The sequence below is a fragment of the Pseudomonas sp. BIGb0278 genome (genome assembly GCF_024809895.1).
Lineage (GTDB): Bacteria > Pseudomonadota > Gammaproteobacteria > Pseudomonadales > Pseudomonadaceae > Aquipseudomonas > Aquipseudomonas shirazensis.
The window spans coordinates 169,817-227,487 of the sequence record NZ_JANUEL010000001.1; the positions used below are offsets into that span (position 1 = coordinate 169,817).

The 57,671-nt window shown below is 63.9% G+C and carries 47 protein-coding genes and 4 tRNA genes (2 of these 51 running past the window's edge); 34 read left to right on the top strand and 17 right to left on the bottom strand.

Translation table 11 applies throughout. The annotated features are described in order from the left end of the window. The 21 genes from leuB to M2396_RS00915 all read left to right on the top strand — a co-directional run. A protein-coding gene (leuB, locus tag M2396_RS00815) for a 3-isopropylmalate dehydrogenase (protein ID WP_150572950.1) crosses the window boundary here: on the top strand, positions 1-928 show its 3' portion. The gene continues 155 nt to the left of window position 1, outside the view; only the last 928 of its 1,083 coding nucleotides appear in the window; the start codon falls outside the window, past its left edge; the stop codon is at positions 926-928. 64 nt (positions 929-992) lie between these two features. Further along, the gene (gene asd / locus M2396_RS00820) at positions 993-2,105 is read left to right on the top strand and encodes an aspartate-semialdehyde dehydrogenase (protein WP_101321423.1); all 1,113 of its coding nucleotides are present in this window, start codon (positions 993-995) and stop codon (positions 2,103-2,105) included. 139 nt (positions 2,106-2,244) lie between these two features. Beyond that, the gene (locus M2396_RS00825; RefSeq protein WP_259072372.1) at positions 2,245-3,249 is read left to right on the top strand and encodes an aspartate-semialdehyde dehydrogenase; all 1,005 of its coding nucleotides are present in this window, start codon (positions 2,245-2,247) and stop codon (positions 3,247-3,249) included. Between the two features lie 71 nt (positions 3,250-3,320). After that, positions 3,321-6,065, top strand: a complete 2,745-nt coding sequence (locus tag M2396_RS00830; RefSeq protein WP_259072375.1) for a FimV/HubP family polar landmark protein — start codon at positions 3,321-3,323, stop codon at positions 6,063-6,065. 119 nt (positions 6,066-6,184) lie between these two features. Further along, complete coding sequence (truA, locus tag M2396_RS00835; RefSeq protein WP_101321417.1) at positions 6,185-7,039, top strand: tRNA pseudouridine(38-40) synthase TruA; 855 nt, start codon at positions 6,185-6,187, stop codon at positions 7,037-7,039. Between the two features lie 59 nt (positions 7,040-7,098). Continuing rightward, the gene (locus tag M2396_RS00840; protein WP_259072379.1) at positions 7,099-7,719 is read left to right on the top strand and encodes a phosphoribosylanthranilate isomerase; all 621 of its coding nucleotides are present in this window, start codon (positions 7,099-7,101) and stop codon (positions 7,717-7,719) included. Positions 7,720-7,957: 238 nt separating this feature from the next. Further along, positions 7,958-8,857, top strand: coding sequence for an acetyl-CoA carboxylase, carboxyltransferase subunit beta (gene accD / locus M2396_RS00845; protein WP_101321413.1), 900 nt, complete (start codon positions 7,958-7,960; stop codon positions 8,855-8,857). Further along, positions 8,857-10,164 carry a bifunctional tetrahydrofolate synthase/dihydrofolate synthase gene (gene folC, locus M2396_RS00850; protein WP_150570207.1) on the top strand — a complete coding sequence of 436 codons (1,308 nt, stop codon included), beginning with the start codon at positions 8,857-8,859 and terminating at the stop codon, positions 10,162-10,164. The genes accD and folC overlap by 1 nt, the downstream gene beginning before the upstream one ends. Then, positions 10,148-10,798: an SPOR domain-containing protein gene (locus M2396_RS00855; RefSeq protein ID WP_259072382.1), complete on the top strand. Its 651-nt coding sequence runs from the start codon at positions 10,148-10,150 to the stop codon at positions 10,796-10,798. The genes folC and M2396_RS00855 overlap by 17 nt, the downstream gene beginning before the upstream one ends. A 120-nt stretch (positions 10,799-10,918) precedes the next feature. Next, positions 10,919-11,473 (top strand): CvpA family protein, encoded by a 555-nt coding sequence (locus tag M2396_RS00860; protein WP_101321407.1) that lies wholly within the window; start codon positions 10,919-10,921, stop codon positions 11,471-11,473. 42 nt (positions 11,474-11,515) lie between these two features. Next, positions 11,516-13,021 (top strand): amidophosphoribosyltransferase, encoded by a 1,506-nt coding sequence (purF, locus tag M2396_RS00865; protein WP_101321405.1) that lies wholly within the window; start codon positions 11,516-11,518, stop codon positions 13,019-13,021. A 14-nt stretch (positions 13,022-13,035) separates the two neighbouring features. After that, positions 13,036-14,247 carry an O-succinylhomoserine sulfhydrylase gene (locus M2396_RS00870; protein WP_101321403.1) on the top strand — a complete coding sequence of 404 codons (1,212 nt, stop codon included), beginning with the start codon at positions 13,036-13,038 and terminating at the stop codon, positions 14,245-14,247. Then, complete coding sequence (locus M2396_RS00875) at positions 14,244-15,017, top strand: SDR family oxidoreductase (RefSeq protein WP_101321401.1); 774 nt, start codon at positions 14,244-14,246, stop codon at positions 15,015-15,017. The genes M2396_RS00870 and M2396_RS00875 overlap by 4 nt, the downstream gene beginning before the upstream one ends. A gap of 137 nt (positions 15,018-15,154) precedes the next feature. Further along, positions 15,155-15,230: transfer RNA gene (locus M2396_RS00880), tRNA-Val, on the top strand. A gap of 78 nt (positions 15,231-15,308) precedes the next feature. Then, positions 15,309-15,385: transfer RNA gene (locus tag M2396_RS00885), tRNA-Asp, on the top strand. A gap of 96 nt (positions 15,386-15,481) precedes the next feature. Then, positions 15,482-15,558: transfer RNA gene (locus tag M2396_RS00890), tRNA-Asp, on the top strand. 141 nt (positions 15,559-15,699) lie between these two features. Further along, positions 15,700-15,776: transfer RNA gene (locus M2396_RS00895), tRNA-Asp, on the top strand. 399 nt (positions 15,777-16,175) lie between these two features. Further along, positions 16,176-18,233, top strand: a complete 2,058-nt coding sequence (locus M2396_RS00900) for an ATP-binding cassette domain-containing protein (protein ID WP_409035085.1) — start codon at positions 16,176-16,178, stop codon at positions 18,231-18,233. Positions 18,234-18,235: 2 nt separating this feature from the next. Beyond that, positions 18,236-19,297 (top strand): glycine betaine ABC transporter substrate-binding protein, encoded by a 1,062-nt coding sequence (locus tag M2396_RS00905; RefSeq protein WP_150570236.1) that lies wholly within the window; start codon positions 18,236-18,238, stop codon positions 19,295-19,297. Next, complete coding sequence (locus M2396_RS00910; protein ID WP_259072386.1) at positions 19,294-20,196, top strand: homocysteine S-methyltransferase family protein; 903 nt, start codon at positions 19,294-19,296, stop codon at positions 20,194-20,196. The genes M2396_RS00905 and M2396_RS00910 overlap by 4 nt, the downstream gene beginning before the upstream one ends. Positions 20,197-20,348: 152 nt before the next feature. Beyond that, positions 20,349-21,200, top strand: coding sequence for a DUF2242 domain-containing protein (locus M2396_RS00915; RefSeq protein ID WP_150570212.1), 852 nt, complete (start codon positions 20,349-20,351; stop codon positions 21,198-21,200). Between the two features lie 251 nt (positions 21,201-21,451). On the opposite strand, the gene M2396_RS00920 is transcribed toward M2396_RS00915, so the two are convergent. Together M2396_RS00920 and M2396_RS00925 are read right to left on the bottom strand one after the other, a co-directional pair. Next, complete coding sequence (locus M2396_RS00920; protein ID WP_150570213.1) at positions 21,452-22,492, bottom strand: AraC family transcriptional regulator; 1,041 nt, start codon at positions 22,490-22,492, stop codon at positions 21,452-21,454. A 4-nt stretch (positions 22,493-22,496) separates the two neighbouring features. After that, the gene (locus M2396_RS00925) at positions 22,497-23,630 is read right to left on the bottom strand and encodes a nitrilase-related carbon-nitrogen hydrolase (protein ID WP_188036458.1); all 1,134 of its coding nucleotides are present in this window, start codon (positions 23,628-23,630) and stop codon (positions 22,497-22,499) included. A gap of 191 nt (positions 23,631-23,821) precedes the next feature. Between M2396_RS00925 and M2396_RS00930 the strand changes: the two genes are divergently transcribed. Both M2396_RS00930 and M2396_RS00935 read left to right on the top strand, forming a co-directional pair. Further along, positions 23,822-25,849: an NADPH-dependent 2,4-dienoyl-CoA reductase gene (locus tag M2396_RS00930; RefSeq protein ID WP_188036457.1), complete on the top strand. Its 2,028-nt coding sequence runs from the start codon at positions 23,822-23,824 to the stop codon at positions 25,847-25,849. 54 nt (positions 25,850-25,903) lie between these two features. After that, positions 25,904-26,803, top strand: a complete 900-nt coding sequence (locus tag M2396_RS00935) for a 1-aminocyclopropane-1-carboxylate deaminase/D-cysteine desulfhydrase (RefSeq protein WP_188036456.1) — start codon at positions 25,904-25,906, stop codon at positions 26,801-26,803. Here the strand turns inward: M2396_RS00935 and M2396_RS00940 are convergent. After that, a complete protein-coding gene (locus M2396_RS00940) occupies positions 26,794-27,339 on the bottom strand; it encodes a cytochrome b (protein ID WP_101321387.1) in 546 nt (181 codons plus the stop codon). The two genes, M2396_RS00935 and M2396_RS00940, sit on opposite strands and share 10 nt — an antisense overlap. 147 nt (positions 27,340-27,486) lie before the next feature. Next, positions 27,487-28,476 carry a DUF1853 family protein gene (locus M2396_RS00945; RefSeq protein ID WP_188036455.1) on the bottom strand — a complete coding sequence of 330 codons (990 nt, stop codon included), beginning with the start codon at positions 28,474-28,476 and terminating at the stop codon, positions 27,487-27,489. Positions 28,477-28,532: 56 nt separating this feature from the next. On the opposite strand from M2396_RS00945, the gene M2396_RS00950 reads away from it, so the two are divergent. From M2396_RS00950 to M2396_RS00995, 10 genes are all read left to right on the top strand, one after another. After that, a complete protein-coding gene (locus M2396_RS00950) occupies positions 28,533-29,423 on the top strand; it encodes an NAD(+) kinase (protein WP_101321383.1) in 891 nt (296 codons plus the stop codon). Continuing rightward, positions 29,423-30,394, top strand: a complete 972-nt coding sequence (locus M2396_RS00955) for a metallophosphoesterase (protein ID WP_188036454.1) — start codon at positions 29,423-29,425, stop codon at positions 30,392-30,394. The genes M2396_RS00950 and M2396_RS00955 overlap by 1 nt, the downstream gene beginning before the upstream one ends. Beyond that, positions 30,391-31,263 carry a rhomboid family intramembrane serine protease gene (locus M2396_RS00960; protein WP_188036453.1) on the top strand — a complete coding sequence of 291 codons (873 nt, stop codon included), beginning with the start codon at positions 30,391-30,393 and terminating at the stop codon, positions 31,261-31,263. The genes M2396_RS00955 and M2396_RS00960 overlap by 4 nt, the downstream gene beginning before the upstream one ends. Positions 31,264-31,276: 13 nt before the next feature. Next, positions 31,277-31,537, top strand: coding sequence for a YeaC family protein (locus tag M2396_RS00965; RefSeq protein ID WP_101321377.1), 261 nt, complete (start codon positions 31,277-31,279; stop codon positions 31,535-31,537). Then, positions 31,534-32,364: a DUF2797 domain-containing protein gene (locus tag M2396_RS00970; protein WP_150570219.1), complete on the top strand. Its 831-nt coding sequence runs from the start codon at positions 31,534-31,536 to the stop codon at positions 32,362-32,364. Before M2396_RS00965 ends, M2396_RS00970 begins: the two co-directional genes overlap by 4 nt. A 12-nt stretch (positions 32,365-32,376) precedes the next feature. Further along, positions 32,377-35,034, top strand: coding sequence for an aminopeptidase N (gene pepN / locus M2396_RS00975; protein WP_259072392.1), 2,658 nt, complete (start codon positions 32,377-32,379; stop codon positions 35,032-35,034). A 351-nt stretch (positions 35,035-35,385) separates the two neighbouring features. Next, positions 35,386-36,396 (top strand): YCF48-related protein, encoded by a 1,011-nt coding sequence (locus M2396_RS00980; RefSeq protein ID WP_259072393.1) that lies wholly within the window; start codon positions 35,386-35,388, stop codon positions 36,394-36,396. Between the two features lie 20 nt (positions 36,397-36,416). Further along, positions 36,417-38,792 carry an RND family transporter gene (locus M2396_RS00985; protein ID WP_150570237.1) on the top strand — a complete coding sequence of 792 codons (2,376 nt, stop codon included), beginning with the start codon at positions 36,417-36,419 and terminating at the stop codon, positions 38,790-38,792. Positions 38,793-38,878: 86 nt separating this feature from the next. Then, positions 38,879-39,184: a DUF5629 family protein gene (locus M2396_RS00990; protein WP_101321369.1), complete on the top strand. Its 306-nt coding sequence runs from the start codon at positions 38,879-38,881 to the stop codon at positions 39,182-39,184. Next, positions 39,132-40,286 carry a lactonase family protein gene (locus M2396_RS00995; protein ID WP_409035070.1) on the top strand — a complete coding sequence of 385 codons (1,155 nt, stop codon included), beginning with the start codon at positions 39,132-39,134 and terminating at the stop codon, positions 40,284-40,286. Before M2396_RS00990 ends, M2396_RS00995 begins: the two co-directional genes overlap by 53 nt. A gap of 1 nt (position 40,287) precedes the next feature. Here M2396_RS00995 and M2396_RS01000 read toward each other — a convergent pair whose 3' ends face one another. The 9 genes from M2396_RS01000 to M2396_RS01035 form a co-directional block, all read right to left on the bottom strand. Continuing rightward, the gene (locus tag M2396_RS01000; protein WP_150573538.1) at positions 40,288-40,881 is read right to left on the bottom strand and encodes a glutathione S-transferase; all 594 of its coding nucleotides are present in this window, start codon (positions 40,879-40,881) and stop codon (positions 40,288-40,290) included. Further along, complete coding sequence (locus M2396_RS01005) at positions 40,878-44,522, bottom strand: AAA family ATPase (RefSeq protein WP_259072401.1); 3,645 nt, start codon at positions 44,520-44,522, stop codon at positions 40,878-40,880. The genes M2396_RS01000 and M2396_RS01005 overlap by 4 nt, the downstream gene beginning before the upstream one ends. Then, a complete protein-coding gene (locus M2396_RS01010; protein WP_150570225.1) occupies positions 44,519-45,757 on the bottom strand; it encodes an exonuclease SbcCD subunit D C-terminal domain-containing protein in 1,239 nt (412 codons plus the stop codon). The genes M2396_RS01005 and M2396_RS01010 overlap by 4 nt, the downstream gene beginning before the upstream one ends. A gap of 77 nt (positions 45,758-45,834) precedes the next feature. Next, the gene (locus M2396_RS01015; protein WP_259072404.1) at positions 45,835-47,466 is read right to left on the bottom strand and encodes a BatD family protein; all 1,632 of its coding nucleotides are present in this window, start codon (positions 47,464-47,466) and stop codon (positions 45,835-45,837) included. After that, positions 47,463-48,896, bottom strand: coding sequence for a tetratricopeptide repeat protein (locus tag M2396_RS01020; RefSeq protein WP_409035086.1), 1,434 nt, complete (start codon positions 48,894-48,896; stop codon positions 47,463-47,465). Before M2396_RS01020 ends, M2396_RS01015 begins: the two co-directional genes overlap by 4 nt. 77 nt (positions 48,897-48,973) lie before the next feature. Continuing rightward, entirely contained in the window at positions 48,974-49,051 is a 78-nt protein-coding gene (locus tag M2396_RS24220) for a hypothetical protein (RefSeq protein WP_224786425.1), read from the bottom strand. Positions 49,052-49,183: 132 nt separating this feature from the next. Next, positions 49,184-50,260: a VWA domain-containing protein gene (locus M2396_RS01025; protein WP_101321354.1), complete on the bottom strand. Its 1,077-nt coding sequence runs from the start codon at positions 50,258-50,260 to the stop codon at positions 49,184-49,186. Beyond that, a complete protein-coding gene (locus M2396_RS01030; protein WP_188036447.1) occupies positions 50,253-50,747 on the bottom strand; it encodes a DUF4381 domain-containing protein in 495 nt (164 codons plus the stop codon). The genes M2396_RS01025 and M2396_RS01030 overlap by 8 nt, the downstream gene beginning before the upstream one ends. Then, a complete protein-coding gene (locus M2396_RS01035; protein WP_101321350.1) occupies positions 50,744-51,688 on the bottom strand; it encodes a DUF58 domain-containing protein in 945 nt (314 codons plus the stop codon). Before M2396_RS01035 ends, M2396_RS01030 begins: the two co-directional genes overlap by 4 nt. A 298-nt stretch (positions 51,689-51,986) precedes the next feature. Here M2396_RS01035 and M2396_RS01040 point away from each other — a divergent pair, with 298 nt between their 5' ends. Next, a complete protein-coding gene (locus tag M2396_RS01040) occupies positions 51,987-53,276 on the top strand; it encodes a DUF2235 domain-containing protein (protein WP_259072407.1) in 1,290 nt (429 codons plus the stop codon). Positions 53,277-53,282: 6 nt separating this feature from the next. On the opposite strand, the gene M2396_RS01045 is transcribed toward M2396_RS01040, so the two are convergent. The 4 genes from M2396_RS01045 to M2396_RS01060 all read right to left on the bottom strand — a co-directional run. Further along, entirely contained in the window at positions 53,283-54,242 is a 960-nt protein-coding gene (locus tag M2396_RS01045) for a MoxR family ATPase (RefSeq protein ID WP_101321346.1), read from the bottom strand. Positions 54,243-54,437: 195 nt separating this feature from the next. Then, entirely contained in the window at positions 54,438-55,766 is a 1,329-nt protein-coding gene (locus M2396_RS01050; protein WP_101321344.1) for an MFS transporter, read from the bottom strand. Positions 55,767-55,804: 38 nt separating this feature from the next. Continuing rightward, complete coding sequence (gene lhgO, locus M2396_RS01055) at positions 55,805-56,998, bottom strand: L-2-hydroxyglutarate oxidase (RefSeq protein WP_188036444.1); 1,194 nt, start codon at positions 56,996-56,998, stop codon at positions 55,805-55,807. Positions 56,999-57,103: 105 nt separating this feature from the next. Continuing rightward, positions 57,104-57,671 carry the 3' portion of a FadR/GntR family transcriptional regulator gene (locus M2396_RS01060; RefSeq protein ID WP_220634091.1) on the bottom strand. It continues 143 nt past the right edge of the window, so only the last 568 of its 711 coding nucleotides appear in the window; the start codon falls outside the window, past its right edge; the stop codon is at positions 57,104-57,106.

Genomic DNA, 57,671 nt, shown 5'->3' on the forward strand with positions numbered 1-57,671 from the left:
CGTGCCATTGGCGGATGCCACCCTTGAGCGTGCGCGCAACGCTGATGCGGTGCTGTTGGGCGCGGTCGGCGGGCCGAAGTGGGACAAGATCGAGCGGGACATTCGTCCAGAGCGCGGCCTGCTGAAGATTCGTGCGCAACTGGGCCTGTTCGCCAACCTGCGTCCTGCGATTCTCTACCCGCAACTGGCCGACGCCTCTTCGCTGAAGCCGGAAATCGTTTCGGGCCTGGACATCCTCATCGTCCGTGAACTCACCGGCGGCATCTACTTCGGCGCCCCGCGTGGCCAGCGCGAGCTGGAAGGCGGCGAGCGTCAGGCCTACGACACCCTGCCATACAGCGAAAGCGAAGTGCGCCGGATTGCCCGGGTCGGCTTCGACATGGCCCGCGTGCGCGGCAAGAAGCTGTGCTCGGTCGACAAGGCCAACGTACTTGCGTCCAGCCAGCTGTGGCGTGAAGTGGTTGAAGAGGTTGCCAAGGATTACCCAGACGTCGAACTCAGCCACATGTACGTCGACAACGCCGCCATGCAGCTGGTGCGGGCACCCAAGCAGTTCGATGTAATGGTTACCGACAACATGTTCGGCGACATTCTTTCGGATGAAGCGTCCATGCTCACCGGTTCCATCGGCATGCTGCCTTCGGCCTCGCTGGATGCCAACAACAAAGGCATGTACGAGCCATGCCACGGCTCGGCGCCAGACATCGCCGGCCAGGGCGTAGCCAACCCGTTGGCGACCATCCTGTCGGTGTCGATGATGCTGCGTTACAGCTTCAATCAGCACGCTGCTGCCGAGGCAATCGAGCAGGCGGTCAGCCAGGTGCTCGATCAAGGCCTGCGCACGGGTGATATCTGGTCGACAGGCTGCAACAAGGTTGGCACCAAGGAAATGGGCGATGCAGTAGTCGCGGCGCTGCGGAATCTGTAATCTCTCTGGCCCGCTGCCAATATCTCTCGGTGGCGGCCCACTTTTTAGCAAAGGTGTAGTTGCGATGAAACGTGTAGGTCTGATCGGTTGGCGTGGAATGGTCGGTTCCGTGCTCATGCAGCGCATGCTGGAAGAGCAGGACTTCGACCTGATCGAGCCGGTGTTCTTCACCACCTCCAATGTCGGTGGCCAAGGTCCGAACGTGGGCAAGGATATTGCTCCGCTGAAGGACGCCTACAGCATTGAAGAGCTGAAGACCCTCGACGTCATTCTGACTTGCCAGGGCGGCGACTACACCAACGAGGTGTTCCCCAAGCTGCGCGAAGCCGGCTGGCAGGGTTACTGGATTGACGCTGCATCGTCGCTGCGTATGCAAGATGACGCGGTGATCGTCCTCGATCCGGTCAACCGCAAGGTGATCGACCAGCAGCTCGATGCCGGTACCAAGAACTACATCGGCGGCAACTGCACCGTCAGCCTGATGCTGATGGGCCTGGGTGGCCTGTTCGAAGCGGGTCTGGTCGAGTGGATGAGCGCCATGACCTACCAGGCCGCTTCCGGCGCTGGCGCGCAGAACATGCGCGAGCTGATCAAGCAGATGGGCGGCATCAACGCCGCCGTCAGCGAAGACCTGGCCAACCCGGCCAGCGCCATCCTCGACATCGACCGCAAGGTTGCCGAGGCCATGCGCAGCGAAGCCTTCCCTACCGAGAACTTCGGTGTGCCGCTGGCCGGTAGCCTGATCCCCTGGATCGACAAGGAGCTGCCCAACGGCCAGAGCCGTGAGGAATGGAAGGCCCAGGCCGAGACCAACAAGATCCTCGGCCGCTTCAAGAGCCCGATCCCGGTCGACGGCATCTGCGTGCGCATCGGTGCCATGCGTTGCCACAGCCAGGCGCTGACCATCAAGCTCAATAAGGATGTGCCGCTGGCCGATATCGAAGGCATGATCAGCCAGCACAACCCATGGGTGAAACTGGTGCCGAACCAGCGTGAAATCAGCATGCAGGAGCTGAGCCCGACCAACGTCACCGGTACCCTCAACGTGCCGGTTGGTCGTCTGCGCAAGCTGAACATGGGCAGCCAGTACCTGGGCGCGTTCACCGTCGGTGACCAGCTGCTGTGGGGTGCTGCCGAGCCGCTGCGCCGCATGCTGCGGATTCTGCTGGAGCGCTGATTGCGTTTGCACTGAAGAAAAACCCGCGCTGTTGCCCAGCGCGGGTTTTTTTATGGGCGGTAGATGGCGCGGCCAAGGTACCCCCAGGCTGAGAATCCAAGTAAAGTGCCGCTCCCGCCGTTTCAGCAGAGGACTCCCCATGAGCCAACCCCTAGATATCGCCGTGATCGGCGCCACCGGCAGTGTCGGTGAAACCCTCGTGCAGATCCTCGAAGAGCTCGAATTCCCGGTGGGCACCCTGCATCTGCTGGCCAGCATGGAATCGGCTGGCAGCAGTGTGATGTTCGCCGGCAAAAAGGTGCGCGTGCGTGAGGTCGATAGCTTCGACTTCAGCCTGGTCAAGCTGGCCTTCTTTGCTGCGGGCCCGGCGGTCAGCCGCAGCTTCGCCAGCAAGGCCCATGCCGCCGGTTGCAGCGTGATCGACCTGTCCGGCGAGCTTGAGCACGCCGTTGCCCTGGTACCAGAAGCCAATCCCGAGCAGGTGGCCGGCTTGAGCCTGCCCGCGCTGATCACCAGCCCAAGTGCCAGTGCCGTGGCCCTGGCGGTGGCGTTGGCGCCGCTCAAGGGCCTGCTCGATATCGAGCGGGTGCAGGTCATGGCCAGCCTGGCGGTGTCGGCCCAGGGCAAGGAAGCGGTGGGTGAGCTGGCCCGGCAGACCGCCGAGCTGCTCAATGCGCGGCCATTGGAGCCGCGCTTCTTCGATCGGCAGATCGCGTTCAACGTGTTGGCCCAGGTCGGCGCCGTTGATGCGCACGGCCACAGCGCGGTAGAGCGGCGCCTGGTCAATGAGCTGCGGGCGCTGCTGGATATGCCAGCGCTGAAGATTTCTGTGAGCTGCGTTCAAGTCCCGGTGTTTTTCGGCGATAGCTTGAGTGTGGCCGTGCAAAGCCGGCGCCCGGTGGATCTGGGTGCGGTGAACCAGGCGCTGGAGGCGGCGGCGAGCATCGAATTGGTCGAAGCGGATGATTATCCGACACCGGTGGGTGACGCAGTCGGCCAAGACGTGGTCTATGTTGGTCGTGTACGGCACGGAATTGATGAGCCAGAGCAGCTCAACCTTTGGCTGACCACCGACAACCTGCGCAAGGGTGCGGCACTCAACGCCGTGCAGGTCGGCCAATTGTTGCTTAAACACAGGCTGTAAAAGATACTGCTGAGCACTTTTGTCCTGCACCGCATGCAGGTTTCGGGACGATTCATACAAGGGAAGAGGTCATGCTTCGAATTCGCAAACTGGTTCTGGCCATGGCGGCAGCTTCGGCGCTGTCGTCTGGCATGGCCAATGCTCTGGGGTTGGGTGAGCTGACACTGAAGTCGGCGCAAAACCAACCGCTGGACGCTGAGATCGAACTGCTCGACGTTCGCGACCTCACCGCTGCCGAGGTGGCACCTAGCCTCGCTTCGCGCGAAGAGTTCGCCAAGGCCGGGGTGGCCTATCCGTCCTACGTCGAGGACCTGACCTTCACCACGGTGCTCAGCCCCAACGGCAAGAGCGTGTTGCGGGTTACTTCCAGTCGGCCGTTGCCGGAGCCGGTGGTCAAGTTCCTGGTGCAGGTAATGTGGCCGCAGGGGCGATTGCTGCGTGACTACAGCGTTCTCCTCGACCAGGCCCAGGCCCAAGGCGCGCAGCCTGCTGCAGCCAATATAAACCCGGCCGTGAGTGGTGCCGCCAACTACACCACCAAGCGCCGCGACACGCTTTGGCAGATTGCTGCGCGCAACAGCCAGGGTGGCTCGGTGCAGCAGACCATGCTGGCGATCCAGGCGCTCAACCCGGACGCGTTCATCGGCAACAACATCAACCAGCTCAAGGTCGGTCAGGTGCTGCGACTGCCTGATCAGCAACAGATCCAGAGCATCCCGCAGGGTGAGGCCAATCGCGATGTGGCCGAGCAATATGCCGCATGGCGTGAAGGGCGCAGGCTCGGGCCGCGCGCCCGCCAGCTCGATGCCACTCGCCGCGGTGCCGCTGAAGCCACGCCTGCGCAGATCGCTCAAGGCGACAACCTGCGCCTGGTGACCCCTGGCGGCAAGACCGCCAGGAACGATGCCAAGGCGGTCAGTGACAAGCTGGCCGTGGCCCAGGAAAGCCTGGACACCAGCCGTCGTGACAACGACGAACTGAAAAGCCGCATGACCGACCTGCAGAGCCAGCTGGACAAGCTGCAGCGTCTGATCCAGATGAAGAACGACCAGCTGGCCCGCCTTGAAGCCCAAGGCGCGGCCGAGCCAGACCCGGCCGCTGCAGCTGCGCTGCCTGGTGCAGAGACGCCTGCTCAGCCTGCTGTACCTGCTGTCGATGCGCAACTGGCCCCGGCCGAGCCGGTGGTTACACCTGCGCCAGCTGCTGTGGATACTGCGCCGCAAGTCGCTCCTGCAGACGAGGTCAAGCCGGAGCAGAGCGCTCTGGACCAGTTGCTCGGCAACCCGCTGTTGCTGGCGCTGATCGCCGGTTCCGCGCTGCTCGTGCTGCTGTTGCTCCTGCTCTTGCTGGCGCGTAAGCGTAAAGCCGACCAAGAGGCCGAAAAACACCTGCGCATGGCCCGTGCCTTGTCGGAGGAGGGCGAGCGCAACCCTGATCTGGATCTGCCACCTGGCAGCTTCGACGGTCTGGACATGTCGGCGCCGAGCGTGACCCTTGCACCAGCGGTAGTAGCAGCGTCGGCAGCAGCGGCGACAGCGGCCGAGAAACCGGCGGTGCCGGTTGCTCCGGTGGTGCCAGTGGTGGAGGCTGAGCCCGCAGCTCAAGCCGATACTCCTGATCCACTGCTCGCGGAAGTCGACCTGAGCCTGGCTCGTGGTCGCCTGAATCACGCCGCCGACCTGCTCGAACCAGCGGTTGCTGCCGAGCCGGAACGCAGCGATCTGCGCCTCAAACTGATGGAAGTCTACGCGCGCCAGGGCGACCAAAACGCCTTTGTCGAGCAGGAACGCCAGTTGCCCGCCAACCCAGCCAATCAAGCCGAAGTCGAATCGCTGCGCGAGCGCTTCCCGGCCATGGTTGCACTGGCAGCTGCCGGCCTCGGTGCTGCGGCGCTGGCCGCTGAGCTGGACGAGCAGTACGTACAGGAGCTGCTGCAGGACGAACAGGACATCCCGGCCGCTGTCGAGCCGGAGCCGGTGCTTGACGATCTGTCTTTCGAGCCCGAGCCGGTAATCACCGAGCCCGCACCTGCAGCAGAGCCTGAGCCCGAGCCGGCCGCACTGGCCGATATCGAACCGGTTGCCGAAGACGATCTGGACACTGCCTTCGACCTCAGCCTGGACGATGACCTGTTGCTGGATGAGCCACTGCAGGCGCAGCCCCAGGACGACCTCACGGTAACGCTGGACGATAATCCGCAAACCGAGCTGAGCGAGCCGGTTGAACCTGTCGCTGCCGCTACCGACGCGGACGATGATTTCGAAGCGCTGCTGGCACAAGCCCAGGCCCAGGCCCAGGCCGAGCCGCAGGCCGTTGATGACCTGGCTGACTTCGACCTTGACGTCGGCGACGTAGCAGTCGAGCCGCCGGCAGCAGAGCCACCGGTAGATGTCGCGGCGGAACTGGCCGCATTCGACGAAATCCCCGAGTTCGATCCGATCTCCGAGCTGGAGCTGCCAGACGACTTCGATCTGTCGCTGTCGCTGGACGACGACTCGCCGGCAGCGCAGAACTTCGCCTCCGAGCTGGACGACGTCAACGCCGAACTCGACAAGCTGTCGCAGAGCCTGGAAACCCCGCCGCTCCCGCCGCAGTTCACGGCCGCCGATGCCGAGCAGGAGCTGGAGCCGCTGGACGATTTGGACTTCGACTTCTTCTCCGGCGCCGATGAGGTCGCGACCAAGCTTGACCTGGCGCGTGCCTACATCGACATGGGTGACCATCAAGGGGCGCGGGACATCCTTGATGAAGTGGTCAAGGACGGCGACGACACCCAGCGCAGCGAAGCTGAGGACATGCTCTCGCGTCTGGTCTAGTCAGCCAGTTCAGCAGAACGGGGCAGGGCCGACATGGTGCCTGCCCGGCAACGGCAGCCCTATCGGCTGCCGTTGTCGTTATACTGGCGCCTTTTGTTCCATCCACAGGTTTCAGTTACTTGGACATCATCGACATCGACCGGGCCGAATCGGCGGCCGAAGGCTTCTCCCGGATTGCCCTGGGCGTGGAATACAAGGGCGCCCGCTACCGTGGCTGGCAGCGCCAGACCAGTGGCGTACCGAGTGTTCAGCAGGCGCTTGAGCAGGCCCTGTCGAAGGTGGCCAATGCACCCATTACCGTGTCTTGCGCCGGGCGCACCGATGCCGGTGTGCATGCCAGTGGTCAAGTTGTGCATTTCGATACCAATGCGTTGCGCGACGAGCGTGCCTGGACCATGGGTACCAATTTCAATCTGCCCCACGACATCAGCGTGACCTGGGCGACGGTCATGCCGGCGGATTTTCATGCCCGCTTCAAAGCCAACGCCCGGCGTTATCGCTACGTCATCTACAACGATCCGATCCGCCCTGCGCACCTGGCCGAGGAAGTCACCTGGAACCACCGCCCACTCGACGTCGAGCGCATGGCCGAGGCCGCTCGATGCCTGCTCGGTACCCACGACTTCAGCGCCTTTCGCGCCAGCCAGTGTCAGGCCAAGTCGCCGGTCAAGGAGATGTACCACCTGCGCGTGACCCGGCACGGCCAGATGATCGTGCTCGACATCCGCGCCAGCGCCTTTCTGCACCACATGGTGCGTAACATCGCTGGTGTGTTGATGAGCATCGGCAGCGGTGAGCGGCCAGTGGCCTGGGCCCGTGAAGTGCTGGAAAGCCGCGACCGGCGCGAAGCCGGAGTTACCGCGCATCCGTATGGGCTGTACCTGGTCCAGGTCGAATATCCCGAGCCATTCGTGCTGCCTCAGCGTTACATCGGCCCACACTTTCTCAGCGGTTTCGATACCTTGGCGGACTGACGCGGCATCCAGCGTTTGCTACCATCCGCCCCCTATCGATTACCGAGGGTTCGCCGTCCATGAGCAACGTGCGCAGCAAAATCTGCGGGATTACCCGCATCGAGGATGCCCTGGCTGCCGCCGACGCAGGCGCCGATGCCATTGGTCTGGTGTTCTACGCCAAGAGCCCGCGTGCGGTCGACGTGCACCAGGCGCGGGCGATCATCGCCGCGCTGCCGCCGTTCGTGACCACGGTCGGTTTGTTCGTCAATGCCTCACGCTGCGAACTCAACGAGATCCTCGAGGCGGTGCCGTTGGACCTGCTACAGTTCCACGGCGACGAAACCCCGAGCGACTGTGTGGGCTTCAACCGGCCATACATCAAGGCCCTGAGGGTGCGCCCGGGGGATGATCTGGAGGCGGCTTGCCAGCACTACGCGGGTGCCAGCGGAATTCTGCTGGATACGTTCGTCACCGGCGTGCCTGGTGGCACCGGCGAGGCGTTCGACTGGTCGTTGGTGCCGGCGCAGTTAAGCAAGCCGATCATCCTTGCCGGCGGCCTGAGCGCAGACAACGTCGCCCAGGCGATCGCCCAGGTGCAGCCGTATGCGGTGGATGTCAGCGGCGGCGTCGAGCAGGCCAAGGGCATCAAGGACGCGGCCAGGATCGAAGCGTTCATGCGCGCAGTGCGCCAGGCATGAGTGCAGATGTGACGGCTGGCCGCGCGCCATCGTCCATAGCTTTCGCAGCCTGGTGCTGCCCGGCGCGCGCTGTGGCGCAGCCGAACAGATTGAACACGGCCCGGTCGTCCGGCCGGCACCGCACTACCGCGGGCCACGGAACCGAGCTGGTAGCGAATCATTTGAAAAAATTGAGCTCAAGGGCAGGGCTTGGCCGGCGTGACCGGTCCCCGTCCGTCAAATACTGGAGAGACGAAGCATGAGCAACTGGTTAGTCGACAAACTGATCCCTTCGATCATGCGTTCCGAGGTGAAGAAAAGCTCGGTGCCTGAAGGCCTTTGGCACAAGTGCCCGGCCTGCGAGAACGTGCTGTATCGCCCGGAGCTGGAAAAGACCCTCGACGTCTGCCCCAAGTGCAACCACCACATGCGTATCGGTGCCCGTGCGCGCATCGACATCTTCCTCGACGCCGAAGGCCGTGCCGAGCTGGGTGCCGATCTGGAACCGGTCGACCGCCTCAAGTTCCGCGATGGCAAGAAGTACAAGGACCGTCTGGTCGGCGCGCAGAAGCAGACCGGCGAGAAAGACGCCCTGATCTCCATGAGCGGCACCCTGATGGGCATGCCGGTCGTGGTCAGCGCCTTCGAATTCTCGTTCATGGGGGGCTCGATGGGTGCCGTGGTCGGTGAACGCTTCGTGCGTGCTGCCAACTATGCCCTGGAACATCGCTGCCCGATGATCTGCTTCTCCGCTTCCGGCGGTGCGCGCATGCAGGAAGCGCTGATCTCGCTGATGCAGATGGCCAAGACCTCGGCAGTGCTGGCGCGTCTGCGTGAAGAAGGCATCCCGTTCATTTCGGTGCTGACCGACCCGGTTTATGGCGGCGTTTCTGCTTCGCTGGCTATGCTCGGCGACGTGATCGTTGGCGAGCCCAAGGCGCTGATCGGCTTCGCCGGCCCGCGCGTAATCGAGCAGACCGTGCGCGAGAAGCTGCCGGAAGGCTTCCAGCGCAGCGAGTTCCTGCTGGAGCACGGTGCCATCGACCTGATCATCTCCCGTCCTGAACTGCGTCCACGTCTGGCCCGTCTGCTGGCGCAGATGACCGGTCAGCCAACGCCTGCCCAGGCCCTGGTGCAGGAAGTGGCGGCCGTCGCCTGATGAGTCAGCGCACCCTCGGCGAATGGCTCGCCTATCTCGAGCAGTTGCACCCTTCAGCCATCGACATGGGCCTGGAGCGTTCGCAGCAGGTGGCGCAGCGGCTCGGGCTGGGCAAGCTGGCGCCGCGGGTAGTGACGGTTACCGGCACCAACGGCAAGGGCTCGACCTGTGCCTTTGTCGCAGCGTTGCTCAAGGCCCAGGGTCTGCGCGTTGGCGTGTACAGCTCGCCGCACCTGCTGCGCTACAACGAGCGGGTGCGCATCGATGGCGTCGATGCCAGCGATGAGCGCCTGTGCGAGGCGTTTGTCGCCGTCGAGGCTGCACGCGGTGACACCTCCTTGACCTATTTCGAGATGGGCACCCTGGCGGCGTTCTGGCTGTTCGAGCGGTCGGCGCTGGATGCCGTGGTGCTTGAAGTCGGCCTCGGTGGGCGGCTGGATACCGTCAATCTTGTCGATGCCGATCTGGCGCTGGTCACCAGTATCGGCGTCGATCACGTCGAATACCTGGGCGACACGCGAGAGTCGGTGGCGTTCGAGAAGGCGGGCATCTTCCGTCCGGGCAAACCGGCCCTGTGTGGTGATCTCGAGCCGCCGCAGCCGTTGCTGGATAAAGCCCGCGAGCTGGACTGCCCGTTGTTCCTGCGCAGCCGCGATTTTGACCTGAGCCTGGCTGCCGATAGCTGGCACTGGCGGGGGCGGACCCTGGATGGCGCGGCGGTCGAGCTGCATGACCTGCCGTTGCTCGATCTGCCTATGGAAAACGCCGCGCTCGCGTTGCAGGCCTATCTGCTGATGGGGCTGGAGTGGGACGCGGCGCAGGTACGTCAGGCACTGCTGGATACGCGCATGACCGGTCGCCTCGACCGGCGTTCGCTGACTTGGCAGGGTACACCTGTCGAGGTCCTGCTGGATGTCGGCCACAACCCGCATGCGGCCGAGTACCTGGCACGACGGCTGGCTGCCAGGCCACCACTGGGCAAACGCCTGGCGGTGTTCGGCCTGCTCGCCGACAAGGACCTCGACGGCGTGCTCGCGCCGCTGCAGGGGCTGTTCGACAGCTGGGCCGTGGCACCGCTCGACACCCCGCGCAGTCGCCCGGCTGGCGAGCTTGCGCAGGCCTTGACGAACCTTGGTCAGTCGGTGAAGTCTTACCCCAGCGTCGAGGCCGCTTTGCAGGGCCAGTGCGCACACGCGACCGGCGATGATCAGATCGTGCTGTTCGGTTCGTTTTTCTGTGTTGCCCAGGCCTTGCAATGGCTTGCGCAGCAGGCTCCTGAGGGCGGAGTAAATGGCAGTGCTGGATAAGGGAATGAAACAGCGCATGGTCGGTGCGTTGGTGCTGGTTGCACTGGCGGTGATCTTCTTGCCGATGCTGTTCACCCGCGAAGACGAGATGCGCCAGGTCCGGGTCGATGCGCCCGAGGCCCCGGCTATGCCGAGCTTGCCGCAGGTGCAGGTCGAGACGATCCAGGTGCCCGAGCAGCAGTCGATTGTCGAGCAGCCACCGGTGGTGGTCGATGAGTCGACCGCGCCACCGTCCACGCCGAGCCAGCCGATCAGTGCTGCACCGTCGCCAGCGCCGGTAACTGCGCCAGCGCCTGCGCCGAAGGTCGAGAACCGTGCGCCGGTCACCGCGCCAGCCACCGCCAGCGCCGCCGTCACCAAGCCTGCCGCCGCGTCCAAGATCGATAGCAATGGTCTGCCGGTCAGTTGGTCGATCCAGTTGGCCAGTCTGTCCAACCGGGCCGGTGCCGACAACTTGCAAAAGACCCTGCGCAGCCAGGGTTACAACGCCTACATTCGCTCCGCCGATGGCATGAACCGGGTCTACGTCGGGCCGTTGATCGAGCGCGCCGAGGCCGAGCGCCTGCGTGATGTGATCAACCGCCAGCAGAAGCTCAAGGGCTTTGTCACCCGCTTCCAGCCCGAGCGCAACTGAGTCCGGAATGTCGCTTTGCCAGCGTCGCCAGCGCTGGTGAAGCAACACCCTGACATTCCGCTTACTCCCAGCCCGTTGCTCTGGTAAAATGCGCCGCCTCAAACGTATGCAGGCGGCACCGTGGCATTTACCTGGGTTGATTGGGCGATCATCGCTGTTATCGCCGTCTCCACATTGATCAGTTTGACACGCGGCTTCGTCAAGGAAGCCCTGTCGCTGGTCATCTGGATTACCGCGGGTGCGGTTGCCTGGATGTTCGGCGGCTCGTTGGCGCAGTACCTGGAAAGCTACATCCAGACGCCTTCGGCACGGGTCATCGCCGGCTGTACCATTCTTTTTGTCGCCACGCTGATTGTCGGGGCGATGCTCAATTTCCTGATAGGCGAGCTGATCCGCGTGACCGGGCTGTCCGGCACCGATCGCTTTCTGGGCATGGCCTTCGGCGCCGCCCGTGGAGCCCTTTTGGTTGTCGTGGCAGTCGGTCTGCTCAGCCTTGGCCCTGTACAACAGGACCCATGGTGGCAAGAGTCGCGCCTGATACCTCAATTTCTATTGGTCGCTGACTGGTCGAAAAACCTTATCCTGGGTTTCACCAGCCAGTGGATGTCCAGTGGGATCAGCGCACCTGCTGATCTTCCGTTCAAGGAACAGTTGCTGGGGCCATCGCGGCCTTGAGCGCTATTCACTCAAGTTTCATCAAAGTAGGGGTTGCGTCGCATGTGTGGCATCACCGGTATTGTCGGTAAGTCGAACGTCAATCAGGCGCTGTATGATGCGCTTACGGTCCTCCAGCACCGCGGCCAGGATGCTGCCGGTATCGTCACCAGCCATGATGGCCGGTTATTCCTGCGCAAGGACAATGGCCTGGTGCGCGACGTATTCCAGCAGCGGCACATGCAGCGTCTGGTCGGCCACATGGGCATTGGCCACGTGCGCTACCCGACTGCGGGCAGCTCGACCTCGGCCGAGGCCCAGCCGTTCTACGTCAACTCGCCGTACGGCATCACCTTGGCCCACAACGGCAACTTGACCAACGTCGAGCAGCTGGCCAAGGAGATCTACGAGTCCGATCTGCGCCACGTCAACACCAACTCCGATTCGGAAGTGCTGCTCAACGTGTTCGCCCACGAGCTGGCCGTGCGCGGCAAGCTGCAGCCTACCGAAGAAGACGTCTTCGCGGCGGTCTCCCACGTGCACAGCCGCTGTGTTGGTGGTTACGCGGTAGTAGCGATGATCACCGGCTACGGCATCGTCGGCTTCCGTGACCCCAACGGCATTCGCCCGGTGGTGTTCGGCCAGCGTCACACCGACGAGGGCGTGGAGTACATGATCGCCTCCGAAAGCGTCGCCCTCGACGTGCTCGGCTTCACCCTGATCCGTGACCTGGCACCGGGCGAAGCGGTGTACATCACCGAGGAAGGCCAGCTGCACACCAAGCAGTGCGCGCATAACCCAATGCTCAAGCCGTGCATCTTCGAGCACGTCTACCTGGCGCGTCCTGACTCGATCATGGATGGCGTCTCGGTGTACAAGGCGCGGCTGCGCATGGGCGAGAAACTCGCCGACAAGATCATGCGCGAGCGTCCTGAGCATGACATCGACGTGGTTATCCCGATTCCGGACACCAGCCGTACCGCGGCGCTGGAGCTGGCCAACCGTCTGGGCGTGAAGTTCCGCGAAGGCTTCGTCAAGAACCGCTACATCGGCCGTACCTTCATCATGCCCGGCCAGGCCGCGCGCAAAAAGTCGGTGCGCCAGAAGCTCAACGCCATCGAGCTGGAATTCCGCGGCAAGAACGTGATGCTCGTCGACGACTCGATCGTGCGCGGTACCACCTGCAAGCAGATCATCCAGATGGCCCGCGAGGCCGGCGCGAAAAACGTCTACTTCTGTTCCGCTGCCCCGGCAGTGCGTTACCCCAACGTCTACGGCATCGACATGCCGAGTGTCCACGAACTGATCGCCCACAACCGTACCACCGACCAGGTGGCCGAGTTGATCGGCGCCGACTGGCTGATCTATCAGGACTTGCCAGACCTGATCGATTCGGTCGGTGGCGGCAAGATCAAGATCGAGCATTTCGACTGCGCAGTGTTCGACGGTGAATACGTCACCGGCGACATCGACGACGCCTACCTGGACCGTATCGAGCAAAATCGCAACGATGCGGCGAAGGTCAAGACTCAGGCTGTCAGCGCGATCATCGACCTCTACAACAACTGATTGGGAGTGACGGCATGACGGATCAATGGGATGCCGGGCGACTGGACAGCGACCTCGAGGGTGTCGCTTTCGACACCCTGGCGGTGCGCGCCGGTCAATACCGCACGCCGGAGGCTGAGCACAGCGACGCGCTGTTCTTCACCTCCAGCTACGTGTTCCGCACGGCTGCCGATGCAGCTGCGCGGTTTGCCGGTGAAACACCGGGCAACGTCTATTCGCGCTATACCAACCCGACCGTGCGCGCCTTTGAAGAGCGTCTGGCGGCCCTGGAAGGCGCCGAACAGGCAGTCGGCACCTCTACCGGCATGTCGGCGATCCTGTCGACGGTGATGGCGCTGTGCAGCGCTGGTGATCATGTGCTGGTCTCGCAAAGCGTGTTCGGCTCGACCATCAGCCTGTTCGAGAAGTACTTCAAGCGCTTTGGCGTCGAGGTGGACTACGTGCCACTGGCCGAGCTCAGCGGTTGGGAGCAGGGCATCAAGGCCAACACCAAGCTGCTGTTCGTCGAGTCGCCGTCCAACCCGCTGGCCGAGCTTGTCGATATTGCCGCGCTGGCCGAGATCGCCCATGCCCGCGGTGCGCTGCTGGTGGTCGACAACTGCTTCAGCACCCCAGCGCTGCAGCAACCGCTGAAGCTGGGTGCCGACATCGTCGTGCATTCGGCAACCAAGTTCATCGATGGCCAAGGCCGTTGCATGGGTGGTGCGGTGGCCGGGCGTAGTGAGCAGATGAAGGAAGTGGTGGGCTTTCTGCGTACCGCAGGGCCTACCCTCAGCCCGTTCAACGCCTGGGTCTTCCTCAAAGGCCTGGAGACGCTCAAGCTGCGTATGCGCGCCCATTGCGAGAGTGCCAAGGCGCTGGCGCAGTGGCTTGAGCAGCAGGATGGGGTAGAGAAAGTCCACTACGCTGGCCTCGCCAGCCACCCGCAGCACGAACTGGCCAAACGGCAGATGAGTGACTTCGGTGCGGTGGTGAGCTTTGAGGTCAGAGGCGGCAAAGACGGCGCCTGGCGCTTCATCGATGCCACCCGTTTGCTCTCGATCACGGCCAACCTGGGTGACAGCAAGACCACCATCACCCACCCGGCGACCACTTCCCACGGCCGTCTGTCGCCGCAGGAGCGTGAGGCGGCGGGTATCCGCGACAGCCTGATCCGCATTGCGGTTGGCCTGGAAGACGTTGCCGACCTGCAAGCCGACCTGGCGCGTGGGCTGGCAGCGCTGTGATCGACTGGAAGGGCGGCGAGCCCGATCATAACGGTCGGGTCGCCCTGGTTACCGGTGCCGCCCGCGGCATCGGCCTGGGCATTGCCGCCTGGCTGATCTGTGAGGGCTGGCAAGTGGTCCTCAGCGACCTTGACCGCCCGCGCGGTGCCAAGGTGGCCAAGGCCCTGGGCGACAATGCCTGGTTCATCACCATGGACGTTGCCGATGAAGCCCAGGTCAGTGCCGGGGTGTCCGAGGTGCTTGGCCAATTTGGTCGCCTCGATGCGCTGGTGTGCAACGCCGCCATCGCCAACCCGCACAACCATACCCTCGAGAGTTTGAGCCTGAGCCAGTGGAACCGGGTGCTGGCGGTCAATCTGAATGGCCCGATGCTGCTGGCCAAGCACTGTGCGCCGTATCTACGTGCCCATGGCGGCGCCATCGTCAACTTGACCTCGACCCGTGCACGCCAATCCGAGCCTGATACCGAGGCTTATGCGGCGAGCAAGGGCGGGCTGCTGGCGCTGACCCACGCCCTGGCCATGAGCCTGGGCCCGGAGATTCGCGTCAATGCGGTGAGCCCGGGCTGGATCGACGCACGTGACCCGTCCCAGCGCAGGGCTGAGCCGTTGACCGATGCCGACCACGCCCAGCATCCGACCGGCAGGGTAGGGACAGTGGAAGACGTCGCGGCGCTGGTGGCGTGGTTACTGTCGCGTCAGGCCGGGTTCGTTACCGGCCAGGAATTTGTAGTGGACGGCGGCATGAGCCGGAAGATGATCTATACCTGATCCGTTTTGCCCTTTTTGAAAAAAAATTCAATGGGGGTATTGACTTAGCATCGGTACCTGCGTAAATTTCGCGGCCTCAGCGAAGTAAACGTAACAAGCAAGGCTAGGTAAAACTAGGCAACACTTGAAGCGAATATGGGTGATTAGCTCAGCCGGGAGAGCATCTGCCTTACAAGCAGAGGGTCGGCGGTTCGATCCCGTCATCACCCACCACTTTCTGAGATGTTCCTGGCTGGTCAGCTTCGCAAGAAGCAAATCGGTAGAGAGGAACAGGACGCAAGTCCACTATGCGCAGCGGTAGTTCAGTCGGTTAGAATACCGGCCTGTCACGCCGGGGGTCGCGGGTTCGAGTCCCGTCCGCTGCGCCACTTTTCTCCAGATGGGTGCTTGTCACCGGTCTGAGGTTCAAAGGCCAAGCCTTTGTGCCAGACCCAGTTTCAATCGGGCGCAAGCCTGAACGATACGCAGCGGTAGTTCAGTCGGTTAGAATACCGGCCTGTCACGCCGGGGGTCGCGGGTTCGAGTCCCGTCCGCTGCGCCATCTTCGCCTCGAGGCCCTTTGAACGCCTCGAAGCAACACAAAAGAAGCGATCACGTTATCGCTTTTTTTGTGCCTGAACCGCCAGCACAGGTTGCTGTAGGTCAGATCCCAGTTTCAAACAGGCGCAAGCCTGAATGATACGCAGCGGTAGTTCAGTCGGTTAGAATACCGGCCTGTCACGCCGGGGGTCGCGGGTTCGAGTCCCGTCCGCTGCGCCATCTTCGCTTCGAGGCCCCTTGAACGCCTTGAAGCACACAGAGAAAGCGACCTTCGGGTCGCTTTTTTTGTTTCCAGCAGTTATCCCTCTTCATCGACGGTATCCACTCAGCGATAGAAGTGTGACGCTTGCTCAGGCGTGCCTGCGTGCTGAAGCATGCCGACGCTCCTCGTGACTACGACGCACACGACTAAGCTAATTCTAAAAAAGTATTTATTTTGCTTTTTTAAGATCGTTTAGCTTTAACCCAACCCCAACGCCTTGCTGTCCAGTCAGGCGTTGTCCAGGCGTCGGGCTGAAGCAATGTCCCACTGACGCCCGCTTTTTTTTCGTCAGCCTGTGAGCCGGTTTTGGCCCAGCTGATCTGTCGGGAGTCGTCGTGACAGTCATCCAATCGCCGCTGGCGCCAGTGTATGAGTCAGAGCTTGATCTCAATGTTTCCGAGCAGGACGACTGCGACGTGGTGCTTGAACTTCGCTCGGTGACCAAGCGCTACTTGCGTGGCAAGGGCACGCCATCGCTGCCTGCGGTCAATGACGTCAGTCTCAAGGTGCGCCGCGGCGAGGTCCTGTGCCTGATGGGCACCTCTGGCAGCGGTAAATCGACCCTGCTGCGTCACATCAACCGTCTGATCAAGCCGAGCCAAGGTGAAGTGCTCATCGACGGCCAGGCCCTCAGTGGCTTGAGCAACAGCGCGCTGCGGGTACTCAGGTCACGACGCATCGGCATGGTGTTCCAGCACTTTGGTCTCCTGCCCCATCGCACCGTGCTCGACAATGTAGCATTGCCGCTGGAGTTGAGCGGTGAAGCCGAGGGCGCTCGGCATGCGGCAGCTGCCGTGCAGCTCAAAGCGGTCGGGCTTGAGGGCTGGGGCGAGCATTATCCGCATGAGCTTTCCGGAGGTATGCAACAGCGGGTTGGTCTGGCCAGGGCTCTGGTGTCGGAGCCGGACATCCTGTTGATGGACGAGCCGTTCAGCGCGTTGGACCCCACTATTCGCCGAGACCTGCAGCTGCACTTTATGAGCCTGGTCCGTGAGCGTGGCATCACCACCTTGCTGGTGACCCATGATCCTGCTGAGGCGTTGCGGCTGGCCGACCGTATAGCAGTCATGCGCGGCGGGCGACTGGTGCAATTGGCCGCACCGCAGACGTTGCTCGAGCAGCCGGCTGACAGCGAAGTGGCGGATTTCTTCCGCGACTGCCAGCCCGCTTCGACCCCGCCGGCTGCGGCGAGCAGGTCAACCCAGACCGCCTTGCCAGCAGAGCGCCGGGCGCAGCCGGGCAGCACCGCCTTGCCTTGGTGGCAAGCAGCGCTGCTGGGGCCAGCCGCGTTAGCGGCGCGCGGCAAAGGCGCAGCCTTCTGGGGCACGTTTGGGGTCGAGCTAGCCGCGCTGGTCGGGCTGGCGCAGTCGACTGCCGGGTGGCTGAGCATTCTCGCGCTGCTGGCACTGCTGGCAAGCCGCCTGACTGCGGTCAGGCTGAGCCGTCATGCGGGTGCAAGCGAAGGTACTGGCTGGCTACTGCCGCTGGCCTTGGTGGTTGTCTGCCAGGCGCTGGTGCTATGGCGTGTGGCGGCACCAGAGCCAAGCCACGCGTTGCTGCAGTTTCCGGTCAACCGCCAGTTGCTGCTGGTAACCGCACAAGCGATCGACGACTTTATCGGTTGGTCGCAGGTCACCTTTGAGGGTGCATTCGTTGGTGTGATCGTGGCCGTGCGCACGGTGATCGAGGGTGTCGAAAACCTGTTGGGCTGGTTGCCATGGCCGGTTGCGGCACTGACGCTGGTGTACCTTGCCTGGCGCTCGGCTGGCTGGGGGCTGGCGTTCACCAGCGCCGCCGCCTTGGCGTATATCGGCGTGTTCGGCTTCTGGGACCACACCATTGCCACGCTCGCGCTGGTCGGCTCCTCGGTGCTGATTGCCCTGGTCATCGGCGTCCCCAGCGGGATCTTGTTGGCTAAACGGCCACTGCTGCGGCGGCTGATGACACCGTTGCTGGATGTCATGCAGACCTTGCCGACGTTTGTCTATCTGATCCCTGCCGTGGCGTTTTTTTCGGTCGGCAAGACGCCTGCGGTGATTGCTACTGTGATTTTTGCGCTGGCGCCGATGATTCGCCTGACCTCGCTGGGCATTCAGGAAGTCCCCAAGGATGCCCTCGAAGCCGCCGTCGCCCATGGCGCCAGCCCCTGGCAGACGCTGTGCAAGGTGGAGCTGCCGCTGGCTCGGCGTTCGCTGCTGCTGGGGATAAATCAAACCATTGTCATGAGCCTGTCGATGGTGGTGGTCGCTGCCTTGATCGGCGCCGGCGGCCTGGGTTACGACGTCATGACTGCGCTGCGCAACATCAAAGGCGGCGAGGGCGTGCTTGCGGGTATCGCGATTGTCGTGTGCGCGCTGATCCCTGATCGGATCATTCAATCGAGCCTGCGCAAGCAAGGCCAACTCTACCAGTGAAAGTGAGACTTACCGTGAACCCATCTTTATCGCGTAGCCTCGGCGCGCTGGCTGTACTGGCCGCCGTTATCGGTTCGAACACGGCGTTGGCCAAGGACAAGATCGTCATTGGCGAACAGAACTGGACTGGCGCAGTCGCCATTCAGTACATCCTCGGTGAAGTGCTGCAGAGCCGCCTCGACGCCGACGTCTCCTACCTGGCGGGGGACGTCCCGGTGCTGCTCAGTGCAGCGTCGAAAGGCGATGGTTCGGTAGACGTGCTGACCGACATCTGGATGCCCAACCAATCCGCTGCCTGGGCGAAATATGTCAGCGGTGCCAACCCTTCGCTGTTTCCGAACAAACAACCGTACACCGGCGAGCAAGGCTTTTACATCCCCGGCTATCTGCAGGACAAATACGGGGTGAAATCCGTGTATGACCTGAAGAAGCCGGAAGTCGCCGAGCTCTTCCAGCCACCGGGCGGGGGCAAGGCACAGTTGCTGGTCGGGCCAGCGGGCTGGGAGTCAACCTACATCGGTGAGATCAAGGCCAAGGATTACCAGTTTGCCGATAAATTCGAGTCGATCTCCACCGAGGCAGCGGTCACCTATTCCAGGCTGGCGGCAGCTTACAAAGCAGGGCGAGGCGTGGTGTTCTATGCCTATACCCCGGACTGGATATTCTCCGCCTTCGACCTGCGCCGATTGCAGGAGCCGGCATTCGATGGGTATGCCCAGGACAACAAGAAGGGGGATCCGTTGTACAAGGCTGACGGCTGCTGGAAGTTCATCAGCCCTACAGTTGACCCTGACTGGCTCAATAAAAGCCAGATCACTTGCGCGTACCCGGATGCCAAGGTTTACGTGTTGTCGTCGGTCGCCCTGCAAAAGCGTGCACCGAAAATTGCCGCGTTTCTGCAAAACGTCGCTATCGAACCTGCGCAGCTCAATGACCTGATTCTCAAGATCGAAAAGGAAAAGCAGCCGGCTGAAATTGCAGCCAAGGCGTGGGTCAAGGCTAACCCTGCCATCATTGCTCGTTGGCTGGGCGAGCCTCAACAGACCGTGAGTGCCAACCAATGAGTGCAGCCACTGTTCGTTTGTTGGATGGCGGCATGGGCCGTGAGCTGCAGCGCATCGGCGCACCGTTCAGGCAGCCGGAGTGGTCGGCGCTGGCATTGATTGAAGCGCCCGAGTTCGTGCTGCAGGCGCATCGCTCGTTCATCGCCGCTGGCGCCAGGATCATCAGCACCAACAGCTATGCCGTGGTGCCGTTTCACCTCGGTGAAGAGCGCTTTGCCGAGCATGCTCAGACGTTGGCCGAGAGGGCAGGGCGCCTTGCCCGCGAGGCTGCCGATGAGTCTCCCGCGCCAGTCACGGTGGCTGGCTCATTGCCGCCGGCGCTGGGATCTTACCGCCCGGATTTGTTCGATCATGCACGCAGTGTCGCCATTCACCGGCAACTGATTGCTGGCTTGCGCGAGCGGGTTGATGTCTGGCTGGCGGAAACACAAAGCTCTGTCGCCGAAGCTCGCGCCGTGGCCGAGGCGCTGGGTGCGCAGCCGAAGCCACTGTGGTTGTCCTTTACCTTGCTGGACGAGGTCGCCGGGGCCCCGCGCTTGCGCTCAGGTGAGGCGGTGGCTGAGGCCGTGCGTGTGGCGGCGGAGCTGGGCGCGGCCGTGGTGTTGTTCAACTGCAGCCAGCCAGAGGTGATGGCTGCGGCATTGCATGAAGCGCGCGTGGTCATCCAGCGCCTCGGTCAGGCCATCGAGCTTGGGGTGTATGCCAATGCGTTTCCTCCAGTCAGCGCGGCGGCCAAGGCCAATAGTACCTTGCTCGAGATTCGTGATGATCTGACCCCTCAGGCATATCTGCAGTGGGCAAGTAGCTGGGTGGCCGCTGGCGCCAGCATCGTTGGCGGTTGCTGCGGGATCGGGCCGGAGCACATCGAGCGGTTGCATACACACCTGTCGGCAGGGTGATCGCGTCTTGCTATCTTGCTCACAGTGCCCCTATCACCGTGTTGAGGCAGCCCAGCTTTAGCCAAAGCTGACAGCCTCTTCACAGATCAACGGTTTAAGTCAGCGGGTATGTGTTGCACAATAGGCGCCATTCGACCAATCCGGTATTCATGATGTCCAGATCATCCGTCTTCGGTGCGCTCGGGCTGGCCCTTGTGCTGGCGGGCGTATCCGGTTGCTCCTCGAAAAAACCTGCGGTCTACGAGCACGAGAACTTCGATGACTCGGGCACCTACTCGCGCAGCTTCCCGGTCAGTGACGCCGGCTCCTGCGAAGCGGCCCGGCGCGCGTTGCTCAGCCAGGGCTATATCATCACCAGCACGGGCGACAACCAGATCGCCGGCAACAAGAGCTTTCAGCAGAACAGCGACAACCATCTGCAGATCAGCTTCAGCGTCACCTGTGCGCCCGACAGCAGCGATGACCAGCGTTCGACGATGTTCGCAAACGCCCTGCAGGATCGTTACGCGCTGAAAAAGTCCAATACCTCGGCCAGCCTTGGTGTAGGGATTCTCGGTTCGGTGTCGATGCCAATCGGTTCGAGCGATGATTCGATGGTCAAGGTGGCCAGCGAAACCGTCACGGCGCCGCAGTTCTATGAGCGCTACTTCGCGCTGGTCGAGAGCTTCCTGCCCAAGCCCAAACCGAAGAAGGCGAAAAAGGCTGAAGCCAAGGTCGAGGCGCCGAAGGCTGAACAGCCAGCGCCAGATCTGGGCCTGCCGGAGCAAGCGCCAGCGCCGGCTGCATTGGCTCCGGCTGCAGCGGTCGCGCCGGCAGCGGCCCCAGCGGCTCCCGAAGCACCTGTAGTCGCCCCAGCGGCCGTTGCTCCCGTCAGCGAGGCACCTGCCGCGCCGCTGGTAGACGACAGCCGCAGCTCGCAGCCGATCGCGCCACCCAACGAGGCTTCGCCGATCCAGGTGCAGCAGGAGGCTCCGGCCAGCGAGGCTGCTCCAGCCTCGATGTAAATGGCCTCTGCAAGGCCTCGATCGGCCTTGCAGTTTGTTGTTACAGCTTGCCAGGCTAATCCTTCGAACCCCTGCTACGTTTATCACTCATAAGCTTGTCATCAATGCGTCATGCGCCCGCTTTAGCGTGGCGACATGAGCCAACATCATGAGTGAAGAGGAAGCAGGGCGATGGACGACTATCAGGAAGAGCTGCTCGAATATCAGGCCTATGAACTGGACGCCCCCGAACCAGACGACGCCACCGAGCTCTAACCGGTGCGCCGTTGATTACGCCGGAACTCCCCCGGCGTAAGCCCGGTCCAGCGCTTGAACGCACGTTGAAAGGCTTCTGCTGAAGCAAACCCCAACAGATAGGCAATCTCGCCGAAGGCCAGCTCCGTGTCGCGGATGTAGGTCTCGGCAAGATCCTGGCGGGTGTCGTTGAGCAGGCTGCGAAAGCGCGTGCCTTCTTCGGCAAGCTTGCGGCGCAGGGTCCAGGTCGGCAATTGCAAATGGCGGGCGACTTCCTCCAGGTCAGGCTCGCGCCCGCCGTTAAGCAGCGGCCCGAGCAGATGCGTGATGCGCTCGCCAAGGCTGCGTACACGGGTGTGCTGGGCGAGCTCCACTTCACATAGCTGGAGCAGCTGCTGCCAGGTGCTGGGGCAGTGCTGCGGGTTGGCCTGCTCAAGCGTGGCCCGGCTCAGGCGCAGCTGATTACCTTCGGCCGCGAAGTGTATCGGCGTGGCACAAAGTGCCTGATAGCCCGCTGCGTAGCTTGGCGCTGCAAATTCGATCTCCATTCGCTCTGCCTGCACCGGCTGCCCCGCCAGCTGGCCTAACTGCGCAAGCCAGCCCGACAGCAGCGAGTCGACCACGAAACGGTTGTAGTCGTTGTAGGGGCTGATCGAATAGAAGCGCAGCCAGGCGCCTTGCGTGTCTTCGACAAACACCGAGCTGCCGCGGTAGTTGGCCGCATAGAGCGGCTCGAAGCGCAGCAAGGTGCGGGCAGCTTCGCCGAGCGTCGGTGCTTGAGCTGCGGTGACTCCGGCCAAACCTGTCTGTGCCAGCCGGCTCAGGCTGCCCATGCGCAGGCCCAACGCTGGCTCGCCGCTGAGCTTGATTGCTGCATGGCCCAGGTGCATGTAGCGCGGTATCGACAAGCGCGCGCCGGGCTGGGCGAGGCGGCTGCTGGTAAGGCCGTAACGCTCGAGCAACGGCGTAGGGTCATGCCCCAGCTGTTGCAGGGCCTCGGCCAGAGGCTGGACGAACCCTACAGTCAATTCACCGAGGCGCACACGCGGCCTGGGCATGGCCTTACAACCACACGTTTAGCAGGCGGGCGCCATGCTGCGAGGTGCCGGCCAACTGGCCGCCAGCGTGGTTGGCAAAGCCTTGACCGTCAGCGCCAAGTTCCCAGAATTGGCCACGCATGAACACGCTGATGCTGGTCAGGCCGGGATTGGCGGCCAGGGTCAGTTGCCGCCAGGCCTGTTGTTCGCTGACTTGACCACGCTGCAGTGGCAGCTCGGCGGCGGCATCCTGATGGCGATTACCGCGCCAGGGTGCGTCCCAGCTGTGCTTGCCACTGAGAAATACCGGGTTGGCGATCAGCTGTGCGGACTGCTGCGCTAGCTGCTGATAATTTTCCGGGTACCAGCTGTCACTGCCGATCAACACGCCAAGGCGTCCAGCTGGGGTCGAAACGACGTGCAGGGGCTGCTCGCGACCGTCTTGCCCGCGACCGTCCTGAATGTACCGGCGTACTTCGCTGTCGGCAAACTGCTGGCGTTGCGGCTGACCGAGCACACTGCCATCGCCGGCGAATACCAAGCTGCTGTTGAACAGTGGGCCGCTGCCGGCGTGCAGCACGCCGTTCTCCACATAGGGCGCGGGCAAGACAATCGAGCCGGCCACCAGGGTCACGCCAAATTCCTTTGCCAGGCCGCTGAACAGGGCCTGATAGTCGGCGGCCATCTGCGCCGCCTTCATGCGCAGATGCGCATCGGCGCGGCGGTCGTCGCCGGTCGCCCAAAGCATTGCCAGGCCGTAGCGCAGCGGGTTACTCAGCTCAAGCCATTGCTCGGCCTCGCGCCGCTGGGTCACTTGATACAGCTCGTTTTTTTCACCGCGCGCCCACAGCCAGGTGCCGATGTGCTCAGGCAATACCACCACCGTGCGCGCATTCACCAGCCCCTGCTCGCGGGCCTGCTGCAGGTAGGCGGCAAGCTTGAGTCGCAGCCGTTGCAGGTTTTGATAGTCGCTGGGGTAGAGCAGCGGCTCGATGCCGAGCAGGTTGCCGCGCTCGCCAGGGCTACCCTGATTGAGCGCCAGCTCGATACGCAGGTCAGACAGGTAGTGGCCTTCAGGGCGCTGTTGCGTCCAGAAACCATAGCCACACAACGCGGCGATCATTACCAGCGCCAGGGCGCTTGCGAGAAGTTTGCGCATGAACCGCTGCGGCACCATCGAATGTAAGGAGCCCTAGGGTAGACCTGCTGTGCAGCAGGATCAATAAGTTGTCAGTTTCGATCATTGAGCCGGTTCAAACGGCTGTTTAATGTCGAGGGCAGATAACCGACGGGCCCCGCACCCCAGCGAGGCGCCCGCATCCCGTGATTTTGCCCATGTGGAGTTGCTCCATGGCGTACCCGAACCTGCTGGCCCCGCTTGACCTTGGCTTCACCACTTTGCGCAACCGTACCCTGATGGGCTCCATGCACACTGGCCTGGAAGAGCGCCCAGGCGGCTTCGAGCGCATGGCAGTGTACTTCGCCGAGCGAGCACGCGGTGGTGTCGGCCTGATGGTCACCGGCGGCATTGCGCCAAACGATGAGGGTGGCGTGTACTCCGGTGCTGCCAAGCTGAGCACCGCTGAAGAAGCCGACCAGCACCGTATCGTCACCGAGGCGGTGCACGCCGCTGGGGGCAAGATCTGCCTGCAGATCCTCCACGCCGGCCGTTACGCCTACAGCCCGCGCCAGGTGGCGCCGAGCGCGATTCAGGCGCCGATCAACCCGTTCAAGCCCAAGGAGCTGGACGAAGCCGGCATCGAGAAGCAGATCGCCGACTTCGTCAACTGTGCCGAACTGGCCCAGCGCGCGGGATATGACGGCGTCGAGATCATGGGATCGGAAGGCTACTTCATCAACCAGTTCCTCGCCGCTCACACCAACCACCGCACCGATCGCTGGGGTGGCAGCTACGCCAACCGCATGCGCCTGGCGGTCGAAATCGTCACCCGCGTGCGTGCGGCGGTGGGGCCGAACTTCATCATCATCTTCCGCCTGTCGATGCTCGACCTGATCGAAGGTGGCAGCGATTGGCAAGAGATCCTGCAACTGGCCAAGGCCATCGAGCAGGCCGGGGCAACGCTGATCAATACCGGCATCGGCTGGCACGAAGCGCGCATTCCGACCATCGCCACCAAAGTACCGCGGGCGGCCTTCAGCAAGGTCACGGCCAAGCTGCGTGGGCACGTCAACATCCCATTGATCACCACCAATCGCATCAATACACCCGAAGTTGCCGAGGCCGTGCTGGCTGCCGGCGATGCCGACATGGTGTCGATGGCCCGGCCATTCCTGGCCGATCCAGAGTTCGTCAACAAGGCCGCAGCCGATCAAGCCGAGCAGATCAATACCTGCATCGGCTGCAACCAGGCCTGCCTTGATCACACCTTTGGCGGCAAGTTGACCAGTTGCCTGGTCAATCCGCGCGCCTGCCATGAAACCGAACTGAATTACCTGCCGGTGACCCAGGCCAAGCGTATCGCGGTGGTGGGTGCTGGCCCGGCTGGCCTGGCTGCGGCGACCGTGGCCGGCGAGCGCGGCCATCAGGTCACCCTGTTTGACGCCGCTGGCGAGATCGGTGGCCAGTTCAACGTGGCCAAGCGCGTGCCGGGCAAGGAAGAGTTCTCCGAAACCCTGCGCTATTTCCGTAACAAGCTGCAGCTCACGGGCGTGGACGTGCGCCTGAATAGCCGAGTCAGCGCCGAGCAGCTGATTGCCGGCGATTATGACGAGATCATCCTGGCCACCGGGATTGTCCCGCGCAACCCGGCTATCCCCGGCATCGAGCACGCCAAGGTGCTGAATTATCTGGATGTACTGTTGCAGCGCAAACCGGTCGGCCAGCGGGTTGCGGTGATCGGCGCGGGCGGCATCGGCTTTGATGTCTCCGAGTACCTGGTGCACCAGGGCGTGGCTACCAGCCTGGATCGCGACGCGTTCTGGAAAGAGTGGGGCATCGACACTGCGCTCGAAGCGCGTGGTGGCGTGGCCGGGATCAAGCCCGAGCCGCATGCGCCGGCGCGGCAGGTGTACCTTTTGCAGCGCAAGAAGACCAAGGTCGGCGACGGTCTGGGCAAGACTACCGGCTGGATTCACCGCACTGGCCTGAAAAACAAGCAGGTACAGATGCTCAACAGTGTCGAATACCTGCAGATCGACGACGCTGGTTTGCATGTACGCATTGCTGATGGCGAGCCGCAGTTGCTGGCAGTGGACAACGTGGTGATCTGTGCAGGCCAGGATCCACTGCGCGAACTGCAGGACGGGCTGATCGCAGCGGGGCAGTCGGTGCACCTGATCGGCGGCGCTGATGTGGCCGCCGAGCTGGATGCCAAGCGCGCCATCAACCAAGGTTCGCGCTTGGCCGCCGAGCTGTAACGGCATGGGGTGGGGCTGCAGCGCGGCCCCGGCCCAAGCTGGTAGACTCGGCCGATGTCTGCCGAACTCTCCTGCCTGCCTCAGGCACCTCTACAACCGCTGTGCTTGCCCTGGACTCAGCGCGCTAAGGTCCAGCTCGCAGTGTTGCGTCTGGACCTGATCGACCCGCTGATCAGCGGCAACAAGTGGTTCAAGCTGCGCGACCATCTGGTCGAAGCCTGGCGGTGCAACGCGCCCGGCTTGATCAGCCTGGGCGGCAACCATTCCAACCATCTGCATGCACTGGCCGCTGCCGGCAAACGGTTTGGCTTTGCCACCGCCGGCCTGCTGCGTGGCCATGCGCAGGACACCCCGACCGTGCGCGACCTGCAAGCCTTGGGCATGCAACTGCACTGGCTCGGCTATGGCGGCTACCGGGCGCGACATGAGCCGCAGTTCTGGGCTGAGTGGCAAGCACGCTACCCCGGCTGGCAGTGCATCGCCGAGGGCGGTGGCGGCATGGCCGGCGCACAGGGTTGCCGATTGATCGTCGAGCAGGCACGCGAGCAGCTGCCGCAGCTGGGTTGGGATGACTACGATGGCTGGTGGCTGGCCGTCGGTACCGGCACCACCCTGGCGGGGCTGGTGCTCGCTGAGGCCGGTGCGCGCCCGGTGCACGGCGCCCTTGCGGTGCCGGCTGACCACGGCGTGGCGGCAACGGTGGCAGCGTTGGCGGGAGAGCAGGGCTACCAATTGCATGACGCTTGCCGTGGCGGCTTTGCGCGCATGGATGATGAGTTGCTGGCGTTTATCGCCGACAGCGAACAGCACAGTGGCCTGCCGCTGGAGGCGGTGTACACCGGCAAGGCCCTGCTGGCGCTGCGCGATGAGGTCGAGGCGGGGCGCTTCAGGCCCGGCAGCCGCCTGCTGTTCGTGCACACAGGCGGGCTGCAGGGCCGACGCGGTTACTTGTAGGGCAGCATGCGCACCAGGGTGTTATCGCGCTTGATGTAGTGATGGTAAAGCCCGGCCAGTGCATGCAGGCCAATCAGCCAGTAGCCCCAGCCGCCAACCCGCTCATGCCAGCCCTTGATGAATTTGGCAAAGTCCGAATCAGGCCCGGTCAGCGCGGGCAGCTCGAAGCCGTAGAACGGGATTGGCTTGTCGGCGGCGCTGAGGATCAACCAGCCCGCCAGCGGCATGCCGATCATCAGCAGGTACAGCAGCAGGTGCACCAGGTGCGCCAGGCCAGTCTGCCATGCCGGCGGCTTGGGCGTGATCGGCGGCGTCGGGTTGATCAGGCGCATGGCCAGGCGTAGCCAGACCAGTACGAACACGGTCAGGCCGAACATGAAGTGCAGGTCTTTCATCAGGTTGCGTTCGGCGCTGTCCTTGGGGAACAGGCCACGCAGTTCGATCAGGGCGTAGACGCTTGCCAGCAACACCAGCATCAGCCAGTGCAGGGCAATCGAGATCCGCGCGTAATGCGCCGGCGGGTTGGATGAAACCATGGTCACTCCTCACTTATCAGGTCGAAAAGGCGCTCTTGCTGGCGCGTATCGCTAACTCTAATCGATGGCTGACAGATTTCTTTGCTACAGGTCGAAGGCTGCGCAGATATTTGCGTGAATCTGTCGAAAACCTTGGCGGCCTGCTGCTCAGCTCGGCAACTGCGGCCAGCTGTCCGCCACCAGAAACAACCGCTGCTGTTCCTCCCAGGCGCCGTCTTCGGTCTGCGTCAACCTGACCAGCAATTGCGCGGGTGCGAACGGGTCCAGCTGCATCAGCCATTGCTCGAACTGCGCTGGCGTCCAGCAGTCGCTGTCTGCAATACGCGCGGGCGCCAGCCAGTGCTGGCGCGTCAGGACCTGCCAGCGGCCCTCTGCCGCGCCGCTGCGGTAGCCGGGCCAGTCGTGCCGGTGCAGCCAGTCACCGCGTAAGTGCGCAGGTTCTGCGCCGGCTGGAGGATGGACTGCAAGCATGCCTGGGTAGAACAGATAGCCGCCCAGCCACAGGTGCGCCTGGGGCTGATCCAGGCCAAGCTCCGCAAGCAGCGCCTGGCTCTCTGGGCGAGCAGAAATAGGCAGCTGATGACCGACAAGGTGGGCCAGTTTCAGATCGAGCCGATCCTGGCATCCCGGCCCCAACCAGTGCATCGAGCCTGGGCCAGCGCCATTGGCAGGGCCGAGGTAGAGCTTGATCGCCAATTCCAGATGATGCACACCGTCGCGGTCGCGCAGGAGGATATCCAGCTCGCCCAGAGTGCGGCCTCCTTCGCGGATCGGCAGATTGGCGCCGAGCAGTTCGACCCCGCTGGCGTGGTTCAAGGCGAACTGCCAGAGGGCCTCGTAATACAGGCCCAGGCGCCGGCTGGTCATCTTCACCAGCCAATCGCGCAGCGGTTGATCATCGCCATCCAGCGCCAGTAACCAGTCCTGCAGCTGCTGCGGGTCGGCAGCCCAGTCACTGGCGGTCAACGGGTGGCGCTGTGGTGCGGGCAAGTCGCGCATCAGCGGTGGCGACAGCAGCGCCCAGGCCAGATCGCGCACCGCAGGGCGGCGCAAACGGCGGGGCAGGTCGCGCAGCTCGGTGAGGGGCGTCATCCTGCGAGCATAGCCGGTTTGCCGCTGGACGGTCGTTTCGACCATAATCCGTCTATCGTTACCCGCTATCGTTACCCGCCGCACGGCCTTGCAGGAGCACCATGGAGCAATTTCGCAATATCGGTATCATCGGCCGCCTGGGCAGCTCACAGGTGCTCGACACCATTCGCCGACTGAAAACGTTCCTCCTTGATCGCCATATGCACGTGATCCTCGAGGACACGATTGCCGAAGTGCTGCCAGGGCATGGCCTGCAGACCTCGACCCGCAAGCTGCTCGGCGAGGTCTGTGACCTGGTCATCGTGGTCGGCGGCGATGGCAGCCTGCTCGGCGCCGCCCGCGCGCTGGCCCGGCACAATGTGCCGGTGCTCGGTATCAACCGCGGCAACCTGGGCTTTCTCACCGACATCCGCCCGGATGAGCTCGAGGTCAAGGTCGCCGAAGTGCTCGACGGCCACTATCTGGTGGAAAACCGCTTCTTGCTGCAGGCCGAAGTGCGCCGTCACGGTGAAGCCATTGGCCAGGGCGACGCGCTCAACGACGTGGTCCTGCACCCGGGCAAGTCGACGCGGATGATCGAGTTCGAAATCTACATTGACGGCCAGTTCGTCTGCAGCCAGAAGGCCGACGGCCTGATCGTCGCCACCCCCACCGGCTCGACCGCCTATGCGCTGTCGGCCGGCGGGCCGATCATGCACCCCAAGCTCGACGCCATCGTCATCGTGCCGATGTACCCGCACACCCTGTCGGGCCGGCCGATCGTGGTCGATGGCAACAGCGAGCTGAAGATCGTCGTCTCGCAGGACCTGCAGATCTATCCGCAAGTGTCCTGTGACGGCCAGAACCACTTCACCTGCGCCCCCGGCGATACCATCACGGTGAGCAAGAAGCCGCAGAAACTGCGCCTGATCCACCCGCTCGATCACAACTACTACGAAGTCTGCCGCACCAAGCTCGGCTGGGGCAGCCGCCTGGGGGGTGGGGGCGACTGATGCTCGATCCGGCGCGCAGTTTCGATATCATCGGCGACGTGCACGGTTGTGCACATACCCTCGAACGCCTGCTCGATACCCTCGGCTACAAGCGCGTGGGCGGGGTCTGGCGGCATCCACGGCGCCAGGCACTGTTCCTCGGCGATATCGTCGATCGCGGCCCGCGAATTCGCGAGGCGCTGCATATCGTCCACGACATGGTCGTGGCCGGTCAGGCGTTCTGCATCATGGGTAACCATGAGTACAACGCCTTGGCCTGGTTCACGCCGGCGCTGCCCAGCAGTGGCAAGGCATTTGTCCGTGAGCACACGCCGCGCAACGCGCGCCTGATCGACGAAACCCTGACCCAGTTCGCCCAGCACCCGGGCGACTGGCACGATTTTTTGGCCTGGTTCTACCAGCTGCCGCTGTTTGTCGATGCCGGGCGCTTCCGGCTGGTGCACGCCTGCTGGGACCCGAGCCTGATCGAGCAGTTGCGCCCGCAGTACCCAAGCGGCTGCATCGACGAGCACTTCATTCAGGCCTCGGGTGTGTCCGGCAGCTTTGCCTCGACCGTGTGCAATCGCCTCCTGCGCGGCACCGACATGCGCCTGCCGGATGGCCTCACCCTGACCGGTGGCGATGGCCTGACGCGGGCGTTCTTCCGCACCAAGTTCTGGGAAGAAGACCCGCAGACCTACGGCGACATCGTGTTCCAGCCCGATGCCTTGCCGGACGAGGTGGCCAGCGCGCCGCTCAGCCACACGCAGAAAAACACCTTGCTGCGCTATGACGAAGCGCAACCGATGCTGTTCGTCGGCCATTACTGGCGCAGCGGTCGCCCGGCGCCGATCCGGCCCAATCTGGCCTGCCTGGATTACAGCGCCGTGCTCTACGGCAAACTGGCGGCCTATCGCCTGGATGACGAAACCGGCATCGACCCGCACAAGTTCGTCTGGGTCGATGTCGAGCGCCCACAGGACACTCAATGAATGTGATCGAAGTGCTGCGCCTGCCGTTGACCGTCGACCTCAGTGGTTTTGTCAGCCTGCTGCGCCGCCTGCAGGTGCCGCACCGGGTCAGCGAGGAGGGCGAAGAGCAGGTGCTGTGGGCGCCGCAGGCCTTGCTCGAGGATGTCCGCCAGCTGTACGAGCGCTACCCCGAAGGCAACGACCAGATCGAACTGCCGGCCTCGGCTCAGGCCAGCCTGCCCAGGCAACCGTCCCTGGCCCAGCAGGCCCGCGCATGCAAGGTCACGGCTGGCGTACTGCTGCTGTGCGTGGTGGTCGCGGCAATCACCGGGCTGGGCGACAACCTGTCGACTCTGAGCTGGTTCACCTTTCTCGATTTCCGTGTGCAGGGCGAGTACCTGTACTTCAGCTCGCTGGCCCAAGGCCTCAGCGATGGCCAGTGGTGGCGGCTGGTGTCACCGATGCTGCTGCACTTCGGCTTCCTCCACCTGGCCATGAATGGCATGTGGTACTGGGAGCTGGGCAAGCGCATCGAGCTGCGCCAGGGGCCTTGGTTGCTGCTGTTGCTGACGCTGCTGTTCAGCCTGATCTCCAACCTGGCCCAGCACCTGGTCGGCGGCCCGAGCCTGTTCGGCGGGCTGTCCGGCGTGTTGTACGGCTTGCTCGGCTACGTCTGGCTGTACCAGTGGCTGGCACCCAACCCGCATTACCGCCTGCCCAAGGGCGTACTGGTGATGATGCTGATCTGGCTGGTGGTGTGCCTGACCGGCGTGGTCGGCCAGCTCGGCTTCGGCCAGATCGCCAATGCCGCGCATGTCGGTGGCCTGCTCATCGGATGCCTGACTGGGCTCTTGGGTGGCGCGCTGGCGCGGCGTAAACTGTCGGCTTGATTGAGGAGAGACAATGTCCACGTTCGCCCAAATGATTGAAAACATCACCCCCGAGATCTACCAGAGCCTCAAGCTTGCGGTCGAGCTGGGCAAATGGTCCGACGGGCGCAAGCTCACCGTCGAGCAGAAAGAGCTGTCGCTGCAGGCGGTCATCGCCTGGGAACTGCAGAACCTGCCGGAAGACCAGCGTACCGGTTACATGGGCCCGCAAGAGTGTGCCTCGAAGTCGGCGCCCATCGCCAATATTCTGTTCAAGTCGGACTCGGTACATTGATCGAACTCGCTCGTGGCTCTTTGAGCAAGATGTCGGTGCAGTTGCAGGCACCGGTTGTGCAATACAGCTTTCGCCTGGGTGATTCGCTGGTGCCGGTCAACCCGATGATCGGCAAGACCCTGCGTCTTGAATACCTCGGTGCCATCCACTGTAGCCACTGCGGCAAGCGCACCAAGACCAGCTACAGCCAGGGCTACTGCTACCCGTGCATGACCAAGCTGGCCCAGTGCGACCTGTGCATCATGGCTCCGGAACGTTGCCACTACGACGCCGGCACCTGCCGCGAGCCGTCCTGGGGCGAGCAGTTCTGCATGACCGATCACGTGGTCTACCTGGCCAACTCGTCGGGGGTCAAGGTCGGTATCACCCGCGCTACCCAACTGCCAACCCGCTGGCTCGATCAGGGCGCCATCCAGGCCCTGCCGATCATGCGCGTTTCCACTCGGCAGCAGTCGGGCCTGGTCGAGGATGTATTGCGCAGCCAGGTGCCAGACCGCACCAACTGGCGCAACCTGCTCAAGGGCGATGCCGAGGTGCTCGACCTGGCGGCGATTCGCGAGCAGATCTTCGACGCCTGCGCCGACGGTATTCGCACCCTGCACGAACGTTTTGGCCTGCAGGCGATCCAGCCGCTGCCCGATGCCGAGGTGGTCGAGATCCGTTACCCGGTCGAGGCCTATCCGAAAAAGATCGTCAGCCTCAACCTGGACAAGACCCCGGTCATCGAAGGCACTCTGCTCGGGATCAAGGGCCAGTACCTGATCTTCGATACCGGCGTGATCAATATTCGCAAATACACGGCCTACCAGTTGGCCGTGCATCAGTAAAAGGACAGCCACATGCGCACCGAACAACCGCAAGTGATCTACCTCAAGGATTACCAGGCGCCCGAGTACCTGATCGACGAGACGCACCTGACCTTCGAGTTGTTCGAGGACCACAGCCTGGTCCATGCGCAACTGCTGATGCGCCGCAACCCGGCGCGTGGCGAAGGCTTGCCGCCGCTGGTGCTGAACGGTCAACAGCTGCAACTGGTCAGTGTGCAACTGGATGACCAGGCCCTGAGCGCGGGCGATTACCAGCTTGATGACGACAGCCTGACCCTGCATCCGAAAGCGCAGACGTTCACCCTCGACACCACGGTGAAGATCCACCCCGAGAGCAACACGGCTCTGGAGGGCCTGTACAAGTCGGGGTCGATGTACTGCACCCAGTGCGAGGCCGAGGGCTTTCGCAAGATCACCTACTACCTCGACCGCCCGGATGTGATGAGCACGTTCACCACCACGGTGATCGCCGAGCAGCATCGCTATCCGATCCTGTTGTCCAACGGCAACCCGATCGGCAGCGGCCCGGCTGACGACGGCCGCCACTGGGCAACCTGGGAAGACCCGTTCAAGAAGCCGGCCTACCTGTTCGCCCTGGTGGCGGGCGATCTCTGGTGCGTCGAAGACACCTTCACCCGCCAGTCCGGCCGTGACGTGGCGCTGCGCATCTATGTCGAGCCAGAAAACATCGACAAGTGCCAGCACGCGATGGTCAGCCTCAAGAAGTCGATGCGCTGGGACGAGGAAGTCTACGGCCGCGAGTACGACCTGGACATCTTCATGATCGTTGCGGTCAACGACTTCAACATGGGCGCCATGGAAAACAAGGGCCTCAACATCTTCAACTCCAGCTGTGTGCTAGCGCGTGCCGAAACGGCCACCGACGCCGCTCACCAGCGCGTTGAAGGGGTGGTCGCGCACGAGTACTTCCACAACTGGACCGGCAACCGAATCACCTGCCGCGACTGGTTCCAGCTGTCGCTCAAGGAAGGCTTCACGGTGTTCCGCGACGCCGAATTCAGCGCCGACATGAACTCGCGCACGGTCAAGCGCATTGAGGACGTGGCGTACCTGCGCACCCATCAGTTTGCCGAAGACGCAGGCCCTATGGCCCACCCGGTGCGCCCGGACAGCTTCATTGAAATCTCCAACTTCTACACCCTGACCATTTACGAGAAGGGCGCAGAAGTGGTCGGCATGGTCCGCACCCTGCTGGGCGCCGATGGCTTCCGCAAGGGCAGCGACCTGTACTTCGAGCGTCACGATGGCCAGGCCGTTACCTGCGATGACTTCATCAAGGCCATGGAAGACGCCAACGGCGTTGACCTGACCCAATTCAAACGCTGGTACAGCCAGGCCGGCACGCCGCGCCTCGAGGTCAGCGAAGCCTATGACAGCACAGCGCAGCGCTACAGCCTGACCTTCCGCCAGAGCTGCCCGCAGACGCCGGACAAGCGCGAGAAACTGCCGTTCGTGATTCCGGTCGCGCTGGGCCTGCTCGACGCCGACGGCAACGACCTGCCGCTGCGCCTGGACGGCGAAGCCAGCGCCCAGGGCAGCAGCCGCGTGCTATCGCTGACCGAGGCCGAGCAGACCTTCACCTTCCTCGACATCGCCGCCAAGCCATTGCCGTCGCTGCTGCGCGGCTTCAGTGCGCCGGTCAAGCTGAGCTTCCCGTACAACCGCGACCAGCTGATGTTCCTCATGCAGCACGACAGCGACGGTTTCAATCGCTGGGAAGCCGGCCAGCAATTGTCGGTGCAAGTGCTGCAGGAGCTGATCGGCCAGCATCAGGCCGGCCAGCCGTTGAGCCTCGATCCGCGTTTGATCACTGCCCTGGCCACGGTCATAGGCAATGACGCGCTGGACCCGGCCATGGTCGCGGAAATGCTCTCGCTGCCAGGTGAGGCCTACCTGACCGAGATCAGCCAGGTGGCCGACGTTGACGCGATCCACGCGGCCCGCGAATTTGCCCGCAAGCAGATCGCCGAGCAGCTGTTCGACGCCTTGTGGTCGCGCTATCAGGCCAACCGTGAAGTGTCGCGGCGCACGCCATATGTGGCGGCCGCCGAGCACTTCGCCCGGCGCAGCCTGCAGAACATCGCCCTGTCGTACCTGATGCTCAGCGGCAAGCCGCAGGTGCTGGCGGCGACCCTTGAGCAGTTCAAGGACAGCGACAACATGACCGAGCGCCTGACCGCGCTGGCGGTGTTGGTCAACTCGCCGTTCGAGGCCGAGCGCGCCGAAGTGCTGCAAGCCTTCGCCGAGCACTTCAAGGACAACCCGCTGGTCATGGACCAGTGGTTCAGCGTGCAGGCGGCCAGCTCGTTGCCGGGCGGCCTGGCGCGGGTAAAGGCGCTGATGCAGCACCCGGCATTCACCTTGAAGAACCCGAACAAGGTGCGCGCACTGATCGGCGCGTTTGCCGGGCAGAACCTGGTCAACTTCCACGCGGCCGACGGTTCCGGCTATCGCTTCCTGGCGGACCTGGTCATCGAGCTTAATGCGCTCAACCCGCAGATCGCCTCGCGCCAGCTCGCGCCGCTGACCCGCTGGCGCAAGTACGATAGCGCGCGTCAGGCGCTGATGAAGGCCGAGCTGGAGCGGATTCTGGCGTCGGGCACCTTGTCCAGCGACGTGTACGAGGTGGTCAGCAAGAGCCTGGCATGAACCTGGCGAGCGCCCGTGATCTGGCGTAGGAGCGGCCTTGCCGGGGCGCCGGACCGGTCGGAAAGGCCAGCGTAGCTGGCCCGGGGATATCGGCTGCGAAGCTGAAATCTGGGGCCGCTGCGCAGCCCTTTCGCGACACAAGGCCGCTCCTACGCCGACCGCGCAGCACCCCGGCGACGCGGTCGAAACAACAGGGCGCTGTCGCCGTTAACAAAACATAACGTCCCGCCAATTGTGTTGCCGCAGAACTCCCCGCTAGGATGGCTCAAAGCTGTTGCAGGCCTCTGAATCAGGCTTCTTGCAGTGCCTGCACTGGATGACCCACCAAGAAAAATACAATAGGGGAAGGGCATGAGGGAACGGGTGATGGCGCACGCCAGGCCACTGGCCGCGGGCGCACTGTTGCTGCTGGGTATCTGGAGCGGCACTGTCGTCGCTGCTGCCGCCGAGGAGTACTCGACTGAATCGGCCAAGGCAGTCGACAACCTGCTGATCGACGCCGCCCACGCCGGCAAGCGCCTGGTGGTGGTCGGTGATCGTGGCCATATCCTGTTCTCCGACGACCAGGGCAAGACCTGGAGCCAGGCGCGCGTGCCGACCCGGCAACTGCTCACCGCGGTGTTCTTCATCGATGACAAGCGCGGCTGGGCAGTCGGTCACGACGCGCAGATCCTCGCCAGCAGCGATGGCGGCGCCACCTGGAGCAAGCAGTTCGAAGACCTCGCCCGCGAAGCGCCGTTGCTCGACGTCAGCTTTGTCGATGCCCAGCATGGCTTTGCCGTCGGTGCCTACGGCGCGCTGCTCGAGACCACCGACGGCGGCCAGCATTGGCAGGACGTCGCCGAGCGCCTCGACAACCCCGATCAACTGCACCTGAATGGCATCGCCGCGATCAAGGACTCCGGCCTGTTCATCGTCGGCGAGCAGGGCAGCATGTTCCGCTCCGGCGATAACGGCGCCACTTGGTCGCGCGTCGAGGGCCCGTACGAGGGCTCGTTGTTCGGCGTACTCGGCACTGCCCAGGCGCACACCTTGTTGGCCTACGGACTGCGGGGCAACCTCTACCGCTCCAGTGACTTCGGCGACAGCTGGCAGCAGATCGCCCTGACCGCCAGTCGCGGCCCGCTGCAGTTCGGCCTGGCCAGCGCGGCGCTGCTCGAGGACGGCAGTATCGTCCTGGTCGGCAACGGCGGCAGTGTGCTGCGCAGCCGTGACGATGGCTTGACCTTCAGCGTATTCAACCGCGCCGACCGCATCGCCCTGGCCGGCGTCACCAGCCTGGCCGAGGGCGGCTTGCTGCTGGTCGGGCAGGGCGGCATCCACCTGGCCAACGGCCAAGGCGCCGAGGAGCAGCAACCATGACCGGCCCGGAGCGCTTCGACATGCCCCAGCATCATCAGGACAAACCCACCCTGCTCGAGCGGATGATCTTCAACAACCGCCCGGTAGTGATCGGCCTCTGCCTGCTGGTGAGCATCCTGCTGTTCTGGCAGGCCACGCAGATTCGCCCCTCGACCAGTTTCGAGAAGATGATCCCGCTGCAGCACCCGTTCATTGAACAGATGCTCGAGCACCGCAATGACCTGGCCAACCTCGGCAACACCGTGCGCATCTCGGTCGAGGCGGTCAACGGCGACATCTTCGACAAGGATTACATGGAGACCCTGCGCCAGATCCATGACGAGGTGTTCTATATCCCGGGTGTCGACCGCGCCGGCTTGAAGTCGCTGTGGAGCCCCAGCGTGCGCTGGACCGAGGTCACCGAAGAAGGCTTCGCCGGTGGCGAGGTGATCCCCAACACCTACGATGGCAGCGCACAAAGCCTCGATCAGCTGCGCGACAACGTGCTCAAGTCCGGCCAGGTCGGGCGCCTGGTGGCGAACAACTTCAAGTCGAGCATCGTCGACGTGCCGCTGCTGGAGAGCTACCCCGATCCGCAGGACCCGGGCAAGCAGGTCAAGCTCGACTACCAGCAGTTCTCGCACCAGCTGGAAGAGAAGATCCGCGACAAGTTCCAGGCGCAGAACCCCAATGTGAAAATCCACATCGTCGGCTTTGCGAAAAAAGTCGGTGACCTGATCGACGGCCTGGTGATGGTGGTGCTGTTCTTCGGCGTGGCGCTGGCGATCACCTGGGTCCTGCTGTACTGGTTCACCTGGTGTATCCGCAGCACCATTGCCGTGTTGATCACCACCCTGGTGGCGGTGGTCTGGCAGTTGGGCCTGATGCACGCGGTGGGCTTCGGCCTCGACCCTTACTCGATGCTGGTGCCGTTCCTGATCTTTGCCATCGGTATTTCCCACGGGGTGCAGAAGATCAACGGCATCGCCCTGCAGTCCAGTGGCGCCGACAATGCCCTGACCGCTGCACGGCGGACCTTCCGCCAGCTGTTCCTGCCGGGGATGATCGCGATTCTGGCCGACGCGGTGGGCTTCATCACTCTGTTGATCATCGACATTGGCGTGATCCGCGAGCTGGCCATCGGCGCCTCGATCGGCGTGGCGGTGATTGTCTTCACCAACCTGATCCTGCTGCCGGTGGCGATCTCCTATGTCGGCATCAGCAAAAAGGCCGTCGAGCGCTCCAAGCGTGACGCCACCCGCGAGCACCCGTTCTGGCGCCTGCTGGCCAACTTCGCCAGCCCTAAAGTGGCACCGGTGTCGGTTGCGCTGGCACTGGTCGCCTTTGGCGGCGGCCTCTGGTACAGCCAGAACCTGAAGATCGGCGACCTCGACCCGGGTGCCCCGGAGCTGCGCCCGGACTCGCGCTACAACCAGGACAACCACTTCATCATCAGCAACTACTCGACCAGTTCCGATGTGCTGGTGATCATGGTCAAGACGCCCTCGGAGAGCTGCTCGATCCACTCGACCCTGGCCCCCATCGACGAGCTGATGTGGACCATGCAGAACACCCCCGGGGTGCAGTCGGCAATCTCCCTGGTGAGTGTGTCCAAGCAGATGATCCGCGGCATGAACGAGGGCAACCTGAAATGGGAAACCCTCTCGCGCAACCCGGATGTGCTCAACAGCTCGGTGGCCCGTGCCGACGGCCTGTACAACGCTGACTGTTCGCTGGCGCCGGTGCTGGTGTTCCTCAACGACCACAAGGCAGAAACCCTTGAGCGCGTCACCGCCGCAGCCAAGGCCTTTGCCGATACGCACAACCGTGACGGCTTGCAGTTCCTTCTGGCGGCGGGCAATGCCGGCATCGAGGCGGCCACCAACGAGGTGATCAAGTCGGCCGAGCTGACCATTCTGATTCTGGTCTACCTGTGCGTGGCGATCATGTGCCTGATCACCTTCCGCTCGTTTGCCGCGATGCTGTGCATCGTCCTGCCGCTGGTGCTGACCTCGGTGCTGGGCAACGCGCTGATGGCGTTCATGGGCATCGGCGTCAAGGTCGCGACCTTGCCGGTGGTGGCGCTTGGCGTGGGTATCGGGGTCGACTACGGGATCTATATCTACAGCCGTCTGGAGAGCTTCCTGCGTGCTGGTCTGCCGTTGCAGGAGGCCTATTACCAGACCCTGCGCTCGACCGGCAAGGCGGTGCTGTTCACTGGTTTGTGCCTGGCCATCGGCGTGTGCACCTGGATCTTCTCGGCGATCAAGTTCCAGGCCGATATGGGCCTGATGCTGACCTTCATGCTGCTCTGGAATATGTTCGGTGCACTCTGGCTGCTGCCGGCACTGGCGCGCTTCCTGATCAAGCCGGAAAAACTGGCAGGCAAGCAGGGCGGCTCGATCTTCGCCCACTGACGCTTGCGCGGTCAGGCCGCTGCGGTGAGCAGCTGGCCTGGCCCGGGTTTGGTTATACTGGACGCTTTGCGCATCAAGGTAGCCCCATGACCACCCTCGCCACTGCCCTCGCCACCAGCGACATGCTCCTGATCGATGGCCTGCACGCCTTCGGTTTCACCTTCGACGCCAGCGGCCTGGTGATCGAATGCATGGACGGGCGCAACCTAAAACGCTGGAAATTCACTGCCGAACAGGTCGCGGCCGCGGTCGGCGCAGGCGAAGAGTGGCGCCTCAACGATGACCAGGGCGAGCATGAGCTAGTCTGCATGAGTGCCGTGTACGGCTCGGACGAAGACGATGATGACCAGGAAGATGATCAGCCGCAGCTGGAAAACCCTGTTGAGCGCTAGCGCATTGGGCGCGGTGCTCGGCACTGCGCAGGCGGCCACCCTGCTGGTTGGCAGCTATACCGAAGGCACTGCCAGCGAGGGTATCTATCGATATCAGTTCGATACAGCCAAGGGCCGTATCGAGCCGACCCCGCTGCAGGTGGTCAAGACGGTCAGCCCGTCCTGGCTGGTGCTGTCGGCCGACCAGCGCTTGCTGTTCGCCGTCAATGAAACCCCGCGCGGCCATGTCAGCAGTTTTGCAGTGAGCAGCAAGGGCGTGATCACGCCACTGAACCAGGTGTCCAGCGCCGGCGATGAGCCGACCCACGCCAGCCTCAGCCAGGATCAGCGCTACCTGTTCGTCGCCAACTACGCGGTCGCGCCCGACCCGGGTGGCAGCCTGGTGGTGCTACCAGTGGCCAAGGACGGCAAGCTCGGCGACAAGGTGCAGCAGTTGGCGCACATGCCAAGCAAGGTCAACCCGGAGCGCCAGGCCGGCGCCCATGTGCACTCGGTCGTGCCTTCGGCCGAAGGCCTGCGTCTGTACGCCAGCGATCTGGGCGCCGACCGGGTGTTTGTCTACGCCTACGACGGCGCCAGCCCGACGCAGCCGCTGAGCCCGGCAACGCCGGTTTCGGTGAGCTTGCCGCCGGGCAGCGGCCCGCGCCATCTGTTGTTTGACGCGCTGGGCAAGCACGCCTATCTGACCCTCGAGATGAGCGCTGAAGTGGTGATGTTCGATGTGCGTGACGATGCCCTGATCGAGCGCCAGCGCCTGCCGCTGACCGACAGCCAAGACCCTGCCGCCAAGGCCGGCGGCGGCTTGCACCTATCGGCCGATGGGCGTTTCCTCTATGTCAGCAATCGCGGCACGGCCAATCAGATCGTGGTGTTTGCGATCGGCAAGCAAGATGGCCAGTTGAGCCTGTTGCAGCGGCGTTCGGTTGAGGGCGACCACCCACGTGAATTCGCTATCGATCCAAGCGGCAAGTATTTGCTGGTGGCCAACCAGAAGAGCAATCAGATCGTGGTCATGCACCGCGACCCACGCACTGGCCAACTGGGTGAAACGCTGCAGAAGTTCGACCAGCCGGCCCCGTCGGACCTGAAGTTTCTCGACTGAGTCAGCGCGCCATCACGGCCTTGAACAGGTCTGACGCAAGCCAGCCCTGCAACCAGTCACGCAGCTGGGGGTAGGGCGCCTCGGCGAACCATAAAGGCTCGACCCCGGCGAACTGACGCAGCAACGGCAACAACGCGGCGTCGGCCAGGCTTGGGTGCTGGGCCAGCAGGTACGGCCTGCCTTGCAGCAGCGCCTCCAGCTCCTCAAGCCATGATTCGGCCTGCAGGCGGTACTCCTCGCGAGTGTGCTCGGGGTAACGCTCGGCATACTTGTACAGGTTGACCTGAGCCTTGAAGGTGCTGTCATTGCGAGCAATCAGGGCGTCCGCCTGCACAGCTGCCGCTGGATCATCGCGTAGTAGCCAGTCCTGCGGGTCATGCTGAAGCAAGGCCCAGCGCATGATATCCAGGCTCTCTTCCAACACCTCGGCGCCGGTGTCCAGCACCGGCACCGTGCCTTTGGGCGACAACGCCAGCAGCTCGGCCGGCTTGTGCTTCATCGACACTTCACACACCTCGACGGTGCAGCCAGCATACGCCAGCGCCAGCCGCGCGCGCATGGCCCAGGGGCAGCGGCGAAACGAGTAGAGGATCATCCGCAGACCTCCACCTCGCTCAGGCCATTGCCCTGGCGCCGGACCTGGATCTGCACCGGGATGCGCTCGTGCATCTCCTGCACGTGGGAGATCACTGCCACCTTGCGCCCTTGCGCCTGCAGGCCGTCCAGCGCATCCATCGCCAGTTGCAGTGACTCGGGGTCAAGGCTGCCGAAACCTTCGTCGATGAACAGTGATTCGATGCGCAGGGTGCTCGAGGCCATCGAGGCCAGGCCCAGGGCCAAGGCCAGCGATACCAGGAAGGTCTCGCCGCCGGACAACGAGTGCACCGAGCGCAGTTCGTCGCCCATTTCGGTATCCAGCACCAAGAGGCCCAGTGCGCTGCCGCCACGCTTGAGGCGGTAGCGCTTGGCCAACTGGCGCAGTTGGCTGTTGGCATGGTGCAGCAGCAGGTCGAGGTTGTAGCCCTGAGCGATCTTGCGGAACACATCGCCCGAGGCAGAGCCGATCAAGCTGTTCAGGCGCGCCCAGCGTTGCCACTGTTGCTGGGCCTGCTCTATTTCAGCGGCAAGGGCGCTGTGCGCGTGCTGCCGGCGTTGGTCGTCGGCCTGCTGCGCGCGCAGCTCGGCGCATTGTTGCTCGTGCCCGACCAGCTGTTGCTGCAAGTCGGCGAGGTGCTGCTCGAGTTGCTCGCTGGACAGCTCGGTCCGAGCCTGTTGGTTGTGCTGTTGCAGGCGCTGCTCGCGCTCCTGCAGCAGTACCCGGCCTTGCTCGATGGCCTTGTCGACGCTATGCAGTTGCTGGCGCAGCGCGTCCAGCGTGGCTTCATCGACACTGAGCAAGCGCTCAAGGCCCGCATCATCGAGTTCTGGATGGGCCGCTCGCCATTGGCTGATCTGGCCGTGCAGCGTCTGCTGTTCCTGCTCCAAGGCCTGCTGGCGTTGCTGATTGGCCTTGAGTTCAGCAGCCAGTTGCACGCTTTGGCTGTGAGCGTCCTGCAGCGCCTGCGCGGTGCTGGCCTCAACGCTGCGGGCGTGCTCGACCTGCTGCTCAAGGTGCTGCTGCCAGGCACCGGCATTGGCGTGTTCGCCAAGCAGTTCGGCGAGCACGCTGCGCGCCTGTTGTTGCTGCTCGGCAAGGCTTGCGAGTTGTCTGTGCAGCTCGCTCTGGCGTTGCAGCCGGCTCTGCTGCTGGTCGGCCAGACGCTGCTGCTGTTGCAGGCGTTGTTGCTGCTCGTTTTGCTCGTCCTTTTGCTGCTCCAGCTGTTGCAGGCGCTGGGCCACCTGTTGATCGAGGGCGAGAAACGCATGGGCTGGCTCGTCGCGCAGGGCCTTGAGGATATCGCCGGGCAGGATCTCGGCAAAATCGGCCAGGGTCTGCTCCAGGCGTTGCTGATCGGCGGCCATGGCCTGGTGCTGCTGATCCAGGCGCTGCTGTGCTTGCTGCTGCGCGTCGCTGGCGGCCTGCACTTGCTGGGTCAGTCGGGCGGCGTCTTTCTGCAGGGTGAACAGGGCGCTCTGGCGTTGCTCGTCGCGGTTGATTTCTTCTTCGAGGCGGCGCAGCTGGCCGTCCAGCCAGGCACTGCGGGTGCTGTCGGTTTGGGTGCTGAGCGATGGCCACAAAGCGTGCGCTTGCAGCTCCTGCTGCAGCGGTAGCAGTTGTTCGCTCAGCTGTAGCTGTTGCTGCTGGTACTCCTTGCCCTGGCTGTTGAGCATGCCGACCTGGGTGCGCAACTCGACCACGCGGGCATTGAGCGCCTCGACCTGAGCCAGCGCTGCAGCCTCTTCGACCTGGTCATGCCGGCCCAGGCTTTGCAGCAGGGCTTCAGGCTGATGGAACGGGTGCTCGGCGCTGCCGCACACCGGGCACGGCTCGCCATCACGCAGTTGCCCGCGCAGCTCCTCGACACTGGTGTTGCGCGCCAGGCGTTGGCGTTCAAGCAGTTGCCGGGTCAGTGTCAGAGCCTGCTCGGCGGTGTCCAGTTCGGCCTTGGCCGCCTGGCCTTCGCTGATCAGTTGCTGACGCTGCTGCAAGCCTTGCTGCTGACGTTCGCGCACGCTGTGCAGGGTGTGCTGCAGCTCCTGCTCGCGAGCGTGCAGGCGGGACAATTGCTCGACCGCGCGCTGCTGCTTGCGCTGCTCCTGGAGCAAGGTGCCGAGCAGGTCCAGCTGTTCGGCCAGGGCGTGCGGTTCGGCGCCGGCTTCGTGGAACAGCAGCTCGATGGCGGCGCGTTGCTCCTGCAGCAGGGCATTGGCCTGGCTGGCCTGGGCTTGCAGGCTGGGCAACTCGTCGCGGCCTTGGCTGAGGCGGTTGCCGATCTGCAGCAGTTGCTGCAACTGGCCGCGGTAGGCCTGCCAGGCGCTGCTGATAGCAGCCAGTGCGGCGCTGTCGGCCAGCGCGGCGTCGATGGCGGCGAGCTGCTGCTGGCTGTGCTGCTGTTGTTGCTCAAGCTGCTGCAGCTGCGACTGGCCTTCGCTGACGGCCTGATCGGCTTGGGCACCGACAGTGGCCAACTGCTCCAGCTCTGTGTCGAGGCGGGCCAGGTTGTCCTGAGCAGCAAACGCCTGGCGCAGGTTCGCGGCGCTGTCGGTGTGTTTAGCCTGCGCTTGTTCCAGCGCCTCGCGGGCAGCTTGCAGGGCCTGCTGCAACTGCTCGCTATGGCTGTGCAGGTTGCGCTGCTCAACCAGTTGCGCCGCGACCGCTGCGGCCAGCGGAGTAAGCTCGCCGGCCAGCGCCAGTTGCCGCTGGAACTGATGACGCTGCGGCGCCAGGCGCTCGAGGTGTTGCAGGTCCAGGCGCTGTCCGGCCAGTTGCTGCCAGTCGTGTTCGGCACTGTGCAAGGCCTCGCGAGCCGCGCTGAGTTGCTGCTGCAGCTGCACCTGATCGCGCAGCCAGGCGCGTTGCTGGTCCAGTTCGCGTTCGCGCGCCTGCTCGGCCTTGAGCAGCTGTTGCGCCTGCTCCAGGCGCTGGTCAAGCTCGGTACGCTCTGTTTCGACCATCGGCAGCAGGTGGCTGGCGCGCTCCTGCAGGCCCTGATAGACCTCGCCGGCCTGCTTGGCCTTGGCAAACGCCCGTTGGCCGAGGCGGGTGTAGATGGCGGTGTTGGTGAGCTTTTCCAGCAAGTCGCTGCGCTCGCGGTCATCGGCCTTGAGAAACGCGCTGAACTCGCTCTGGGCGAGCATCACGGCGCGGGTGAACTGCTCGAAGTTCAGGCCCAGGCGTGCCTCGACCAGTTGCTTGTATTCGTTCTTGCCGCTGCCCAGCAGTTGCTCGCCATCCAGGTCGTAGAGGCTCTGGCGACTCATCTGCAACTTGCCATTGGCCTTGTCGCGGGCGCGGTTGGCCTCCCAGCGGGCGCGGTAACGCTTGCTGTCGATACCGACGAAGTCGACTTCGGCATAGCCGCTGCCGGTGCCGCGCCGCAGCAGGTTGCGCGGGTCGTAGGTGGGGATGTCGCCATCGGCGTCCGGCACCTTGGCCTCACGGCCGATGTCATTGAGCCGCGGCACGCTGCCGAACAGCGCCAGGCACAGGGCGTCGAGCAGGGTGCTCTTGCCGGCGCCGGTGGGTCCGGTAATCGCGAACAGGCCGGCACTGGCCAGCGGTTCGGCGGTGAAGTCGATGTCGATCGGGCCTGCCAGCGAGGCGAGGTTTTTCAGGCGAATGGCCAGAATTTTCATGGCTGTTCCTCCTCCAGCTGCACATCCTGCAGGAGCAGGGCAAAGTCGCTCAGGGTCTGCTCATCGACCGGGTTGCCGTAGGCCTGCTCCCAGACGCGGCTGAACAGGTCTTGCGGAGTCATCTGGCTGAGTTCGACGAACTGCAATTGGTCCTCGTCCAGCGCGCTGCGGCCGGCGTACTCGGCGCTGATCCGCACCAGCCGCACCGCTTTGCCTTGCAGGGCGCTCTCGATCTGCTGGCGCAGGTCGGGCTGCGGTTCGTCGAGGCGCACACGAACTTCCAGCCACGGTTGACGGTTGGGGTCTTCCAGCAGGTCGATCACCGGCAGCTCGGCCAGTTGCTCCAGCAGCTCGGCCAGCGGCGCCGGGCCGATACGCTGCAACGCCACCGCCCGGGGGACCAGGCGCGGCTCGACGCTGACCAGTTGGCTGCCTTCAAGCTCGATCTCCAGCACCTGGTGCGGATAGCCGATCTCGGCAAACGACAACGGAATCGGCGAGCCGCTGTAGCGGATGCGCTCCTCGCGGTTGACCTTCTGCGGCTTGTGCAGATGGCCCAGGGCAACGTAACTGATGGCGGGATCGAACAGCTTGGCCGGCAGCGCTTCGGCGTTGCCGATGATCAGGCTGCGTTCGGAGTCTTCCGAGATCGAGCCACCGGCCATGTGCGCATGGCTGATGGCGACCAGCGCCTGGTCTTTCTTGCGCTTGGCCATGGCGGCTTTGATCAGTTGCTGGTGCACCTGGGTGATGCCCTGCACATAGTCGTCGCCCAGTTGTGGGCCGGTGACTTCGGCCGGGCGCAGGAACGGCAGCGCCAGGCACCAGGCGGCGACCTTGCCACGGCTGTTGGTCAGCGGGATCAGCAAGCGCTCAGCGTCGAGCTGGCCCTCATCGAGCCAGTGCACCCGGCCCAGGGCATGGGTGCGCAGGCGGCGCATGAGCAGGCCGGGCAGCTCGATGCGCGAGCCGGAGTCGTGGTTGCCGGCGATCATCACGATGTCCAGCTTGGGCTGTTGCTCGTGGGCCTCGACGATGAACTGGTAGAGCCGCTCCTGGGCTTTGACCGGCGGGTTGACCGTGTCGAAGATATCGCCGGCGATCAGCAGCGCATCGGGTTGGCGCAAGTGCAACTGGCCCAGCAGCCAGGTGAGAAAGCAGGCGTGTTCGAAGTCGCGTTCCTGGCCATGCAGGCTTTGGCCAAGGTGCCAGTCGGAGGTGTGGAACAGACGCATGAATAACCTGTTTGAAGTGAATTCGAGGGAAGCAGTGGTCGCGGCGTATGGTAACTCAACGGGTCAGCCGCGCCGGGCTACTTCGGATAGAGCGGCGGCAAGCTGCCGCCATCGCCGACCGGGTCGAGCAACTGCTCGGCCGGCGGAATGGCATTGATCGCACGCCACAGATCGTCGCCCTGCCAGTGCTGGCCGCTCTCGCTGTACAGCGCGCCGTTCAAGCCATCCAGCGCATCCGACAGCGGCACGAAGCGCGCCGCCATCTCGGCCAGCGTCTCCGGATGCTGGCGTGCCCAGGCATCCAGGGCCTGGCGGGTCGCCTGCGGGTCGTTGGCCTGGCACGCGCGTTTAAGGTCATCGAGCAAGGTCCGCGGGCTCGGGCCGGTCTGCGCCGCACGCAGCACCGCTGGCTGCGAGCGGGCTCGCCACCACAGGGTGAAACCGAGCACAGTGCTCAGGGCCAGCAGCAGGGTTGCCAGTTGCCACGGCCAGAGCAGGCGACTGGATGAACTGCTGTCACCCACCGGCGTCTCGGCGCTCAGGGCCGGGTTGTCCTGCACGCTGAGGCTGCGCGCCGGCAGGCTGGTGTTTTCCAGATGGTCTTCGCGGGTGTTCCACCAGGTGACTTCCAGCGCCGGCAGGGTCAATTCGCCGCTGTGGGTCGGCACCAGCGCTTCGCGCTCTTCGCGGTTGGCGGTCATACCGCGCTCGGTGACCTCGTTGCGCAGCAGTGGCTGGTCCGGGTAGCGGCGCAGGCCGATGATTTCGGTGGCCGGCAGCGGCGCCAGCTGGGTGCTCGAGAGGCCGTCGGCGCGCAGGGTAATACTGCGCGTCAGCGAGTCGCCGATCTGCACGGTCTGTTTGCTCGGGTCCGGGTTCCAGTGTTCTTCCAGGGTCAGGCTGCGCGCCGGTAGCCAGGCGGCGCCGGCTGGGTAATTGGCCGGTATCGGCCGCACGCTCAGGCGCAGCGGCAACGAGCTGACCTGGACCTGGCGGCCTGCGCGCGGGGCAGCAGACGGCTGCTCGCCGGTATCAGCGGCAGCAGCGGTGGCGGTAAAGGTCATCGGTGGAATATCGAGCGTGCCGCTTTGCTGCGGATACAGCGCGTAGCGCGTTTCGATCACGCCATGGCGCACGCCGTTGATCTCTTTCTCATAAGTACGCGACTCACCCAGCGGCTCGACCTTGGCGTTGTCCAGTTGCAATGGGCTGAGGCTGCTGTCGTCATACAGCGACACCGAATGATAGATGCGCAGGGTCAGCACGGCCTGGGCCTGAACGTAGACATCGTTGCTGTCCAGAGTTGCCTCGACGAACACCTGCGAGGCGCTTTCCGGGCGGTTGTCGCCGGCCTGCAGCACTTGCACCTCGATCGGCTGGCTGAACGACTGGCCCAGTTGCAGCGCGGGAATGCTCAGGCTGCCGCTGCGCCTTGGCAGCAGGGTGATGATCCAGCGGGTGCTGGCGCGGGTTTCGCCATCCAGCGTGTGCAGGCTGTTGAGCTGGCGCGTGCCACGCACATCGAAGTCGCCCTCCAGCGCACGCAGGTCGGGCTTGCCGAACTGGGTGACGTCCTCGCTTTCGAGGATCAGCTCCAAGGTTTCGCCAGCTTCCAGGCGGGTGCGATCGACGCTGGCCTGCAGCGGCGGTTGGGCCTGGACCTGAAGCATCCAGAGCAGACTGACAAGCAAGACGCCGCAGCGACTCATCGTGGGGTTTCCTGATGCAATTGCTGTTCATACCAAAATTTGCGCCGCAGCAGCTGCGCAGGGTTGTCCGGGATCTCCCGCAGCCACTGTTCCAGGGCCTGGCGTTGTTCGCCATCGAGGCTGGTGGAAACCGGGCGTTGAGGCGGTTGGGTAAGGTTATCGTCGTCACCCGCCTGATTGCCGGCGGGGGGCGGGGTGTTGCTGGCGCTGTCGCCTTGCTCCTGGCCGGCCTTGGCCTGGGGCTGGTCGGCATCGCCGGGTGCCTGATCGCTGGCCGAGCTGCTGTTGCCGTCGGTGTCCTTGCCGGGGGCGCCTTGCGCATCTTCCTTGGCTTGCTGCTCTTCGGCTTGGGCCTTGGCCTGGCGCTGCAGCAACAATTGCTGGACCAGCGCCTGGTTATCCAGCGCCGCTTGTAGATCCGGGCGCCGTTCCAGGGCCTGCTCGTAGGCGTCCAAGGCGGCTTCCAGCTGATCGGCGCGAGCCAGTGCGTTGCCTCGATTGTAGTGTGCGGCGGCGGAACTGCCTTGGGCGAAGGCCTTGGCCGCGCCTTCATAGTCGCCGGCCTGGTACAGGGCCATGCCGCGCCATTGCGGGTCTTCGAAGTGGCGCGCGGCAGCGGCGGGGCGTTGCTGTTCCAGCAGGCGCTGGCCTTGCTGGTCGGGGCGCAGCCACATGTCGTTGAATTCAAAGGCCTGGCTGGGCTGCGGCAGGGAGAACAGCAGCGGCAGGCAGAACAGCCAGCCACGCCGCCCGGCGCAGGCGGCCAACAGCAGCAGCGGCAGCAGCAACCAGTAACCCTGATCAGCCCAGCTGTCCAGTTGCACGGTCTGGCCGTCGCTGCGCAGGGCGCGTGGGTTGTCGTACAGGCCCAGCCCGCGCAGGTCGAGGTCGTCGATGCGGGCGTGGCGGTAGCGGCCACCGGTGCTGTTGATGAAGCCCTTGAGGCTGGCGCTGTCCAGTCGTGGCAAGAGGATTGCGCCTTGCTCATCCTTGAGGAACTCGCCGTTTGCCTGGCGGACCGGCGCGCCTTCGCTGCTGCCGATGCCGAGCATCAACAGGTTTGGTCCTTGCCGGCCCAGGGCACGCAGAATGCCCTCGCGTTCGCTGTTGCTCAGGGATGAGCCGATCAATAGCAGGCGGCCTTGGCCGAGGCCGCTCTGGGCGAGCAGGGCCAGCCCCTTTTGCACGGCGAGGTCGGCGCGTTGGCCGGGTTGCGGCATGATCGACGGGTCGATCGCTTCCAGCAGGTTACGCGTGGTGCCAAGGTCATCCGACAGCGGCACCAGCGTGTGCGCACTGCCGGCGTAGACCACCAGCGCGCTCTGGCTGTCGCGGCGGTGCTCGAGCAGGTCGAGGATCTTGCGCCGGGCCTGTTCGAGGCGATTCGGCGTGCTGTCCTCGGCGAGCATCTGCGGGGTCAGCTCGAGCATGATCACCAGCGGGTCGGCCGGGCGCTGGCGGGTTTCCTCGACGCGTTGCCAGCTGCTGCCGAGCAGGGCCAGTACGATCAGTAGCCAGGCGCCGCCGAGGGCGATCCATGGCAGCTTGCTGTTGCTGCCACTGCCGCCACCGAGCAATACCGCATGAAACTGCGCCGGCAGAATCATCTGCCAGCGGCCCGCGCGCTTGCGCCGATGCCACAGCTTGAACAGCAGCCAGACGAGCAGCGGCACGGCCAGCAACCACAGCGGGCGCAGCCATTGGGGCCACAGATCGATCATCGCCGCCTCCGCAGGCGCAGACGCTTGAGGCGCTGGCGCCATTCAGGGTGCGGTTGCAGAAAACGTGGCCGGCGCAGGGCGCGCTGCAGTAGGTTGTCTGGCCATAGCGTGGTAATCACCAATAACACGCTGAGCAGCAGCACCAGAGCCAGCGGCCAGGCGTAGAGTTCTTTCGCGGTGCGGGTCTGGGTCGGTTGCTGAGCGACCGGTTCAAGCTGATCGAGGCTGTCGCCGATGGCATCCAGTTCAGCACCATCATGGGCGCGGAAGTATTTGCCGTGGGTGATGTCGGCGATTTCGCGCAGCGACGCTTCGTCCAGGTCCAGGCTTGGGTTGAGACCGAGTAAACCGGGGGTGCCGCTGGCTTCGGGGTTGGCACCAATGCCGATGGTATAGATGCGCACGTTCTCCTGGGCCGCCAGGCGGGCCGCGGTCAGCGGATGAATCTGCCCGCCGTTGTTGGCGCCGTCGGTGATCAGCACCAGCACCCGGCTCTGCGCCGGGCGTTGGCGCAGGCGCTTGACGGCCAGGCCAATGGCGTCGCCGATGGCGGTATTTTTGCCGGCGATGCCGATCTGCGCTTCGTCGAGGAAGGTGCGCACGGTACGTCGGTCGAAGGTCAGCGGCGCTTGCAGGTAGGCCTCGCTGCCGAACAGGATCAAGCCGACCCGGTCGCCCTGGCGATCCTGGAGAAAGTCGCCCATCAGCGCCTTGACCAGGTCCAGCCGGCTGATTTCGTCGTTCTGCCACTGCATGTCGGGGAAGTCCATCGAGCCGGACACATCAACGGCCACCAGCAGGTCGCGACCGCTGGCTTCCACCGGTACCGGTTCGCCCAGCCACTGCGGGCGCGCCGCTGCCAACAGCAGCAGCAGCCAGATCAGCACGAACGGCGCCTGCTGGCGCCAGGTGGGCAGATTGAGACGGGCACGGCGCCCGGCCAGGCCTTCGAGTTCGTTCATGAAGCCGACCTTGAGCACCGGCTCGCCGCTGTCGGCAGCCGGCAGCACCAGCCGTGCCAGCCACGGCAGCGGCAGCAGCACGAAGATCCACGGCCAGGCCAGTTCAAACATGCTTGCGAATCCAGATTTCGACCGCCTGGCTGAGGCCGACGATGGCTTTGTCGTCGAGCTTGCACTCGGGCTTGTAGGTGCCTTCGACCAGCACCATCCAGCGGGTCAAGCCTGCCGCCGGGCAGCGGTTGTCGAGAAACGCCAGCCACTGCCGGCCACTCAGGGTATGGCTGTTGGCGCCCGGATAATGGTTGCGGCACAGGCGTTTGAGCAGCGCGTTGATCTGCTGCAGCCAGGCACCGGCCGGCGCGCCGTCGTAGGGGCGCGGCAGGCGCGCGAGTTCGGCCAGGGCTGCTTCGCGGACCGGGTCAAGCGGCAGTTCGGCGCGCACTACGCGGCGTTTGCCCGGGCGCCAGTAGCGTTGTCGCCACAGGCCCCAGGCGAGCACCGGCAGCAGTGCCAGCAGCAGCCACCAGCCGGGCGCCGGCGGCCACAGGCTGATCGCCGGCGGCGCCAGCAACGGTTGCAGCTCGTCCAGCGGGTTCACTTGCGGTGCCCCGGGCGCTGCGCGTTGAGGTATTCACGCAGTTGCTCGACCATCTCGCTCTGGGTGCTCAGCGGCATCAGCACCACACGCAGTTTCTGCGCCAGCAGCTCCCAGCGTTCGATCCGCGCTTCGGCTTGCTGGCGGTAGGCCTGGCGCAGATTGCCGTCGAGGGTATCCAGCTCCAACTGCGCGCCGCGTTGGCCGAAGCGCAGCAGGCCGGCGGCAGGCAGGGCATGATCGAGTGGGTCGGAAACCGGCATCAGCAGCACATCGCAATGGCGTGAGAGCATCGACAGGTGCTGCTCGATGCCTTCGCTGAGGGCGCGCTCATCGCAGATGACGATGGCCAGGCTGCCTGGGCGCAGGACTTCGCGCGCCCGGCGCAGGGCCAGCGACAGGCTGTCGGCCTGAGGCACGGCCTCGGGGTGCAGTGACTGATTGACCTTGGCCAGGCGGTTGAGCAGCTGCAACAGGCTTTGCTTGCTGCGCCTTGGCTTGACTTCGTAGTGCTCGTTATCGCCGAACACCAGCCCGCCGATGCGGTCGTTGTGGCCCAGTGCCGCCCAACCGAACAGCGCAGCCGCCTGAGCGGCCAGCACCGATTTGAAGGTCAGCCCGGAGCTGAAGAACAAGCGCTGGCTCTGCTCGACCATGATGAAGATCGGCCGCTCGCGCTCTTCATGGAACAGCTTGGTGTGCGGCTCCTGGGTGCGCGCGGTCACCCGCCAGTCGATGTTGCGCACGTCGTCGCCGGCCTGGTAGACCCGCACCTGGTCGAAATCGACCCCACGCCCGCGCAACTTCGACAGGTGCAGGCCCACCAGCGGGCTGCGCTGGCCGGGCCGCGAGAACAGCTGAATCTCGCGCACGCGGTGGCGCATGTCGATCAGCTCGCTGAGGCTGGTGCGGATACCAGGTTCGGCCAATTGTGCGGTGGGCATGGGCGTCAGGCGACCGCGAAGCCGCGCAGGTCTTGCCGCGCTATGCGTGCGTCAGGATGGTGCATGGTTGACGGTTCCTGGGTAGGGAGCGCATCGGCCAGGGGGCGAGCTGCGCAGAGCGCAATACTTTAAAGCATCCGCAGCATCGCCGACCAACGTGAATGCTAAAAAACTGACTGCAACTGCGGCGTGTGGCCTTCGTCTGCACCACTGATCACGCAGTACTCACAGATTTGGCTGATGCTCGCGTGCAGGCCGAGTGCCGTTCAATGGTGCCCTTGATCACGGAGGTTCAACCATGGCAACGGAACATGAGCCAACCACGCTGCGTATCGGCGTGTTTTTCGATGGCACAGGCAACAACCGCAGCAACGCCGTCAAAGGGGACGAGCCTGTGCCCGAGCAGGCAACGGGTAGCTACGCGAGTGCACTCTCCAATATAGCCTTGTTGTATGACGCCTACCCAGTCGCGCGAGGATTTCTGAGCCTGTATGTTGAAGGGCCAGGAACCCTCCAGGGGAAGCCGGATTCCGACATTGGCTGGTATACCGGTAGCGGCGGAACCGGGGTTCGTCAACGCCTCGGGCAAGCTGCCTTGGCCCTGGCCGCGAAATTACAGGCCTGGCGACAGAGCCATCCCTCGGTGCAGCTTCAGGCGCTGAAATTTGACCTGTTTGGTTTCAGTCGCGGTGCGGCTGGCGCACGAGCGTTTGCCAATGACCTAGGCAAAGGCACTCAAAGCCTGCTTGCGCAAGCCTGCGATTTCTCACCATGCCTGGGATGGGGCCAGGGCGTCGCTATCGACTTCATAGGTCTATTTGACACCGTCGGGGCCATCGTCGAGCCGCTGAAGTTCAATTTCACCTCGACCAATGGCGACTACGGACAGTTGCATCTGGCCCTGGCGCCTGGCGTCGCCGGCAAGGTCATACAGTTGGTAGCGGCTGACGAGCATCGCTACAACTATCCGCTGGTCGCGACCGGCAACGACCTGCGTTTGCCCGGTGCCCATGCCGATCTCGGCGGCGGCTATCTGCAAGTGAGCCGCGAAAAAATCGACCTGTCTCGTGTGCAAACGAGTGATTTGAATGCGGATGCCGATCCGCTCGACAGCGAGGCTTACGCTGCGGCGCTCGCGCTGGCTGCAGACTATACCGATGTACCTGGGCTCACGCCGCAAGTGCGGGTGTGGGAAGCGCGGGCAGGCTTGCTTGGACACTGCAAGACCGTGAATGCCGTGCTGCATCGTGAGCGCGAGGTTCATGGTCATTTATCGCGAGTCTATCTGAGGATCATGCATGCCCTTGCGGTCGACTCGCAGGTGCCGATGCAGCCGCTGTCGGCGCCCTCGCCAGGTTGGGAGCTGCCTCAGGATTTGCTGGTCATCGCTGGCAAACTGGAAGATTTCGCCCTGGGCCGCTCGTCGGTGATTGGCCTGACCGAGACAGAGCGGCACTTGCTGCACCGCAAATACGTGCACACCACGGCGAATTGGGAGGCATTCACTGCCTGCGGGTTTCTGCCAGACGATCTGGTCTATCTCAACCGCCCGGCTGATGAGGGGCGGTTGGTAGAGCCAAACGTCTGATCGGCCTCAGGCAACGGCAACCACATCAAGGATGCGCTGGACCACGCGGTCCTGATCGACCCCGGCCGCTTCCGCCTCGAACGACAGGATCACCCGGTGGCGCAGCACGTCGAACAGCACCGCCTGGATATCCTCGGGGCTGACGAAGTCGCGCCCGGCCAGCCAGGCGTGCGCACGGGCGCAACGGTCAAGCGCGATAGATCCACGCGGGCTGGCGCCGTAGGCGATCCAGTCAGCCAGGTCGCTGTCGAACTTGGCCGGGGTGCGCGTGGCCATCACCAGTTGCACCAGGTATTCCTCCACTGCATCGGCCATGTACAGGCCGAGGATTTCCTTGCGCGCAGCAAAAATCGCCTGCTGGCTGACCCGCCGCTCGGGCTTGGTCTCGCCATTGAGCGCCTCGCCGCGGGCCTGCTGCAGAATGCGCCGTTCGACTGCCGCGTCGGGGAAGCCCATCTTGACGTGCATCAAGAAGCGGTCGAGCTGAGCTTCGGGCAGCGGGTAGGTGCCTTCCTGCTCGATTGGGTTCTGCGTGGCCATCACCAGAAACAGCGGCGACAGGTCGTAGGTGCTGCGGCCGACACTGACCTGGCGCTCGGCCATGGCCTCGAGCAGTGCTGACTGAACCTTGGCCGGCGCGCGGTTGATCTCGTCGGCCAGCACCAAGTTGTGAAAGATCGGCCCCTGCTGGAAGACAAAGCTGCCGGTTTCCGGGCGGTAGATCTCGGTTCCGGTGATATCGGCGGGTAGCAGGTCGGGGGTGAACTGGATGCGGTGGAATTGCGCCTCGACGCCCTCGGCCAGCTCCTTGATCGCCTTGGTCTTGGCCAGCCCCGGGGCGCCTTCGACCAGCATGTGGCCATCGGCAAGGAGGACGATCAGCAGGCGTTCGACCAGTTTTTCCTGGCCCAGAATCTGGGAGGAAAGAAAGGTGCGTAGCGCGTTCAGCGCTTCACGGTGTTCCATCGGCGACGGTTCCTGGAGAGAGGCCGGGGAGTTGCCAGCAGGCAGCCCGGGCAGGGCCTGCTACTTTAATCCATCCGGGGTGGTGACGACCAATGGCAGAGGCGAAATTTATCGTTGGCACAGGCTGTTGGGCGTCACGGGCCACTGCCCTGTTTGCAGTGAGGTCGCCAACAGGGCGGTGGCGCTGGGCGGTCGTCAGTTTTTCGAGCTGGAGTGCTTGCGGCCTTGATCAAAGAACGCAAACACCACAACCAATATCCCGGCAATGGTCAGCATCAGCGCGACGCCGTCGGTGGAATGCGTCGCCGAGCTGGCCACCAGGGCCAGCCCGCCCAACGGCGCCAGGCCGCCGGCCACGGCGGTACCGACTTCGCGGCCCGTGCCAAACCCGGATGAGCGGGTCTGGGTCGGGAACTGGCGGCTGAGGAACGAGCCCTGCGGGGCAAACATCATCGGTGCCAGAATCCCGGTGCCGATCCCGATCGCCAGGTAGATCATGCTCGGCTCGCCGGTGCTCAGCAACTGCAGGAATGGGTAGGCGAACAGGGCAGACAGCACGCCACCCAGCATCAACACGGTCTTGCTGCTCCAACGGTCGCACAGCCAACCGAAGAACGGCACGGCAAAGATCGCAACCAGGCTGGCGATGGTCACCGACAGCGACGTGACGTGCGCCTCTACACCTTTGAACTGGGTCAGGTAGGCCAGCGAGAATGTCTTGAAGATGTAGCTCAGGGCGTTGTAGCCGATGGCGACGAAGAACACCACGGCGAGGCCTTTCAGGTCATTTTTGAACAGCAGTTTCAGCGGTGATATCTGCGGCTTGGCGTCGGAGCGATCGAGTTCCTTGAAGTCTGGGGTTTCCGGAATGCTCTTGCGCACCCACAGGCCCACTGCCACCAGCACGATGCTGGCAATGAACGGAATGCGCCAGCCACCGGCGAGCAGGAAGTCATTGCCATTCATGGTCAGCAGGTAGACGGTCAGCGACGACAGCAGCAGGCCCAGATTCAAGCCCAATGCCGGCCAGGCGCCTTGGCTGCCGCGCTTGCCTTCGCTGGCATGTTCATAGGAGGTAACGGCCGCCCCCGACAGCTCTGCGCCCGCACCCAGGCCTTGAATGATCCGGATCACCACCAGCAGGATCGGCGCCCACACGCCGATCGTTGCATAGCTTGGAATCAAGCCGATCAGCGCGGTGCATACGCCCATCATGCAAAAGGTGATCACCAGTACGTGTTTGCGTCCGAACCGGTCGCCCAGGTAGCCGAACAGGACGCCGCCGAAGGGCCGGGCGATGAAGCCGATGGCGAATGTCGAGAACGCCAGCAGCGATGCTACGGCAGGGTTGCTGGCGTCGAAGAAGATCTTCGAGAAGACGATCGCGGCCATGGTGGCGTACAGGTAAAAGTCGTACCACTCCAGCATCGAGCCGAAAATGGTCGCCGCGGCCACTTTGCGCAGGCGTTTGCGTGTCTGTTCTGGTGTTTCACTTGCGGTCACTGCTGCTTGATGTACCGACATCTGATTGTCCTTATTGTCTTTGTAGTTAGGGGTGCAGCTCAGCGGGCGTTGAGGATCTTTTCGGCGATCATCTGACCGATCGGGATGGCCGAGGTGGCAGCGGGCGAGGGCGCATTGCAGACATGCACCATGCGCGGTGTCTCGGCGAACAGAAAGTCATGTACCAGGCTGCCGTCACGCATCACCGCCTGGGCACGGATGCCGGCTTCGTAGGGCAGCAGGTCGTCGACCTCGAGCGACGGGCAGTACTTGCGGCACTGCTGCAGATAGCCGCGTTTGAACAGCGAGTTCTTCATCTCGGCGGTACCCGAGCCGAGGTTGTTCCATAGGGTTTTCCAGAAGCCCGGGAAACGCGCGAATTCGCCGATATCGGCCCAGTTGCGGGCGAACTTGCGGTAATCCTCGCGGGCAAAACCGAGTACCGCGTTGGGTCCGACGGTTACACTGCCGTCGATCATGCGGGTCAGGTGGACCCCCAGAAACGGCAGTTGCGGATCCGGAATCGGGTAGATCAGGTGGTTGACGATCTGGCTTTTGCTCGCAGGCAAGCGGTAGTACTCGCCACGGAACGGGATGATCTGGTGATCGATGCGCACGCCGGCCAGGCGTGCCAGGCGGTCGGACTGCAAACCAGCGCAGGCCACCAACTGGCGCGCCTGCCAGCGGTACTCGTCGCTGCATACCTCGACATGCTCGGAGTATTCCTTGATCGAGCGGACGCTGGTCGACAGGCGCAGCTCGCCGCCAGCGCGTTCGATTACCTTGGCCATTGCCTGGCACACCTGGCGGTAATCGACGATCCCGGTGGCATCGACGAACAGCGCGCCCAGCCCTGCGATGTTGGGTTCGCGGTGGTTGAGCTCAGCGGCGTCGAGCTGCTCGACCTTCAACCCGTTTTCCTGCGAGCGCTGATACAGCGCCTGCATGCGCTGCATCTCCAGTTCGTTGGAGGCAACCAGCAGTTTGCCGCAGACCTGGAAATGGATGCCGTGTTCGCTGCAGAAGTCTTTGGTCGCTTGCGCGCCGCGTTTGCACAGCTCGGCCTTGAGGCTGCCAGGCGCGTAGTAAATCCCGGCATGGATCACGCCGCTGTTGTGGCCTGTCTGGTGGCGGCCGAGGCTGGCCTCTTTTTCCACGATCAGCAACGAAGCGCCGGGGCGCTGCTCGAGCAGTGCCATCGCTGTGGCCAGGCCGACGATGCCGCCGCCGATGATCAAGTAGTCGTAAGTCATGCAGGGTACCTTGGCATTCTTGTCAGTGGATCTGCTTATCAGGTTGTCAGACTAAGTGGTGCGTTAAAAACCCTGCCTTGATTGGGCAGGGTCGGTTTGCTCGGTTCAGTTCAGTTCAGGAAGCTCAATTTTCAGGCGTTTGGCCGAGGCCCGCAGATGCGCTTCGGCGCAGCTCGCAGCGGCGTGACGGTCGCCATCGGCGATGGCCTGGTACAACGCCTGATGTTCCCGGTTGGCGTCTGCCGGGCCGCCTACCGCAGGCGACGCCGAGTTTTCCCAGGCACGCTGCCGCGCGGCGGCCAACTGGCTGCCGAGAAAGTCATGAAAGGCGACGAAGTAGTCGTTCTTGCTCGCCTCGGCGATGGCCCGGTGAAAGGCCACGTCGGCGGCCGCGGCGGCGGCCAGGTCATTGCGCGGGTCGAGCATCTGCTCCAGCGCTGCAGCGATGTTGCTCAGGTCGCCCGCATCGCGGCGACGGGCAGCGATGGCGGCCGCTTGGGTTTCGATCCACAGGCGCATTTCGAACATCTGCACCAGATCAGGCTTGCGCCCGTTGCTGCCGGGGAAGCGAAACACCGTGCCATGGGGCGTCTGCGAGATATACGAGCCCAGGCCACGACGGGCGATCAGCACCCCGTCGGCCTTGAGCTGAGCCACTGCCTCGCGCACCACC

Excerpts from the sequence above, each read along its gene's own strand:
- M2396_RS00960 (WP_188036453.1), top strand. The coding sequence starts at position 30,391 with ATGAATGTGATCGAAGTGCTGCGCCTGCCGTTGACCGTCGACCTCAGT.
- M2396_RS01020 (WP_409035086.1), bottom strand. The coding sequence starts at position 48,896 with ATGCTCGAGCTGACCCCGCAGATGCTCGCCGAGGACAGCACGCCGAAT.
- M2396_RS00990 (WP_101321369.1), top strand. The coding sequence starts at position 38,879 with ATGACCACCCTCGCCACTGCCCTCGCCACCAGCGACATGCTCCTGATC.
- asd (WP_101321423.1), top strand. The coding sequence starts at position 993 with ATGAAACGTGTAGGTCTGATCGGTTGGCGTGGAATGGTCGGTTCCGTG.
- M2396_RS00965 (WP_101321377.1), top strand. The coding sequence starts at position 31,277 with ATGTCCACGTTCGCCCAAATGATTGAAAACATCACCCCCGAGATCTAC.
- M2396_RS01025 (WP_101321354.1), bottom strand. The coding sequence starts at position 50,260 with ATGTTTGAACTGGCCTGGCCGTGGATCTTCGTGCTGCTGCCGCTGCCG.
- M2396_RS01010 (WP_150570225.1), bottom strand. The coding sequence starts at position 45,757 with ATGCGTCTGTTCCACACCTCCGACTGGCACCTTGGCCAAAGCCTGCAT.
- M2396_RS00950 (WP_101321383.1), top strand. The coding sequence starts at position 28,533 with ATGGAGCAATTTCGCAATATCGGTATCATCGGCCGCCTGGGCAGCTCA.
- M2396_RS00980 (WP_259072393.1), top strand. The coding sequence starts at position 35,386 with ATGAGGGAACGGGTGATGGCGCACGCCAGGCCACTGGCCGCGGGCGCA.
- folC (WP_150570207.1), top strand. The coding sequence starts at position 8,857 with ATGAGTCAGCGCACCCTCGGCGAATGGCTCGCCTATCTCGAGCAGTTG.
- M2396_RS00925 (WP_188036458.1), bottom strand. The coding sequence starts at position 23,630 with ATGCGCAAACTTCTCGCAAGCGCCCTGGCGCTGGTAATGATCGCCGCG.
- M2396_RS00930 (WP_188036457.1), top strand. The coding sequence starts at position 23,822 with ATGGCGTACCCGAACCTGCTGGCCCCGCTTGACCTTGGCTTCACCACT.
- M2396_RS00915 (WP_150570212.1), top strand. The coding sequence starts at position 20,349 with ATGTCCAGATCATCCGTCTTCGGTGCGCTCGGGCTGGCCCTTGTGCTG.
- accD (WP_101321413.1), top strand. The coding sequence starts at position 7,958 with ATGAGCAACTGGTTAGTCGACAAACTGATCCCTTCGATCATGCGTTCC.
- M2396_RS00825 (WP_259072372.1), top strand. The coding sequence starts at position 2,245 with ATGAGCCAACCCCTAGATATCGCCGTGATCGGCGCCACCGGCAGTGTC.
- M2396_RS00855 (WP_259072382.1), top strand. The coding sequence starts at position 10,148 with ATGGCAGTGCTGGATAAGGGAATGAAACAGCGCATGGTCGGTGCGTTG.
- lhgO (WP_188036444.1), bottom strand. The coding sequence starts at position 56,998 with ATGACTTACGACTACTTGATCATCGGCGGCGGCATCGTCGGCCTGGCC.
- M2396_RS01005 (WP_259072401.1), bottom strand. The coding sequence starts at position 44,522 with ATGAAAATTCTGGCCATTCGCCTGAAAAACCTCGCCTCGCTGGCAGGC.
- M2396_RS00935 (WP_188036456.1), top strand. The coding sequence starts at position 25,904 with ATGTCTGCCGAACTCTCCTGCCTGCCTCAGGCACCTCTACAACCGCTG.
- M2396_RS01000 (WP_150573538.1), bottom strand. The coding sequence starts at position 40,881 with ATGATCCTCTACTCGTTTCGCCGCTGCCCCTGGGCCATGCGCGCGCGG.
- M2396_RS00910 (WP_259072386.1), top strand. The coding sequence starts at position 19,294 with ATGAGTGCAGCCACTGTTCGTTTGTTGGATGGCGGCATGGGCCGTGAG.
- M2396_RS00840 (WP_259072379.1), top strand. The coding sequence starts at position 7,099 with ATGAGCAACGTGCGCAGCAAAATCTGCGGGATTACCCGCATCGAGGAT.
- M2396_RS00985 (WP_150570237.1), top strand. The coding sequence starts at position 36,417 with ATGCCCCAGCATCATCAGGACAAACCCACCCTGCTCGAGCGGATGATC.
- M2396_RS00830 (WP_259072375.1), top strand. The coding sequence starts at position 3,321 with ATGCTTCGAATTCGCAAACTGGTTCTGGCCATGGCGGCAGCTTCGGCG.
- M2396_RS00870 (WP_101321403.1), top strand. The coding sequence starts at position 13,036 with ATGACGGATCAATGGGATGCCGGGCGACTGGACAGCGACCTCGAGGGT.
- M2396_RS00995 (WP_409035070.1), top strand. The coding sequence starts at position 39,132 with ATGATGACCAGGAAGATGATCAGCCGCAGCTGGAAAACCCTGTTGAGC.
- M2396_RS01035 (WP_101321350.1), bottom strand. The coding sequence starts at position 51,688 with ATGCCCACCGCACAATTGGCCGAACCTGGTATCCGCACCAGCCTCAGC.
- pepN (WP_259072392.1), top strand. The coding sequence starts at position 32,377 with ATGCGCACCGAACAACCGCAAGTGATCTACCTCAAGGATTACCAGGCG.
- M2396_RS01015 (WP_259072404.1), bottom strand. The coding sequence starts at position 47,466 with ATGAGTCGCTGCGGCGTCTTGCTTGTCAGTCTGCTCTGGATGCTTCAG.
- M2396_RS00920 (WP_150570213.1), bottom strand. The coding sequence starts at position 22,492 with ATGCCCAGGCCGCGTGTGCGCCTCGGTGAATTGACTGTAGGGTTCGTC.
- M2396_RS01045 (WP_101321346.1), bottom strand. The coding sequence starts at position 54,242 with ATGGAACACCGTGAAGCGCTGAACGCGCTACGCACCTTTCTTTCCTCC.
- purF (WP_101321405.1), top strand. The coding sequence starts at position 11,516 with ATGTGTGGCATCACCGGTATTGTCGGTAAGTCGAACGTCAATCAGGCG.
- M2396_RS01050 (WP_101321344.1), bottom strand. The coding sequence starts at position 55,766 with ATGTCGGTACATCAAGCAGCAGTGACCGCAAGTGAAACACCAGAACAG.
- M2396_RS00945 (WP_188036455.1), bottom strand. The coding sequence starts at position 28,476 with ATGGTCGAAACGACCGTCCAGCGGCAAACCGGCTATGCTCGCAGGATG.
- M2396_RS00940 (WP_101321387.1), bottom strand. The coding sequence starts at position 27,339 with ATGGTTTCATCCAACCCGCCGGCGCATTACGCGCGGATCTCGATTGCC.
- M2396_RS24220 (WP_224786425.1), bottom strand. The coding sequence starts at position 49,051 with ATGCGGTATTGCTCGGTGGCGGCAGTGGCAGCAACAGCAAGCTGCCAT.
- M2396_RS00955 (WP_188036454.1), top strand. The coding sequence starts at position 29,423 with ATGCTCGATCCGGCGCGCAGTTTCGATATCATCGGCGACGTGCACGGT.
- M2396_RS01040 (WP_259072407.1), top strand. The coding sequence starts at position 51,987 with ATGGCAACGGAACATGAGCCAACCACGCTGCGTATCGGCGTGTTTTTC.